The organism is Leifsonia sp. NPDC102414 (genome assembly GCF_044765685.1).
Classification (GTDB): Bacteria; Actinomycetota; Actinomycetes; order Actinomycetales; family Microbacteriaceae; genus Leifsonia.
Map to the genome: position 1 here is coordinate 611150 of NZ_JBIWKN010000002.1, position 57023 is coordinate 668172.

General features: G+C 65.7%; 55 protein-coding genes and 1 pseudogene (1 of these 56 cut by a window edge). 29 read left to right on the forward strand and 27 right to left on the reverse strand.

The annotated features are described in order from the left end of the window. Positions 1 to 265: pseudogene (locus tag ACIRCZ_RS11350) on the reverse strand (hypothetical protein); the annotation flags it as partial. 134 nt (positions 266 to 399) lie between these two features. Between ACIRCZ_RS11350 and ACIRCZ_RS11355 the strand changes: the two are divergent. Next, complete coding sequence (locus tag ACIRCZ_RS11355; protein ID WP_402853032.1) at positions 400 to 1092, forward strand: Pr6Pr family membrane protein; 693 nt, start codon at positions 400 to 402, stop codon at positions 1090 to 1092. Positions 1093 to 1095: 3 nt separating this feature from the next. Here the strand turns inward: ACIRCZ_RS11355 and ACIRCZ_RS11360 are convergent, their stop codons facing one another. The 6 genes from ACIRCZ_RS11360 to ACIRCZ_RS11385 form a co-directional block, all read right to left on the reverse strand. Continuing rightward, a complete protein-coding gene (locus tag ACIRCZ_RS11360) occupies positions 1096 to 1596 on the reverse strand; it encodes a hypothetical protein (RefSeq protein WP_055897281.1) in 501 nt (166 codons plus the stop codon). 71 nt (positions 1597 to 1667) lie between these two features. Then, a complete protein-coding gene (locus tag ACIRCZ_RS11365; RefSeq protein ID WP_402853035.1) occupies positions 1668 to 4028 on the reverse strand; it encodes a beta-glucosidase in 2361 nt (786 codons plus the stop codon). A gap of 70 nt (positions 4029 to 4098) precedes the next feature. Beyond that, complete coding sequence (locus ACIRCZ_RS11370) at positions 4099 to 4920, reverse strand: 6-phosphogluconolactonase (protein WP_402853038.1); 822 nt, start codon at positions 4918 to 4920, stop codon at positions 4099 to 4101. 45 nt (positions 4921 to 4965) lie between these two features. Further along, positions 4966 to 5778, reverse strand: coding sequence for a carbohydrate ABC transporter permease (locus ACIRCZ_RS11375; RefSeq protein WP_402853041.1), 813 nt, complete (start codon positions 5776 to 5778; stop codon positions 4966 to 4968). Then, a complete protein-coding gene (locus tag ACIRCZ_RS11380; protein WP_082581518.1) occupies positions 5775 to 6749 on the reverse strand; it encodes a carbohydrate ABC transporter permease in 975 nt (324 codons plus the stop codon). Before ACIRCZ_RS11380 ends, ACIRCZ_RS11375 begins: the two co-directional genes overlap by 4 nt. A gap of 4 nt (positions 6750 to 6753) precedes the next feature. Continuing rightward, the gene (locus tag ACIRCZ_RS11385) at positions 6754 to 8106 is read right to left on the reverse strand and encodes an ABC transporter substrate-binding protein (protein WP_082581517.1); all 1353 of its coding nucleotides are present in this window, start codon (positions 8104 to 8106) and stop codon (positions 6754 to 6756) included. A gap of 351 nt (positions 8107 to 8457) precedes the next feature. On the opposite strand from ACIRCZ_RS11385, the gene ACIRCZ_RS11390 reads away from it, so the two are divergent. Beyond that, entirely contained in the window at positions 8458 to 9405 is a 948-nt protein-coding gene (locus ACIRCZ_RS11390) for an N-acetylglucosamine kinase (RefSeq protein ID WP_402853045.1), read from the forward strand. 3 nt (positions 9406 to 9408) lie between these two features. After that, entirely contained in the window at positions 9409 to 10761 is a 1353-nt protein-coding gene (locus ACIRCZ_RS11395) for a hypothetical protein (protein WP_402853048.1), read from the forward strand. Positions 10762 to 10824: 63 nt separating this feature from the next. On the opposite strand, the gene ACIRCZ_RS11400 is transcribed toward ACIRCZ_RS11395, so the two are convergent. Beyond that, entirely contained in the window at positions 10825 to 11544 is a 720-nt protein-coding gene (locus ACIRCZ_RS11400; protein WP_402853051.1) for a GntR family transcriptional regulator, read from the reverse strand. A 16-nt stretch (positions 11545 to 11560) separates the two neighbouring features. Beyond that, on the reverse strand, positions 11561 to 12268 hold the full coding sequence (locus ACIRCZ_RS11405; protein ID WP_402853054.1) for a MerR family transcriptional regulator: 708 nt from the start codon (positions 12266 to 12268) through the stop codon (positions 11561 to 11563). Positions 12269 to 12362: 94 nt separating this feature from the next. Here ACIRCZ_RS11405 and ACIRCZ_RS11410 point away from each other — a divergent pair, with 94 nt between their 5' ends. From ACIRCZ_RS11410 to arfB, 3 genes are all read left to right on the forward strand, one after another. Further along, positions 12363 to 12812 (forward strand): DUF6194 family protein, encoded by a 450-nt coding sequence (locus ACIRCZ_RS11410; protein ID WP_402853057.1) that lies wholly within the window; start codon positions 12363 to 12365, stop codon positions 12810 to 12812. A gap of 4 nt (positions 12813 to 12816) precedes the next feature. Next, positions 12817 to 13353, forward strand: coding sequence for a putative immunity protein (locus ACIRCZ_RS11415; protein WP_402853060.1), 537 nt, complete (start codon positions 12817 to 12819; stop codon positions 13351 to 13353). Between the two features lie 69 nt (positions 13354 to 13422). Continuing rightward, positions 13423 to 13860, forward strand: coding sequence for an alternative ribosome rescue aminoacyl-tRNA hydrolase ArfB (gene arfB, locus ACIRCZ_RS11420; protein ID WP_402853063.1), 438 nt, complete (start codon positions 13423 to 13425; stop codon positions 13858 to 13860). A 131-nt stretch (positions 13861 to 13991) separates the two neighbouring features. Here arfB and ACIRCZ_RS11425 read toward each other — a convergent pair whose 3' ends face one another. Then, on the reverse strand, positions 13992 to 15383 hold the full coding sequence (locus tag ACIRCZ_RS11425) for a DUF1254 domain-containing protein (protein WP_402853066.1): 1392 nt from the start codon (positions 15381 to 15383) through the stop codon (positions 13992 to 13994). 395 nt (positions 15384 to 15778) lie between these two features. Here ACIRCZ_RS11425 and ACIRCZ_RS11430 point away from each other — a divergent pair, with 395 nt between their 5' ends. Further along, on the forward strand, positions 15779 to 16180 hold the full coding sequence (locus ACIRCZ_RS11430) for a hypothetical protein (protein ID WP_402853069.1): 402 nt from the start codon (positions 15779 to 15781) through the stop codon (positions 16178 to 16180). 119 nt (positions 16181 to 16299) lie between these two features. Here the strand turns inward: ACIRCZ_RS11430 and ACIRCZ_RS11435 are convergent, their stop codons facing one another. Next, a complete protein-coding gene (locus ACIRCZ_RS11435; RefSeq protein ID WP_402853072.1) occupies positions 16300 to 18390 on the reverse strand; it encodes a metallophosphoesterase in 2091 nt (696 codons plus the stop codon). Positions 18391 to 18575: 185 nt separating this feature from the next. On the opposite strand from ACIRCZ_RS11435, the gene ACIRCZ_RS11440 reads away from it, so the two are divergent. The 8 genes from ACIRCZ_RS11440 (at position 18576) to ACIRCZ_RS11475 (ending at position 24690) form a co-directional block, all read left to right on the forward strand. Then, positions 18576 to 20063 carry a thymidylate synthase gene (locus ACIRCZ_RS11440; RefSeq protein ID WP_402853075.1) on the forward strand — a complete coding sequence of 496 codons (1488 nt, stop codon included), beginning with the start codon at positions 18576 to 18578 and terminating at the stop codon, positions 20061 to 20063. Next, entirely contained in the window at positions 20060 to 21046 is a 987-nt protein-coding gene (locus tag ACIRCZ_RS11445) for a nucleotide kinase domain-containing protein (protein ID WP_402853078.1), read from the forward strand. The genes ACIRCZ_RS11440 and ACIRCZ_RS11445 overlap by 4 nt, the downstream gene beginning before the upstream one ends. A 44-nt stretch (positions 21047 to 21090) precedes the next feature. After that, a complete protein-coding gene (locus ACIRCZ_RS11450; protein ID WP_402853081.1) occupies positions 21091 to 21435 on the forward strand; it encodes a hypothetical protein in 345 nt (114 codons plus the stop codon). Beyond that, complete coding sequence (locus ACIRCZ_RS11455; RefSeq protein WP_402853084.1) at positions 21416 to 22282, forward strand: hypothetical protein; 867 nt, start codon at positions 21416 to 21418, stop codon at positions 22280 to 22282. The genes ACIRCZ_RS11450 and ACIRCZ_RS11455 overlap by 20 nt, the downstream gene beginning before the upstream one ends. Then, positions 22279 to 22665, forward strand: a complete 387-nt coding sequence (locus tag ACIRCZ_RS11460; protein WP_402853087.1) for a holo-ACP synthase — start codon at positions 22279 to 22281, stop codon at positions 22663 to 22665. The genes ACIRCZ_RS11455 and ACIRCZ_RS11460 overlap by 4 nt, the downstream gene beginning before the upstream one ends. Then, positions 22658 to 23029 carry a helix-turn-helix domain-containing protein gene (locus ACIRCZ_RS11465; RefSeq protein WP_402853090.1) on the forward strand — a complete coding sequence of 124 codons (372 nt, stop codon included), beginning with the start codon at positions 22658 to 22660 and terminating at the stop codon, positions 23027 to 23029. Before ACIRCZ_RS11460 ends, ACIRCZ_RS11465 begins: the two co-directional genes overlap by 8 nt. Further along, complete coding sequence (locus tag ACIRCZ_RS11470) at positions 23026 to 24024, forward strand: ImmA/IrrE family metallo-endopeptidase (RefSeq protein ID WP_402853093.1); 999 nt, start codon at positions 23026 to 23028, stop codon at positions 24022 to 24024. Before ACIRCZ_RS11465 ends, ACIRCZ_RS11470 begins: the two co-directional genes overlap by 4 nt. Positions 24025 to 24237: 213 nt before the next feature. Next, complete coding sequence (locus tag ACIRCZ_RS11475) at positions 24238 to 24690, forward strand: C1 family peptidase (protein ID WP_402853096.1); 453 nt, start codon at positions 24238 to 24240, stop codon at positions 24688 to 24690. Between the two features lie 111 nt (positions 24691 to 24801). Here the strand turns inward: ACIRCZ_RS11475 and ACIRCZ_RS11480 are convergent, their stop codons facing one another. Together ACIRCZ_RS11480 and ACIRCZ_RS11485 are read right to left on the reverse strand one after the other, a co-directional pair. Continuing rightward, positions 24802 to 25116 (reverse strand): DUF4031 domain-containing protein, encoded by a 315-nt coding sequence (locus ACIRCZ_RS11480; protein WP_402853099.1) that lies wholly within the window; start codon positions 25114 to 25116, stop codon positions 24802 to 24804. A 194-nt stretch (positions 25117 to 25310) separates the two neighbouring features. Continuing rightward, positions 25311 to 26195, reverse strand: a complete 885-nt coding sequence (locus ACIRCZ_RS11485) for a hypothetical protein (RefSeq protein WP_402853102.1) — start codon at positions 26193 to 26195, stop codon at positions 25311 to 25313. A 253-nt stretch (positions 26196 to 26448) separates the two neighbouring features. Here ACIRCZ_RS11485 and ACIRCZ_RS11490 point away from each other — a divergent pair, with 253 nt between their 5' ends. After that, positions 26449 to 26682, forward strand: a complete 234-nt coding sequence (locus tag ACIRCZ_RS11490) for a hypothetical protein (RefSeq protein ID WP_402853105.1) — start codon at positions 26449 to 26451, stop codon at positions 26680 to 26682. Positions 26683 to 26862: 180 nt separating this feature from the next. Here the strand turns inward: ACIRCZ_RS11490 and dnaB are convergent, their stop codons facing one another. The 6 genes from dnaB to ACIRCZ_RS11520 all read right to left on the reverse strand — a co-directional run bounded on the left by dnaB (position 26863) and on the right by ACIRCZ_RS11520 (position 32146). After that, complete coding sequence (dnaB, locus tag ACIRCZ_RS11495; protein ID WP_055897239.1) at positions 26863 to 28236, reverse strand: replicative DNA helicase; 1374 nt, start codon at positions 28234 to 28236, stop codon at positions 26863 to 26865. A 502-nt stretch (positions 28237 to 28738) separates the two neighbouring features. Then, a complete protein-coding gene (gene rplI / locus ACIRCZ_RS11500; RefSeq protein WP_055897235.1) occupies positions 28739 to 29191 on the reverse strand; it encodes a 50S ribosomal protein L9 in 453 nt (150 codons plus the stop codon). A gap of 11 nt (positions 29192 to 29202) precedes the next feature. Further along, the gene (gene rpsR / locus ACIRCZ_RS11505) at positions 29203 to 29466 is read right to left on the reverse strand and encodes a 30S ribosomal protein S18 (RefSeq protein WP_055897232.1); all 264 of its coding nucleotides are present in this window, start codon (positions 29464 to 29466) and stop codon (positions 29203 to 29205) included. Positions 29467 to 29526: 60 nt separating this feature from the next. Continuing rightward, entirely contained in the window at positions 29527 to 30036 is a 510-nt protein-coding gene (locus ACIRCZ_RS11510) for a single-stranded DNA-binding protein (RefSeq protein WP_055897229.1), read from the reverse strand. A 4-nt stretch (positions 30037 to 30040) separates the two neighbouring features. After that, entirely contained in the window at positions 30041 to 30430 is a 390-nt protein-coding gene (gene rpsF, locus ACIRCZ_RS11515) for a 30S ribosomal protein S6 (protein ID WP_055897225.1), read from the reverse strand. Positions 30431 to 30718: 288 nt separating this feature from the next. Continuing rightward, a complete protein-coding gene (locus ACIRCZ_RS11520; protein WP_402853113.1) occupies positions 30719 to 32146 on the reverse strand; it encodes a CCA tRNA nucleotidyltransferase in 1428 nt (475 codons plus the stop codon). Between the two features lie 111 nt (positions 32147 to 32257). Between ACIRCZ_RS11520 and ACIRCZ_RS11525 the strand changes: the two genes are divergently transcribed. The 6 genes from ACIRCZ_RS11525 to ACIRCZ_RS11550 all read left to right on the forward strand — a co-directional run bounded on the left by ACIRCZ_RS11525 (position 32258) and on the right by ACIRCZ_RS11550 (position 40094). Further along, a complete protein-coding gene (locus ACIRCZ_RS11525) occupies positions 32258 to 34591 on the forward strand; it encodes a DUF6049 family protein (RefSeq protein ID WP_402853116.1) in 2334 nt (777 codons plus the stop codon). Then, the gene (murJ, locus tag ACIRCZ_RS11530; protein WP_402853119.1) at positions 34584 to 36200 is read left to right on the forward strand and encodes a murein biosynthesis integral membrane protein MurJ; all 1617 of its coding nucleotides are present in this window, start codon (positions 34584 to 34586) and stop codon (positions 36198 to 36200) included. Before ACIRCZ_RS11525 ends, murJ begins: the two co-directional genes overlap by 8 nt. A 75-nt stretch (positions 36201 to 36275) precedes the next feature. Beyond that, positions 36276 to 37262, forward strand: a complete 987-nt coding sequence (gene trxB, locus ACIRCZ_RS11535) for a thioredoxin-disulfide reductase (RefSeq protein WP_055897219.1) — start codon at positions 36276 to 36278, stop codon at positions 37260 to 37262. 13 nt (positions 37263 to 37275) lie between these two features. After that, complete coding sequence (gene trxA, locus ACIRCZ_RS11540; protein WP_055897216.1) at positions 37276 to 37602, forward strand: thioredoxin; 327 nt, start codon at positions 37276 to 37278, stop codon at positions 37600 to 37602. A gap of 147 nt (positions 37603 to 37749) precedes the next feature. Further along, positions 37750 to 39072, forward strand: a complete 1323-nt coding sequence (locus ACIRCZ_RS11545) for a PLP-dependent aminotransferase family protein (RefSeq protein WP_402853124.1) — start codon at positions 37750 to 37752, stop codon at positions 39070 to 39072. Between the two features lie 65 nt (positions 39073 to 39137). Then, the gene (locus ACIRCZ_RS11550) at positions 39138 to 40094 is read left to right on the forward strand and encodes a D-alanine--D-alanine ligase (RefSeq protein ID WP_402853127.1); all 957 of its coding nucleotides are present in this window, start codon (positions 39138 to 39140) and stop codon (positions 40092 to 40094) included. Positions 40095 to 40117: 23 nt separating this feature from the next. Here the strand turns inward: ACIRCZ_RS11550 and ACIRCZ_RS11555 are convergent, their stop codons facing one another. From ACIRCZ_RS11555 to rpmH, 8 genes are all read right to left on the reverse strand, one after another. Then, a complete protein-coding gene (locus ACIRCZ_RS11555) occupies positions 40118 to 41068 on the reverse strand; it encodes a ParB/RepB/Spo0J family partition protein (RefSeq protein ID WP_402853130.1) in 951 nt (316 codons plus the stop codon). After that, on the reverse strand, positions 41068 to 41985 hold the full coding sequence (locus tag ACIRCZ_RS11560; protein WP_055897202.1) for a ParA family protein: 918 nt from the start codon (positions 41983 to 41985) through the stop codon (positions 41068 to 41070). The genes ACIRCZ_RS11555 and ACIRCZ_RS11560 overlap by 1 nt, the downstream gene beginning before the upstream one ends. A 1759-nt stretch (positions 41986 to 43744) precedes the next feature. Further along, entirely contained in the window at positions 43745 to 44374 is a 630-nt protein-coding gene (gene rsmG, locus ACIRCZ_RS11565; RefSeq protein ID WP_402853134.1) for a 16S rRNA (guanine(527)-N(7))-methyltransferase RsmG, read from the reverse strand. A 26-nt stretch (positions 44375 to 44400) separates the two neighbouring features. Further along, on the reverse strand, positions 44401 to 45015 hold the full coding sequence (locus tag ACIRCZ_RS11570) for a protein jag (protein WP_402853137.1): 615 nt from the start codon (positions 45013 to 45015) through the stop codon (positions 44401 to 44403). Positions 45016 to 45028: 13 nt separating this feature from the next. Continuing rightward, positions 45029 to 45991, reverse strand: coding sequence for a membrane protein insertase YidC (gene yidC, locus ACIRCZ_RS11575; RefSeq protein WP_055897196.1), 963 nt, complete (start codon positions 45989 to 45991; stop codon positions 45029 to 45031). A 7-nt stretch (positions 45992 to 45998) separates the two neighbouring features. Beyond that, positions 45999 to 46310, reverse strand: coding sequence for a membrane protein insertion efficiency factor YidD (yidD, locus tag ACIRCZ_RS11580; protein ID WP_082581513.1), 312 nt, complete (start codon positions 46308 to 46310; stop codon positions 45999 to 46001). Further along, a complete protein-coding gene (gene rnpA / locus ACIRCZ_RS11585) occupies positions 46307 to 46660 on the reverse strand; it encodes a ribonuclease P protein component (RefSeq protein WP_055897192.1) in 354 nt (117 codons plus the stop codon). The genes yidD and rnpA overlap by 4 nt, the downstream gene beginning before the upstream one ends. A 9-nt stretch (positions 46661 to 46669) precedes the next feature. Further along, positions 46670 to 46807, reverse strand: coding sequence for a 50S ribosomal protein L34 (gene rpmH, locus ACIRCZ_RS11590; protein ID WP_055897189.1), 138 nt, complete (start codon positions 46805 to 46807; stop codon positions 46670 to 46672). Positions 46808 to 47251: 444 nt separating this feature from the next. On the opposite strand from rpmH, the gene dnaA reads away from it, so the two are divergent. The 7 genes from dnaA to gyrA form a co-directional block, all read left to right on the forward strand. Then, positions 47252 to 48676, forward strand: a complete 1425-nt coding sequence (gene dnaA, locus ACIRCZ_RS11595) for a chromosomal replication initiator protein DnaA (protein WP_402853143.1) — start codon at positions 47252 to 47254, stop codon at positions 48674 to 48676. A 492-nt stretch (positions 48677 to 49168) separates the two neighbouring features. Further along, positions 49169 to 50314 (forward strand): DNA polymerase III subunit beta, encoded by a 1146-nt coding sequence (dnaN, locus tag ACIRCZ_RS11600; RefSeq protein WP_055897181.1) that lies wholly within the window; start codon positions 49169 to 49171, stop codon positions 50312 to 50314. Positions 50315 to 50349: 35 nt separating this feature from the next. After that, positions 50350 to 51237 carry a phosphogluconate dehydrogenase (NAD(+)-dependent, decarboxylating) gene (gene gnd / locus ACIRCZ_RS11605; RefSeq protein ID WP_402853147.1) on the forward strand — a complete coding sequence of 296 codons (888 nt, stop codon included), beginning with the start codon at positions 50350 to 50352 and terminating at the stop codon, positions 51235 to 51237. Between the two features lie 6 nt (positions 51238 to 51243). Further along, positions 51244 to 52443 carry a DNA replication/repair protein RecF gene (gene recF / locus ACIRCZ_RS11610; RefSeq protein ID WP_055897175.1) on the forward strand — a complete coding sequence of 400 codons (1200 nt, stop codon included), beginning with the start codon at positions 51244 to 51246 and terminating at the stop codon, positions 52441 to 52443. Continuing rightward, positions 52436 to 52951 (forward strand): DUF721 domain-containing protein, encoded by a 516-nt coding sequence (locus ACIRCZ_RS11615; protein WP_055897172.1) that lies wholly within the window; start codon positions 52436 to 52438, stop codon positions 52949 to 52951. Before recF ends, ACIRCZ_RS11615 begins: the two co-directional genes overlap by 8 nt. Positions 52952 to 53075: 124 nt before the next feature. Then, a complete protein-coding gene (gene gyrB / locus ACIRCZ_RS11620) occupies positions 53076 to 55049 on the forward strand; it encodes a DNA topoisomerase (ATP-hydrolyzing) subunit B (protein WP_055897169.1) in 1974 nt (657 codons plus the stop codon). Positions 55050 to 55080: 31 nt separating this feature from the next. Beyond that, a protein-coding gene (gyrA, locus tag ACIRCZ_RS11625) for a DNA gyrase subunit A (RefSeq protein ID WP_402853620.1) crosses the window boundary here: on the forward strand, positions 55081 to 57023 show its 5' portion. 595 nt of this gene lie beyond the right edge of the window; the window shows 1943 of its 2538 coding nt (coding positions 1-1943); its start codon is at positions 55081 to 55083; its stop codon lies off the right edge, out of view.

Genomic DNA, 57023 nt, shown 5'->3' on the forward strand with positions numbered 1-57023 from the left:
CGAGCGCGCCGGCGACGACGCCGATGGCGCCCTGCACGATGAACAGGGTGCGCGTGGTGCCGCGGAGCCCGGAGGTCGCGGTGAGGACCGACGTCGCGAGGCCGTCCACGATGGCGAACACGCCGAAGACGATCAGTCCGAACTCGGCGGTGTGCGCATCCCGTGTGAATGTGATGACGGCGGTGGCTGCCAGTGCGACGACGGCACGGACGGCGGGGACGACCCAGTACCGGTTGGACTTCGGTGCAGGAACTGCGGGTGCCACTCGGCGACCTCTCTCGTACGGGTTTCCCCGCTAGTTTAGTCGCGGTGCGCCTGCGCGTTTGCCGCGTGCGCGCCTGCCGGGTCGGTATGCTCGCCCTGTCTCCTGTCCTCGCACCACCAGACGAAGGGGTCCGGATGCGGATCGGTTTCGGGATCGTCCGCGCGGCGATGGCTCTGCTGACGATCGTGGCGATCATCGCCCAGTTCGCGACGAGTGTGAACTTCATCTCCGGCAAGGGCGGCAACATCGCCGGCTACGTTGTGAACTTCTTCAGCTTCTTCACGATCGACTCGAACGTGGGCTACGTGGTGGTGCTCGCGATCGGCGCGTATCTGCTGTTCGCACGCACAGGAGACGACCCGGAGTGGTTCACGGCTCTCCGGGCGGTGATCACGACGTACATGGTGACCACGGGCGTCGTCTACAACCTGCTGCTGCGCAACATCCCGTTGCCGCAGGGGCAGACCGTCGAGTGGTCCAACGAGGTGCTGCACGTCGTCGGTCCTGCCTATCTGCTGCTCGATTGGCTGTTCGCTCCCGGCCGCGCTCCGCTCCGCCGCCGGGTGCTCTGGTGGGTGGTCGGCTTCCCGATCGTCTGGGCGATCTACACCCTCATCCGCGCCCCGTTCGGCGCCGACCCCGTGACGGGCAAGCAGCCCTGGTACCCGTATCCGTTCCTCAACCCGCAGACGTCGCCCAACGGCTACCTCTCCGTGGCGTTCTACGTACTGCTGATCGCCGCGGTCATCCTGTGCGTCGGATACGGCGTGGTGTGGGTGTCCAGGCGCTGGCGCGGCGGACGGGCGCTGCCCGCTGACGGCGACTAGGCGTTACGCCCGCGCCATCCTGTCGACGCTGTTCGACCAGAAGACCACTCCGGCCACGGCGGTCAGCGCGAGCAGGAACGCCCCGGTCGGGGTGATCGTGTCGGCGATCCTGTGCTGGGCGCACAGTGCGGAGACGATGCCGGCCGCGAGCCCGCTCACGGACACCACGGCGAACGAGTACGAGATGACACGGGATGCGCCTTCGAGCAGCATCCCGCGCACGATCAGTGCGACGGCAGCGATCAGCCAGGTCGCGCCGAGCGGGAACGAGATCAGCAGGGCGAGCTCGTCGCGCAGCAGCAGGCCGGGAACGAGGTAGAGCAGGCTCGCCGCCGTGATCATCGCGACGCCGAGGCCGACGAAGGCGCCGAGCCTGGCGCGCTCCGACCGGAAGCCCTGGATCGTGGCGATCAGCGACGGCCAGGTGAGCGCGAACGAGAACGCCACGACGGCCAGCGCGACAGCGCCGGCGCCCTGGACGAGCGGAAGCAGGTTGACGTTCATGGATCCATTCAACGCCGTTCCTGGATGCGTTCGCATCATTCCGGAGAATGACAAACGGGGTGATGAACGGCTCAGCCGGCGTGCCCGTCGACGAAGCGCGATGCGGCGATGTCGATGAGATCCGCATCCCGGATCAGCGCGGGGATCCTGGGGTCGTCCGGCAGCTCGATCGCGGTGGCCAGGCGGATGTCCTGCGACGACGAGCCCACCTCGATCCGGAACTCGCCGCCTTCGCGCCGCCAGAGGCCGCGCTTTCCATCCGGTCGCTCCGCGGCGGAATCCCAGTATGCGAAGTCACGGTTCTCGAGCTCGAAGTCGACCCGCACGGACGCGCCGGGCTCGATCCTCACCTTCTCGAAGCCGCGCAGCTCGCGCACCGGCCGCTGCACCTCCGCATCCGGATCGCCGACGTAGAGCTGCACGATCTCGTCGCCGGCACGGTCGCCGTCGTTGACGATCGTGCAGGACACGCGCACCCGCCCGGTGTCGGCGTCGATCACCGCGAGGTCGAGGTCGCGATAGCTGAACGTCGTGTAGGACAGGCCGTGCCCGAACGGGTAGCGCACGGCGCGGTGGAGCGCGTCGTACCAGCGATAGCCGATGAACACGCCCTCTCCGTAGAGCACCGTTCCCCGCTCGCCGAGCCAGTTCGGGAAGCCGGGGGTGTCCTCGACCGCGAGCGGGAAGGTCTCCGCGAGCTTGCCTGATGGGTTCGTGCGCCCGAAGAGCACGTCCGCGACCGCGTGCCCTGTGCCCTGGCCACTCAGCCAGGCCTCCACGATGGCGTCGACCCTGTCGTGCCACGGGTCCATCGACACCGGGGAGCCGTTGGAGAGCACCACAGTGATGGATGCGCCCGTCCGCTCGCGCACGTCGGCGAGCCCTGCGAGCAGCGCGAGCTGGTCTGCGGGCAGGGCGAGCGAGTCCCTGTCGTTCGCCTCCTGCTCGTAGGAGAGCGGGAGGCCGGCGAACACCACGATCGACTCCGCCTGCTCCGCGACCGCGACGGCCTCGGCGATCAGCCGCTCAGCCGTCTCGGAGAGCGGCCCCCTGCCGGCGTGCTGGACGGCCTCGGCGAGCTGCAGCTCCTTGGCCAGCGTCGCCGAGCGCCTGGCGACCTTCGGCTTGTCCTCGTCATGGCTGATGCCGTGGGCGGCCAGGATCGCGAGGTTGTCGTCCTGGTACGCGTTCTTGGTCGCGTACACGTAGCCGGGAGCGGAGACGATGCGCTGTCCGGCGATGTTCCGGATCTCCTCCAGCGGCACGTCGATTCTGGTCGGATCGACCCCGGACGAGCCGCCGCCCTGGATGCGCGCGTGCTCGGCGAACGCCCCGATCACCGCGATGGCGCCGCCCGTCTCCGCGAGCGGCAGGGTGGGCGCGGCCGAGCCGGGAGCGTTCTCGTTGCGCAGTAGGGTGATGCATCCGGCGGCGGCCTCCCTGGCCAGCGCGTGGTGCTCGTCGGCCCGCAGGAGGGCGAGCTGCTCCGGCGTGAGCCGGTCGCCGGCGCTGTGGCCGAGGGACATCACGGGTCCGTCGACCAGCTCGGCGCCCGGGTATGCGCGTGCGACCAGGGTCAGCACGCGGCGGGCGGCCGCGTCGACGACGGACTCCGCGAGCGAGCCGTCGCGGACCGCCGCGACCACCTCGGCGTCCGTCTGTCCGCCCGTTCCCGGCATCTCGAGGTCGAGTCCCGCCCGCAGCGCGGCGACGCGGTCGTGCACGGCGTTCCAGTCGGAGACGACGGCGCCCTGGTAGCCCCAGTCGTCGCGCAGCACCTCCGTGAGCAGCCAATGGTTCTGCGACGCGTGCACGCCGAACAGCCGGTTGTACGAGCACATGACCGTCCACGGCTCCGCGCGGCGGACGACGCGCTCGAACGCGGACAGGTAGGTCTCGCGCAGCGTGCGCTCGTCCGCGACGACCGAGATCCTGGTCCGCTCGATCTCCTGGTTGTTCGCGGCGAAGTGCTTGAGCGATGTGCCGACGCCGGTCGACTGCACGCCGTCGACGTATGCGGCTCCCAACTCGCCGGAGTGCAGCGGGTCCTCGGAGAAGTACTCGAAGTTGCGTCCGCACAGCGGCGAGCGCTTCATGTTGACGCCGGGCCCGAGCACGACCTGCACCCCCTCAGCCCTGGCCTCCTCGCCGATCGCGGCGCCCACCCTGCGCATCAGGTCCCTGTCCCAGGATGCGCCCATCGCCGAGGCCGTCGGGAAACCGGTCGCAGGCACCCAGACCATGTCGACGCCGGTCTCCTTGCGCAGGCCGTGCGGTCCGTCGCCGACCTCGATGGCCGGCACGGCGGCCGGAAGCCCCGGCCGGTCGATGGTCTGCGTGAACCAGTCGTCGACGCCGGAGAGCATCGACGCCTTCTCTTCCAGGGTCAGCGCGGCGAGGACCTGGTCGACATCGAACGGGGGGACGTGCATTGGGGGAACCTTCCGGGAGGGTGACGGCGGCGAGGGGCAGGGGTGAGGCGCTGGCATCAGCGCGCGGCGGTCAGCGCGCGGTCTGCAGGAGCGCGGCGGCGCTGCGGTCCACCAGGAACCGCGGGGAGGCGCACTGGGTGAGCACGGTGGCCGGCCACTCCGGCTCGTAGGCGTCCGCCGCGGCGAGCCTGCGCACGGTCGGCTGCTTGTGCTCGCCGGTGACCACCATGATCACCGAGCGGGAGAGCTCGCGGATGGTCGAGATGCCCACGGTGACCCCGTAGCGAGGGGCCTCGTCGAGGCTGCCCAGCGTCGGGAAGGTGTCGAGGTTGTCGCGGCGGGTGTCGTCGCCGAGAGCGACGACGCGCGTGACCGTGTCCGCCGCTGCTCCGACCGGGTTGAGGGCGACGTGGCCGTCCGATGCGCCTGAGGCCAGGAGGAAGAGGTCGATCCCGCCCGCCTCTGCCAGCCTCCTGTCGTACGCGCCGTCCTGGTCGCGGGGGTCGGGGTGCCAGAGGTTCTGCTCCGGGATGCGGTGCTCCGGCCGCGCACCCGCGTTCAGCCTGCCGAGGATGTCGCGTTCGCCGTAGCCGACGCAACTGTGCGCGAGAGCCGGGTCGACCGCCCGGAACTCCTCGCCTGCCAGCTCTCCGCCCGCCTGCTCCACGTACTCGTCCATCAGGGCGATGACCACAGTGCTGAGGTCGAGATCGCGCTCGGCGACGATGACAGCGAGCTGCTCATAGGTGGTCAACGGGCTGCGCCCGGTCGGGCAGCCGAGCACGAACGTGCGGCCCTCCGCGTTCGCGGCGGTGATCGCGTCGGCGATCTGCTCGGCGGCCGCACGGCCGACGTCGTCGGGGGTGTCGAGGATTTCGGGCGCGATGCGCATGGAGACTCCTTGTCTGGGGAACGGATCAGGCTGAGCGGGAACCGCTCACTCCTTGATCGCGCCGTTGAGCACGCCGCTGATGAAGTGGCGCTGGAAGAACACGTAGAGGATGAGCACGGGGACGGCGACGATCAGCGACCCGGCGGCCAGCAGGTTCACGTCGAGGGTGTTCTTCCCCTGGAAGACGCCGAGCGCCAGGGTGGCCGGCTGGATGGCCGGGTCGGCGATGAAGACCAGGGAGAGGAAGAAGTCGTTCCAGGTCCACATGAACGACAGCAGGGCGAGGGTGAGCACGGCCGGTCTGGCGATCGGCATCAGCACCTGCCACAGGATGCGCCACGACCGGGCGCCGTCCATCTCGGCCGCCTCGATCAGCGACGGGGGCACGGCGCGGAAGGTCGCCCGCATCCAGAATGCGCCAAAGGGGACGCCCATCCCGATCTGGATGATGATGAGGCCGAGCCACGAGTTGGTGAGGCCCATCGACTGGAACGTGTAGTAGAGCGGGATGATGAAGACCTCGGCCGAGATCATCAGGCCGAACAGCACCAGGGGGAAGATCACCTTCTGGCCCGCCACCCCGAGCACGCCGAAAGCGAAGCCGGAGAGCACGGCGAGCACGGTCTGGCCGACCACGGCGCCGATGGTGATGACGGCGGAGGCCAGCATCGCCGAGCCGAAGCCCCCGGCGTTCCAGGCGGTCACGAAGTTACCGAACTGTGGATGCAGGAGGTCGAGCTGACCGCTCCGCGACGGGCTGAGGGCGGTGAAAAGGAACCAGACGACGGGGAAGAGGACGAAGACGGAGACCGCGATGAGGACGGTGTGGTTGAGCACGCGCTCGGAGCGGGAGATCATGCGTTCTTCTCCTCGGAGAGTCGGGTGATGACGAGGGCGACCAGGAGGCAGACGACCGCGATGATGATGCCGATCGCGGCGGCCATCCCGACGTCGGGGTTCAGGAAGGCCTTGCGGTAGAGCAGGAGCGCCGGGGTCGTGGTCGACGTGCCTGGGCCGCCCTGCGTTGTCACCCAGACCAGGTCGAACGCGCGCAACGCCCCGGTGACGGTGAGCGTCAGCGCGACGGCGACCTGTCCCTTCAGGCTCGGAAGCGTGATCGAGAAGAACTCGCGGATCGGTCCTGCCCCGTCGATGCGGGCCTGTTCGTAGAGCTCGCCTGGGATGGCGGCGACACCGGCGACGAAGAGGACCATGCAGAGGCCCATCGCCGTCCAGGTGCCGATCACGCCGAGGGCTGGGAGCGCCCAGGTGAAGTCGCCCAGCCAGTTCTTGGCCAGGTCGCCGAGACCGACGGCGCGCAGGGCGGAGTTGAGCGGGCCGTCCGGGCCGTAGATGCGCTTCCAGATCACGGCGACGACCACGCTGGTGAGCACCTGCGGAAGGAAGAGCAGCCAGCGGTAGACGCCGCTGCCCGTCGTCTTCCCTCGTCCGAGCAGAGCCGCGGAGATCAGGCCGAGCGCGATCGGGATGAGCGAGAAGAACACCACGAGCACCAGAACGTGCCCCAGCGACTCCAGCAGCTCAGGGTCGGTGAAGAACGACACGTAGTTGCTGAACCCCACCCAGCGGGCCGCGCTGACCCCATCCCAGCTGTAGAGCGAGTAGTTCACGCTCTGCAGGATGGGGACGAGCACGACGAAGCCGTAGAACAGCAGCGCCGGCGCAGCGAACGCCAGGCCGAGCCACCTGCGGCGGCGCGCGAGGGGAGACAGCCTGCGCTTCCTCGTGGAAGCGCTGCGCGGGGGACGCGGCGCCGCCGGTGCAGCGGCGGGGGTCTCCTGCCGCTGCACCAGATCGGACGAGGTCATCGGCTCAGCCCTTCGCCCGCTGGGCCTGGAAGGCGTCGTAGTCCTTCTGTCCTGCCTCGCCGAGCTGCTGCGGCGTGACCTGGCCGGCGAAGAGCTGCTGGAGCTGGCCGCCGATCGTGTCGAGCATCGTCGGGGTCGACCAGTCGAAGTAGGGCACGTAGCCGTTGCCCTTGTCGAGCGCCTGCTGCGCCGTGATCTCACTGGCGAGCTCCGGGTTGCCGCTCGGGATGCTCAGGTCGGAGTGCAGCAGCGGAAGGAACCCGTGGTCCACCGCCTCCTGAGCGGCCGTCTTGCTGGCCATGAAGTCCAGGAACGCTGCGGCAGCATCCGGGTTCTTCGACTTCGACGAGATGGCCAGGTTGGCAGCGGATGCTCCGGTGCCGACCACCTTGTCGCCTTCCACCTGCGGAAGCTGAACGTAGCCGAAGGTCTGCTTCTGCGCTTCGGAGAACGCCAGAGAGCCGGTGTACTCGAACCGGAAGGCCGCCTTGCCGGTCAGGAAGTCGTTCTGCGCATCCGCGTACTGGATGCCGGGGTAGTTCGGCGTGAACCAGCCGTCGTCCGCCCACTTCTTCACGTCGGTCGCGGCGTCGACGATCCCGGTGTCCGTGATCGGCACGTTGCCGCTGGAGTAGACGAAGTCGCCGATCTTGTCGGCGGGGGCGTAGAGGTTCTGCGTGGCGAACAGGATCGACGTCGCCGACCCCTTGTCCTGGGAGCCGAACGCGATCGGCGTCTTGCCTGCCGCCTTGATCGCCGCGGCGTCCTTCTCGAACTCGGCGAGCGTGGTCGGCACCGGCAGGCCGAGCTGGTCCAGCATGGTCTTGTTGTAGTAGAGCCCGATCAGGGAGGAGCGCGCTGCGGGGGTGGCGAACAGCGAGCCCGTTCCCATCTGCTTTCCGTCCGGGGTGAACTCGAGCTGGCGGGAGATGGTGTCAGGGATCTCCTTGTCCCAGCCGTACAGCTTCGAGTACGCGTCGAGGTTCAGGATGCGGCCACCCTTGGCCAGCGTGCCCATCGACTGCCAGCCGTTGTTGACCAGTGCGATGTCCGGGCCGTTCGCGTCTGCGAGGCGCAGGTTGAGCGTGTTCATCACCTGGCCCCAGTCCTGGGTGGTGCGCTTGATGGTGATGTTCGGGTGCTGCTTCTCGAAGTCCTTGACGACGGCGTCCATCCACTTGCCTTCGTCGTTCTGCCAGAAGTCGAGGATCTTGATGGTGACGTCCTTGCCCGACACGTCTTTCGAGACGGGACGGGAGGAGTCCGCCGCCGTGGATCCGCCCGGTGCGCAGCCCGCCAGGCCCAAGGCCAATCCGGCAGCTACAGCAATCGCTCCAGCGAGGTGCCGCTTCTTCATGCGAGTCTCCTTTAACTCGTCGCCCTGTCGTTCACGCCGATATGCAGCGCGGGAGCAACGCTATTCTTAACCAGCTCAGTTAGTCCACTTGGGGACGAAATAACAACCATTCCGGCTACTGGTCCGGTAAACCTTGGCCGCCGTTCCGTGGCAGGCTGGCTCATTCGAGGCATCAACACTCCAACACCTCACCTGACAGCCCCCTGAACGGGCCCGATGGAACCGGACCAGTCCGCGATCTGGTTGTTAATCGCCCATGAACTGGCATAACTGGGCTGCGTGTGATTAGCGTGGAGGCGCCGCCGACGTTGGTGGACCACACCACGAGACCGACTGCGAGGGAAGAAACTGATGAGCCGAGTGGTCGGGGTGGACATCGGGGGAACGAAGACGCACATCGTCCTCGCTCCCTCCGACTCGCGTGCGGAGACCGCATCCGAGCTGCGCGACATCGTGGTGCCGTCCGCCTCCTGGCGCGGTGGCCTCGGCGATGTCGAGGCCGACGCCACCGGGCTGCGCGCCCTCCTGGTCGAGCACATCGGCCAGGATGCACTGAGCTCGCCGCTCGCCGTCGGCGCGCACGGCTGCGAGAACACGGCCCAGTGCCGCGAGCTGGAGCGTGCCATGCGCGCCAGGTTCAGCGGCCCCGTCGCCGTCATGAACGATTCAGAGCTCATCCCCCAGGCGATGGACCAGGAACGCGCGATCGGCGTCGTGGTCGGCACAGGCGCCATCGCCACCGCCAGGGATGCTGATGGCGAGCTGGTCAGCGCCGGCGGCTGGGGCTGGCTCCTCGGCGACGAGGGGAGCGCGGCCGGGCTCGTCCGCGACGCGACGAGGGCCGTGCTCCGCAACCTGGATCGGGGCGGGTCGTTCGATCAGCTCGGCAGGCGGCTGCTCGCCTCTTTCGCCGCGAGCGACGGCGACGGGCTCGCGCTGGCCGTCACGAACGCCGCGTCCGCTGAGGAGTGGGGCAGGCACGCGCCAGAGGTCTTCGCCGCGGCCGACGATGGTTCCGTCATCGCCGCCGAGGTCATCGGCGACGCGGGAGAACAGCTCGCCTGGCTGGTCCATCAGCTCCTCGAACGCGGAATCCCCGCGGACGGCGTCGTGGCGGGCGGTTCGGTCATCCAGCGTCAGCCGCGACTACAGGATGCGTTCGGCGCAGCACTCCAGAAAGACCACCCGGGACTCGCACTCACCATCCTCGACAGACCCCCTGTGCTCGGAGCCGTCGCGGTGGCTCGCCGGATCGCACGGGACCAGAACGTCAACACCATCCAGATCGGAGACAAGTAGCAGATGAAAGTAACACTCATTGGAGCAGGGAGCCGGGAGTTCGCCGGAACCATCATTCGCGACCTCCTCCTGAGCGCACCGATCGCCGAGAAGGGTCTCGACCTCACGCTCATGGACATCGCCGCGGCTCCCCTCGCCGAGATGGAGGGATACGCCAGGCACCTGACAGGGCTGCTCGACCACGCCGCGACCATCACGACAACGACCGACCTCGACGAGGCCGTCACCGGCGCCGACTTCGTGGTGACCGCCATCGAGGTGAATCGCTACCACTACTGGTCGCAGGACTTCACGGTGCCGAGGAAGTACGGGTTCCGCCAGGTCTACGGTGAGAACGGCGGCCCAGGCGGTCTGTTCCACGCCCTCCGCCAGTTCGGCCCGCTGCTCGAGATCGCCCGCGCGATCGAGCGACTGGCGCCGGATGCGCTCTTCCTCAACTTCTCGAACCCGGAGCACAAGGTCTGCGAGGCCATCACGCGCCTCACCTCGGTGAAGGTCGTCGGGCTGTGCCACGGCTACTTCCAGGGCGCGCGCCAGATCTCGGCGCTGCTGGAAACGCCGCTCGCCCAGCTCGACCTCGCCGCTGGCGGGATCAACCACTTCGCCTGGTTCCAGCGCATCAGGGACAGGAAGACCGGTGAAGACCTGTACCCGCGCCTGCGCGAGCTCGAGCACGAGGCGAACTGGGTGTCTGACTGGCACGAGGTCGGGCTCTCGCGCATCCTGTTCCGTCGGTTCGGGCTGTGGCCGTCGCCGAGCGCCAACCACATCGGAGAGTACCTGTCCTGGGCGGAGGACTACGTGCCTGCCCAGCTCCAGTACTTCCACGACCCCGCCGACGGCTCGCCCTGGCAGGAGGGCGCTACGACGCCCGAGTGGTACTACGAGATCCGGTTCGCGGACACCGACCGCCCGTACCAGCCGCCGAAGCACGCGCAGAAGACGCTGGAGGACACCCTCGAGAACCGTCCCGTCGTCTCGTCCGAGGAGCTCGCCATCCCGATCATCGAGTGGGTGGCCTGCGGCGTCGAGCGCGACCTGCCCGCGGTGAACCTCCCGAACCGCGGCGCGATCCCCGGCCTGCCGGACGACATGGTGGTCGAGGTGCCAGGGCGCGTCGTGGACGGCGAGCTGGTCGCTGTGCCGCTGGAGGAGTTCCCCGAGGGCGTGCTCGCCATGGTTCGGCTGCAGGGGAGCATCCACAAGCTGCTGGTGCAGGCGTACGCGGAGCAGTCGAAGGCGAAGCTGCTGCAGGCGATCCTGCTCGACCCTGTGGTGGACTCGCACAACCGCGCGGTGGCGATGCTGGACGAGTTCCTGGAGCTGCAGAAGGACATCCTTCCTCCGCTGCACTAGCCAGAACGAACAGAGGCCCTCGACTCCATCCAGAGTCGGGGGCCTCGTCGCGTGTGGCGGCGCCTACTCCGCGCGGTACAGGTCCGCGTGGAACCGGTACGCGTCTCCGCGATAGGTGTTCAGTCCGAGGAGCACGGGCGCACCAGCCCTGTCGTAGGCGATCTCGCGCCCGACGAGCACGGGGCTGCCCTGCGGGATGCGCAGCAGGGTGGCCTGCTCGGCGGTCGGGGTCTCGGCCTGGACGCTGTACGCGCTGCGGAAGATGCTCACCGAGCAGTGCGTCTGCAGCGTCTCGTAGAGAGAGGCGTCGGTGAGGTCGAGGTCGAGCAGTGCGTGGGCGATGGTGAGCGGCAGCACGTTCCTGTCGACGCAGATCGGCGTCGAGTTCATCCCACGCAGTCTGACTAGTTCGAGCACTTCGGTGCCCGGCGCGATCCCGAGCCGGTTGGCCTCGTCCAGGGTCGCGGAACGGACCGACTTCTCCAGCACCTCTGCTGTGGGGGTGTGGCCGCGCTGCCGCGCCATCTCGGTGAAGCTCTCCAGCGTGCTCGGCGGTTCGCCGACCGTCGGGCTCGGCACGAACCAGCCGCGCTGCGGCGAGCGCGCGACGCGGCCCTGCCGCTCCAGATCCTCCAGCGCCATCCGGATGGTGCTCCGGCTCACGTGCATGCTCTCCGCCAGCAGCCGCTCGCCCGGCAGCCTGGTTCCCGGCTGGTAGATCCCGTGGTTGATGGCCATGCCGAGCTCCCGGGAGACGCGGGTGGTGATCGTGGGAGTTTTCACAGCCCCACCATACCAATCAGGCGATTGGATGCGCCTCCGTCGCTGTTTGGTACAACTGGTTGAGGAACTCGTGCAGGTGACCGGCCGCATCCAGGAGGGCGATGCTGCGCCTGGTCAGCTCGGCCAGCCGCTGGTCGAGCAACTCTCGGGCCTCTGCGGTCAGCCCCTGGCTGCGGAGCTGATCCAGGATGCGCGCGATCGCGGGGATGCGGTAGCCGCCGCTTCGCAGGGCCGCGACGATGCGGGCCTCGGCGATCGCGCCGGCGCCGTAGTGTCGCACGGGGGATCCGCGGTCGGGGCGCACGAGCCCTTCGCACTCCCAGTGCCGCAGGGCGGACGGGCGGACGTCGAGCGCCTGAGCGAGTTCGCCGATCGTCATCGCGTCGCGCTCCTCGAACACCTCCCCCGTCTCCACAAGCACGGCGTCGAGCCCGCTGCGCGCTTCGCGGAGCTGCGACCGCCCCCTGGCGATGGCGGCGTGCAGTTCGTCGATCCGCTCCGCCGCCTCGTCGACCGTCCCGGTGAGCAGCACGGGCATGAGCTGCCTGGCCAGAACCGGCCCCGCGGCGGCGGCGAGCGCACGGTATGCGCGGAGCGCGACGAGGTGGCGGTGGTCGTAGCGGCGGTAGCCGTTCGCGCTGCGCTGGGCGGGCGGAATCGCGCCGAGCCGTTCGAGGTCGCGCACCTGCTGCGTCGAGTAGCCCGCGAGGCGGCCGATCGCCACGGTCGTCAGCGCACGCTCTTGAGGGTTTGCCGGTCGCTTCCCTGATTTCTCCTCCACAAAGTCCACACAAGCACGTCAGGGCCACGATTGAAGAATGGAGTTTCAGGAGATCGTCGACTTCGTCCAGTCCTTCGATGGTTCGCTCGTGCTGCTGCCGGATGAGCACAGCGGCTTCCCCGAGCTGTCGTGGGGGGACGCGTACTTCTACTTCGCACCGGACGGGCTGATACCGGAACGCACCCAGCCGTACGCGACCATCATCACGAAGAACTACCCGGACGACCACGCCTCGCGACTGGACGCCCCCGGCCGGTTCCGGGTGAACATCCACGTGGGTCGGGACGAGGCGGCACGGCTCGTCAGCCCTGCCGAGGTGGACCCGGCCGAGACCGACGCGTTCTTCGCCCACCCGCTGTACGGCGCATCCGGGTGGGTCTCGGTGGTGAACCCTGGAGAGCGGACGGTGGATGCGGTGACCACGCTGCTGCGAGTGGCGCACGACGCGGCGGCGGCACGCGCGTCCCGTCGCTCGGTGGGGCGGTGACGGCATGGTGTCCGCACAGTCGCTGAGCGAGACCGACCGGCGCCGCGTGGCCGCGTGGGCTGCGGACTGCGCCGAGCGGGTATTGCCGCTGTTCGAGGCGGAGGCGCCGGACGACGACCGCCCGCGCGACGCCATCGAGCGGGCCCGCGCGTTCTCCCGCGGCGAGCTCGACGCCGCCGGCGAGATCCGCCGCCGCTTCGTGGCGGGCCGTGCCGCGCACGCTGTCACGTCTCCGCCGGCGGTGGCGGCCGCCAGAGCGTGCGCACAGGCCGCGGGCGTCGCACACATGGGAGCGCACGCGCTCGGAGCGGCGGCGTACTCGGCCAGCGCGGTGGGGTTGGCCGCGCCCGACCAGCCCGACGCGGCGGAGGCGGAGCAACGCTGGCAGCTCGCGCACATCTCCCCGGAGGCCAGGGCAGCCCTCCGCCGTCTGCCACGTCTCGGCGAGGACACCTCGGGGCCACTCGGCCCGGGGCTGCTCGCGACGGGTCGGCTCGGCGAGCTGATCCGCGCGCTTCAGGCGGGGCTGGGGGAGGGGTGAAGCGGCGTCTGACCATCGAGCCGTGGCCTCAGTCGGCATGTCCACCGGCTGACGGAGCATGATGGACCCATGCCCGCTGCCCACCGTCCCGGCCTTCGGGTCGACTCCGGACTCACAATCCCCGAGTCCGAGCTGTCCTGGCGGTTCTCGCGGTCATCCGGTCCCGGAGGACAGGGGGTGAACACTGCCGACTCTCGCGCGGAGCTCGTGTGGGATGTGGCAGGGTCCGCCGTGCTCTCTCCGCTGCAGCGGGAGCGGCTCCTCCAGCGTCTGAGCGGTCGTGTCGTCGACGGAAAGCTGACGGTCGTGGCATCCGAGCATCGCGCGCAGTTGCGCAACAGGGAAGCCGCGCGCGCTCGGCTGGCCGACATGGTGGCCGACGCCCTCCTGCCGCCGGCGGCCCCGCGACGACCGACGAAGCCCAGCCGAGGTGCCAAGCAGCGACGCTTGGAAGCGAAGAAGCGGCGCACCGACGTCAAGCGACTGCGACGTCCTCCTCACGACTGACACCTGGATCTGGCGACGGGATCGGTCAGGGTTCGCCTCGCAGTTGCAACAAAGCGAGGACCTGTGCCGCGGTCCGGAACCCGTTCAGGCGGCAATCTCGATTGAGGCGATCGCGCCCGCACTCCTATTGTTCAGGCGGGCGTGATGTCCCCCAGTTTCCAGCTGCGATCCAGGTAGGCCTCCAAAGGACCGTAGAAGCGGAAATATGAGAACCAGTGCTTGCCGGGAATCGTTTGCACCCAGTTGGACTCGCCTGCGGCGGGTGCGGTCGGGCCAAAGTAGAGGTCGACGGATTCGTCGTCGTTGGTCACGAGTTCCGGATCGCGTGATCCACGGTCGCCGCGCTGCTGCTCGTTGTCGATCAGACACCTGGTCGCGATGTCGTACACCGTTGCCGACCAGAACAACTTCGCAGGGACGTTCGCCGGAACGTGCAGCACATAGTCGCGCCCTCCGTCGAGCCAGTCACCGTTCGCATCGGTGTAAGCGCCGAGATACGCCTGCCCGACTCCGGGAGTCTGACTCTTCATCGCCTCTGAGAAACTGACCGCCTCGTAGAACCAGGATGCGCGCTCGAGAAGCTCGTCGTACCCGTCGCCACGCTGGGCGGAGTTGTCGAGCACGATCGCTTGCTCCCAAACTCGGTCTGGCCAGTACGATTCCTGGTCGAATCGCTTCGCGAACGTGTTCGCCTGCGCCATCAGCTCACCGGCCGCCGACCCCTGCTCGAGGATGCGTATCAGGCGCTCGTCCGGCTCGAACGGCTTGCCCTTCTCGATTCCGAGCTGCTTCAGCATGGCCAAGTAGAACCGATCGCGCTCATCCACCACCTCTGTCTGGTAGATGCTGTGCAGCCGTTTCCAGTAGTCGAGTCCACGAGGCTGGTCGCCCGTCCATGGCCGGCCATCAGGAGAGACGACGCGCGTGGGGGCCGGATTCTCTCGTTCTGCGTATGGGTAGATCCGCACGGCCCGCACCAGTGCGTCTGCGCGTTCCGGGTTGGGATCGAGGGTGCGGAACCCGAACATGATGTTCATGCCTGACGACCTCAGCGTGTGGTACTCGTCGCCGAGACTGTCCGGCTCAGCCATCTCAGGCCCGAGGATGACGTACCTGCCGCCCTGACCGCGATCCGGACCCATCTCACCCATCGCGCCGACCTCGCGCTGCCAGAAGTCCGAGACTCCGCCGGCGGTCGGTCCGGCGGGCAGCTCGATCACGAGCGGACCGCTGACTGCAAGGTCGAAGAAGTTCAAGATGTACGGCGTCGTCGCGTTTGCGGTGATCAGCCCCAGCCTGTCTCGGTAGCTGAGATAGCGGACAAGATCGCTTCCCGTGGCGCCGAAAACGTCGTAGTGCTGCGTCTTCCACTGGGCGTACGACACGAGCGGCAGGGCCCATAGGTAGACCTGACAGGCGAGCTGATAGTCCAGTTCATCGAAGATCGTCGCGATCGCGTCGCGAGACGGCAGATCGCCGGCCATAGGCACACTCGCCAGTCTGCCGGGAAGTTCGACGGTCATATTTCGGTCCTTTCGGCACGGTCGAGTAGACGGTCCCCAGGCAAAATCGCTCGCGTGCTCGAGCCGCCTTCACCAGGCTAGGGACCGCCACGACATACGTCTAGATCGACAAAGCTGCCGCGCCGTCGTCAGGAGCGGAGCATCCTGCTTGTCTCCCAGGCCGAACAGGTCTGGCCGCGTTGCGGATGACCACTGCGAGTGCCGTCGACACGGCCTCGTGTGAACGGTCATCTAAAGTGTCGCCGACGAGACGGAAAGTAGACGGTTGCCACGTAATTTGTCGCGATCATTGTCCACGCAACTTGTCGCCGCGACTACGGGGTCATTTTGAACGGCCTGAGCAGCACGTGGATGCCTCAGGACGATGCAGCCGAGGCGGACCGCTCTGGTCAGGATTGTCTGCACACGAACAGGGGAACCATCCGGTCATCCCCGTCGATGCGCGGGTATTCTCGCCATCCGATTCCTCGCCAGAATCGTGCTTCGTCTCCGAACGCGAAGAGGTCACGGTTCTCGTAGCGCTTGAGTATCTGGTGCACTACTCGTCTCCCGATCCCATGTGGGTGGAGGTCAGCGCGGACTTCGAATCGGAAGATTTCGACTGGGCCGGCCAGTCGCGCGAGGGCACGGTATTCGGAGATGTGCAAAGTTGCCCACGGGTCAGTGTGCACGCGGGCGACCTCCTCACCTGCTTCATAGGCGGAGAAGGAGTGCCGGTCCAAACTGTCAACCTCTTCATCGCCGTGCGCCCACCAGTGCTGAGTGAATCCCGGAACGTCATGCTCAAATCCGGCTAACACGTTTGAGATGTTCGTGAGTCGAACCAGAGTTAGAGGGTCCTCGCTGTTGTGGCGTTGCATGGTAGTCACACTAGGTCGGCAGCGCGAACGTGTGGGAGCCGGCGAAACGGCGGCGGCTATCCCTCACGCGCGAGCTGGTTGACGAGTTCGAGGACTTTGGTGTTGTGCCGGTGGATCGACGTTGCCCAGCGGCCTCGGTCTCGTTCGTCGTAGTTCCGATTGAGATCAACGATGCTCTCGAGTTCATTCACGAGGTCGCCTACTAAGGCGGAGTGCTGTCCCGACAGGTCGCTGGCAATGTTCAGCGTGTCTCGGAGGAGTTCAACGCCGACACGAGGTCGTGGGTCTCCGTCTGCCACGGCTGTATCGCTCGGCGTCCAGTCCTTGAAGGCGCGTTCCCATAACCGCATTGTTCGTTCCGGGTTGGCCGGCGCCAGTTTGAGCAGAGGCAGCACAAGGTCGAGCATGCCGGCCGGCTGGTCTGCTCGCAGGTCGAGGTCGGGCACCGAGACTGTGGGCATGCCCGTCCCGGCGACGGGCATGGCGGTCACAGTGACGATCGAGCCGGCTCGCACGGTTCGGTTGCCTTGCATGGAGGCGACGATTTCTTTCTGCAATCTGGCGATCTCGACGGTGTTGATTGGCCACCAGTGTGGCATCTCTTGTTTACGGAAGTAGGCGATGGCGTCGATCTGGTCGTCATGCCACACAAACTGCAGGCTCACGAAGGCAGGAAAGCCTTTTTCTCCGTGGATTGTGGTCTGGTTGACCAGAACGGCGATAGCCCGGCTGGAGCCGGCCTTCTTGCGAAGCTCGTCCGCCATCCGCTCGACGACGGTTTTGCCTTGCTCGTTTCGGAAGCGGAGGTGTTCGCCGTGGTTGAACTCCGCGGCTTTGCCGCGGACGTCTCGCTGCCACCAGTCGATGATCGTCTCCAGCCACCGCTCACGCTCGGTGGGGTCGTCAGGGGCGTCGGGCATCAGGTTCGGGAGGTAGCGTGCGGTTGCGCCGTCCTCGATGCGGCATACCAGCGGGACGGGCAGCGCGGGCAGGTCCGGGAGGATCGCGAGGATCCGGGCGTATACCTGGTTGACGTTCTTGCCTTCAATGGTGCCGGCGCGCACGGTTGAGTCGATGACGACGGGAGCCGTGGGCATGTCGTTCAAGGTGATCACTTCGCCAGCGCTAACAACGGGGACATCGATGACGCGCAGGCCGCTCGCGCGTGGGTAGAAGGCGGGGATGTCGATCAGTCGGCCGATCGAGGCGTGCGGCTGGGTGGCGTCCAGGATCGATGGGGCACTCAGTATCGTCAGTTCGTGCGGCGCTGAGGTACCGACGTCGATGCGGTCGGTGAACCGGTTCTCGTGGTGTTTGTGTCCGTGGAGCACCAGGTCGATGTGATTGGAGGCAAGCCAATGTCGCAGGTGGCCGAGGTTCAGGAAGCTCTCGAATGGTTTGATCTCCTCGGTTGTGCTCACCGGAAGAATCTGATGGTGCATGCCGACGATCCGCAAGGGGCCGGCCAGGTCCGTTGACGCTGCGGGTAGGAGCGGGCGGAGTGCGGCGAGTTCGGCATTACTCGCCCACGCGATGTCCGCATTGCCTCGGATGCGCCAGGCAGCCAGGAGGGCTCTGATGGCGTCGTCGTGCGTGCCTCTGTTCTCTAGATCGTTCAGGAACGGCGCCAGGGACTCTTCCGTTTCCAGGTGGGATCCGCTGAACATTGACGAGTTCAGGCCTGCGACGACGAAGCTTCCGTCGGCTGCGGTCAATACTGGTGGCGGATAGGTGTGGATGTCGTCGTCCGATAGCCAGCTTGTGAGGTACCCGTGCATGCGGAGGGTTTGGAAGGCAGCGAAGCGGGCGTCGCCAACGGCGTTCCTATCGACATCGTGGTTTCCGGGCGTGATCAGGATCCGCTCCCGTGAAGGCCGCTTATCTCCCAGCGCGTCCAGAACCTCCGACACCATTCCGAAACCGTCCGGAGCTCCGGCGACGGTGACGTCCCCAGTCACCAGGATGGAGTCCAACGACCGGTCCGCCCGCGTGAGCGCCTCTGCCAACCCAGTCAGGCTGTCCTTGAGCATTGATGTCCGGTTGCTGGCCGCACTGTACGGGATGACCCGCACCTTGTGATCCGCGAGCGCGTCCCGTTGCGCATCCCGGGTCAAGTGCAGGTCGGAGAGGTGCAGCAGGAGCGCCACGACTCAGGTCCTTTCCCTCGAACAGTAGGCAGAAGGGATCGCGCCACCGAACCCGCTAGCCAGTTCTTATCACACCGGGGTCGTTCGACGCGGCAATACCAGCTCACCGGTGATGACGCCAGTAGGCTCGGAGGCGTGACCTGGAGCTACGAGTGAGGTTCCGTAACGCCCAGTCGGCGTTACTGGTGAAGCTTGCCGAACTGTCCACGCGCGGCGAGCTGGTGACCGTGCGTGGGGCGCACACCCGCGAGATACGCAACCAGAAGATCACGCTGACCCGTCCGCTGGAGCGGTGCATCGTCGTCCCGGGGCGAAATAACAACCCATTCGCCGCGATCTACGAGACTCTGTGGGTGATCGCCGGCCGCAATGACATCGGCGACCTTACCGATTACTTGCCCCGCGCACCGTTGTACTCCGACGACGGCGTGACATGGCGGGCCGGCTACGGCCCGCGGCTGCGAAACTGGGCAGGGGTGGATCAGCTTCGCGAAACCGCCACCATCCTGCGCGCAGACCCGACCACCCGACGAGCGGTGATGTCAATCTTCGACCCGGCAACCGATTTCCGCGCATCGAACGACATCCCGTGCACGAACTGGTTGCACGCGGTGCTACGGGACGGGAAGCTGGATCTGTCAGTGGTGGTGCGTAGCAATGATCTCATGTGGGGGTTCTCTGGCATCAACACCTTTGAGTGGAGCGTCCTGCAAGAGATGCTCGCCTACTGGAGCGAGGCCGACGTCGGAATCGTCACCTACACCATCTCGTCCCTGCACCTCTACGAGCGCCACTTCACCCGCGCGCAGAGGATCCTCCACACCTCTCAGGCAGGCGACCCATACACCACGTCGCCGAACCGGCGTTTCTGCACCCCGCTGGACCAGCTCGACCAGAGATTGGACGCCTGGTTTCAGCTGGAGGCCAAAGCCCGCAAGGGCGCACCCCTCAGCAACGCTGAACTTGAGAGCATCCCCGACCCGTTGCTGCGCGATTTCCTCACCATGATCGACGGGTACTGGGCAAACCGCCGCGGGGAGCCGACTGGTTTCGAGAACGTCCTCGACGCCGGGTTGAAGGCGGCCGCGCTCGAATTCGTTCACCGCGGATCGCTTGCAGAAGTCCCATGCAACGTCGACCAGCATGAGCAGCTCGAGCGTTTCCTCATCGACCTGCACCGGCACAAGACCCGACACTACGGTGATAGCTGGAAACGCCGCGGAGAGCAGATCGGAATCCTGGCCAACATCGCCCGCAAATCTGACCGGCTCGCCCGGCTCGCCGACCATCTCGACTCCGCGCCGGCGGTCGCGTTCGACACCGCCGTCGACTTGTTAGTGTACTCGGTGAAGTACGAAACCTACCTCCGCGACCAGGCCGACGGCGGATCCCGCAGCGACGGCACCGACGGTTTCGAGCACCTCCTCCCGGCGACCAGATCCCTCCAGGACACCAGCATTGTCGAGGCGACAGCAAGGATCGCAGACACCTTCCACGCCATCGAGGAGCAGGTCGAGTCAGCGGCCGTGCCGGCCCGTCTGGAGCTGGCGCACACCCTGTCGATCCACGCCCGGGCCCTCGCCGATGCCATAGTGCGTGAACAACCCTGGGTGCTGATCGAGGCGAGCGCCGCGACCGAAACCGATACAGATACCGCAGAAAGAGAGGGATGATGGCCGACCCGCGCCCACGCTCGAACGTCTACGAGATATTCTGGCGCTTCGCCGCCGAACGACAGCGCATCTACGACGCCCGCATCGCCGGGCTCCCGGGACCGTGGACCGAAGACCGCATCCTGCAGACTTACAAGTTCTGCAACACCTATCGGGCCGCAGACCGAGTCTCCCAGGCTCTCATCCGCGACGTTATCTATACCGACGAGCCCACCGCACCGGCTGACCTGGCCTTCCAGATCGTGCTCTTCCGCACGTTCAGCAACATCAACACCTGGCGATTCCTTCTGGCCCATTTCGGTCGCAAACCCCGCATCAGCGACCTCACCGACGGGTCGCTGGAAGCCTGCCTGAACATGATCCGCGAGATCAACGGCCGCCTATACACCGGTGCGTTCATCCTCTGCGCAACCGACGCCTATGGCCGCCGCATCAAGCACCTCAACCACGTGGAGCTCTTCCGCCACATGTTCGTCCTCGGCGATCTGTCCGAAAAGCTCGCCGCGGCCAGATCGCTTGCCGAGGTTTACGCCGAGTTGCACACCTACCCACTAATGGGCGACTTCATGTCGTATCAGATCGCGATCGATCTGAATTACTCCGAACTGACGTCCTTCTCGGAGAACGACTTCACTCAGCCCGGCCCCGGCGCACTGCGTGGCATCAAGAAGGTCTTCGAGGACCTCGGCCCACGCACCCCGCAAGATGTCATCTTATGGATGGTCGACCAGCAAGAAGCAGCGTTCGCCCGCTACGAGATCGACTTCAACGGCCTGTTCGGCCGTCCTCTGCAAGCGATCGACGTCCAGAACCTGTTCTGCGAAACGGATAAGTACTGCCGGGAAGCGGTTCCCGCCCTGACCAGTGCCCGCTCGAAGATAAAAGCGAAGTTCACTCCCGCCACCGACCCGATCCCCGTTTTCTTCCCACCCAAGTGGGGCCTGAATACCGAAGCCCGGCTGCCCGCCCTCACTACAGCTTAGTTCGGACTCTTGACACGGATGTCGGAATAGCTGACAATTGTGTCATGATCGTCGCAACGGACTTCGATGACCGGGGCGTGCCCCGCACGCTGACGGCAGCCCGCACCCTGTCACCGGCGGAGATCGAACGTGTCGTGCTCGCCGTTGCGGCCGACCTCGAGGACATCACGATCGAGGAGGTTGCCGGCTGGCCGGTGGGTGCCGACGGTTCGATCGAGCTGTTCAGCGACCTCACCGTCGACATCTACCACGAGGTCCTGGGCCATCTGAAGGACCTACACAATGACCTGCGCTCAGTCCCTGAGGAGAAGTGGTCGTCCCTGGCCGGACTGGTCTCGGTCATCCAAGGAGCCCTGGAGGAAGCCGGCGATGGTCCTGCACATTCCTGAGCAGCCCAATCTCTCGTTGATGTGGCTGGAGACGCTCCGTCAGGTCGATCAGGCCGGCGGCCGCGTCGTCAACGTGCTCTCCAGCACCAGCGCGCCGACCGTGGAGGACCCAGGAATCCGGACGGTGGTCGATGAGTGGGTGTACCCGGGTGCGCGGCCAGGGTTGACGTTGCACTCTGTCGACACCGTTGCCGGCACCATCTTCCCCCCGAGCCGATACCGCAGCCCCGGCTACGCGTGGTCGCCGGACTTGGCCGACGAACAGGTTCGCGTGCTCAATGAGCGGGCAGAGCGCCTGTACACAAGGCATATCACCTCTCTACCGACGTTGATGCGGTTCGACGGCAACAGCCGCGGAACCTACTTCTCTCGGATGGTGAAGTGGCCCGGCCGCTTCGCCGGGGACGTCAACCAGCTCAAGGAGCGGGTCGATGCCCTCCGCAGTAAGAACAGGCTGGGCTGGTCTGCCGCCAACTTCAACGACATTGTGGTCGGCGGTGAGGCCGACGACCCCGACTACGAAGAGCTGGACGATGTGCGGGGTCTGCAGATCTTGCAGCCGAAGGACCGCCGGGAGCGCGGTTTCCCGTGCCTCGTGCATATCGATCTGACGGTGCTGGACGGGCAGCTACACATGCTTGCCGTCTACCGTCACCAGTTGCTGATCACCAAAGGCTATGGGAACATCCTGGGGCTGGGCCGACTGCAGCAGTTCATCGCCGAGCAAACTGGGTACACACCGGGCGAACTCGCGATCCAGGCCACTCTTGCGGACGCCGAGTACAAGGGGTGGGGCCAGGGCCGAGTGACCGCGCTCATCGAAGAAGCGACGGCGGCGGCCACATGAGCGCCCCGGTAGAGCTGCGGATCGGAACGGACATCGTCGATATCCGGCGCCTAGAAACACGGATCGCAAAGTCGAGGAACGATTACGTCGCCCGATTCTGGACCGCTAAGGAACGCAGCGACAGCCGCGGGGACCCGGGGCGACTAGCCGCACGGTGGGCTGCCAAGGAGGCGTGCATGAAGACCCTGCGTCGGGGGATCGGACGCATCGACCCGATTGACATCGAAACAGTCCTCATCGACTCTGTCCCCTTCCTGCGCCTGCACCTCTCAGCGTTGGAAGCGGCGCAGGAGGAGAACTTGGGAGGGTGGCAGGTGTCCCTCAGCCGCGAACGCGAGTGGGCAACCGCCGTCGTCATCGCACAAGGAGGATTCAATGGGTGACAAAGCCGCGCAGAAGCAGGAACAGAAGGCGATCGGAGCGCGGCTGCGTACCCTCCGCGAGAGTCTCGGGCTCACTCAGGAAGACGCCGCCAACGGCGTGAACCTACAGCGCACGTCGATCGTCGCGATCGAGAAAGGCGACCGGCAGGTCAGTGCCACCGAACTCGCCGCGTTCGCAAACCTCTACCGGCGCCCGGTGGCGTGGATCCTCGGGCAAGAAGAGGACTTCGGTTCAGTCAGCGACGCGCTTTTCCGCGCCACCCGTGACCTCTCGGCAGCAGACAAACAGCAGGTTCTGCGCTTCGCCGAGTTCCTCTCTCAGGCTGGAGATCCCGCTCGGCCCGACAAAGGCACAGACTCGTGATCAGCAAGGGGCGGCAGCGCGAAGTCCACACTGCGGCGTTGCAGTTGCTCAGCGAAATCGCTCAGGACGACACAGAACCCGTCGACGTGTTCACCGCCATCCGCGACATCGGCGTGTGGCTGATCTTCCAGCCGCTGCCGAACCTGCTCGGCGTGACTTTGCGTCAAGGGGCAGGCGGCATCATGGTTACCACCGAACGCTCGGCCAACATTCAGCGGTACACGGCCGCGCACGAGCTTGGCCACTGGCTGCTGCACCGCTTCGACGCCACCTGGGACACAGACGAGACAGTCCTGGGTCATGCCACCACCGCTCGTGAGCAGGAAGCCCAGCTGTTCGCCTCGTACTTCCTAATGCCGCGCCGACTCGTACGGCGTGTGCTGAACCGTTACGGCGTCACCACCGGCGCCGACCTCACCCCACTAACTTTGTATCAGGTCTCCCGTGACCTGCACGTCAGCTACGAGGCCGCCGCCATGCACCTGACCAACCTGCGCATCCTCACCCGCTGGCAGCAGGCCGAGCTGCGCCAGGCGCGCCCCATCGATCTGAAAACACAACTGAACAACGGCCTGCGACCGGCGAACCCGCTGGCGGACGTGTGGCCACTGGATATCGGCAGCGAGCCGTTGATCGTCACCGCTGACGACGAAGTCAGCATCTGGCTGCCCGAACGCGCCACCGCAGGGTACCGGTGGGAGACACAGGTTTCCGGGGACGCCCTCCAGGTCGTTCAGGATGCCCCAACCCCACCTCCCGGCAACGGCCGGCCGCGGGCCATCGAACGTGGCCCGGCGCCGCGGGCGGGAGGCGTCGGCGGCCGCCAGATCGTTTTGCGTGCCGAGAACGCCGGCGCCTGGGATGTCGACCTCGCCCTGCGTCGCAGTTTCTCCCCTGCAGAGCCGGTCGACGCTCTCAACTTCACCGGGTGGGTTCAGGAGAAACCAGCGATCGCCAACTCACCGCACCTGCTGCAGCAGCTCGGAGCGGCCTAACCGGCGATGGAAGACGATCACATCCACGCCGACCTCCGGCACCTCGTGTCAGGGATCGACGACCAAGGCACCCGATCTACCTGCGTCCCGATCGCTACCAGCCGGGCGCACGAGGCCACACGGGGCGACGACCACCCCCTCGCCCCCGACGCACTCTGGGCGCACGCGGAAATCTGCGGCGAAGTCTCCGATGCGGGCACTAGCTTCCCCGCGATGGAACACGCACTCGGCACTTGGGGACAACCCGCACTCACCGAGTGGCCATACGACCCGGAAGCCGACCCGGAAGGCATCATTCCCGATTCTGCTGGCACACCACCCTGGCACCTGGCCGATCTGACCCCGGTGCCCCTGAACCCGGACGCAATCCTGAATGCGCTTGTGCGTGGCCAAGTCCCGATGGTGATGATCGAGGTCCGAGACTCCTTCTACCTCCCCGCCGGTCGCGACGAGCTCGACCACCTCGCCGCTGAGGAGAAATTTTACGGTAACCACGCCGTCGTGGTGGTGGCCGCCGCAACCCGTGCCGAGCAGTCCTGGTACCTGATCCGCAACAGTTGGGGGGAGGACTGGGGCAGCAACGGGTACGCCTGGGTCTCCGCTGGCTACCTAGAATCCACCCTCGTGGACGCGGCGGTCCTGGAATCCACCACCCCCGACACGTAGGAACGCAAAGCCCCGACAACCACCGCGGTCACTGTCGTCCCCTCCCTGGCGGCAGCAGCTCGGGCGGCGAACCACAGCTCATTGGAGATGCGCACCGATCGAAGCGGCGTCTTAGGCTGATTGGGCATGTCCGGTGTGTCCCGCCCGCTGCGCCCGCGCACGCTCCCGGAGCCGGCGATGCAGCGCCGGCATCGCCTCGAACGACACTGCCACCGCACCATGCCGCAATGCCGCCGCGCGCATCGCGTCGGTCACATCGAAATGCTCCCGATAGGTCCCCGGACGCTGGATCCAGCTCAAAGACAATCCGATCTCCACAGCGAACGCCCGCAACTCAGCCGACGTATCAGCAACGAGATGCGACCACTGCCGAGTCATCCCGCGCACCGTCGCCGTCCGGCGCATGTCGTCGACGTAAACGACCATCCCCAAACCTCCCGGTGTATATACACCCACTGTATAAGGACTTGTTCACGGCAAGGGACACAGAGCGCCGGCGTTTCGTCATGGGATGCAGCGCGCCCAGGCTCCAGCTTCGGTAACGGGCGGGCCTACCATCCAGGACTGGGTCGATAGCGAAGAGCTTTAGAAGCGTGGATACCTTAGTTAGGAGAACGGGATTAGAGCCCTAGAAAGGCCCTTCCTAAGGCGATCAGACCAGTTGCGGCGAGATTCGCCGCAATGTTGCCTGAGAGGTTTATGGCCCCTGCGCCAACTCGAGCTATCAAGCCAGATGTGCGTGGCCCATCGACGGAACGCTCGTCTCTCAGCGCCGCGACGAATTCGTCCACCCGCTCAGGGGGGAGACCCAGCGCTGCCGCTTCGGCCCTCAGCGCGGCTTCATCACCCTGAGTCACTGTGGAACGCTGTCTTACGTTCTCGCCGGCCGCGATATTAGTTCCGTTGCCGGTGATGTTGTTGGTGATGTTGTAAACCACCTTGGCAACGTCCGGATCATTCACTGTGGGGCCTCCAACAGCTCCAGCATCGGGGAACTGCGCTTGTAGATCGAGTGCGAACTCCATGGCCTTCGACCGAACAGCATCGACTACTCCTCGCAGAGACGAAGTAGTAAGCACATTTGACGCGCTGAACAGTCCATGGTGTTCCATTTGGAAGACACCAGATTCCTCGTACTGCTGGACGACGTTCGACGGCCACGGGCGCTCCGGGTCTTGGTCACCTTCCGTCAAAGACTGGATCTCGATTATCGGCTCTCTCAGCGTGACCCTCCACCATTCCGCCATGCCGCGAGGTACGACGGTGAGAGGATGCTTCATGAAGGAGCGAAATGGACCCGCGTAAACGCCCGTGACGTTGGTGTTCTGAACCCTGTACGCCGGGACAGCGGCGCCATCGGGATACCCTCCAAGCTCATCGCGAACCCAATTTTCCACCTCTGTAGCGCCAAGCCGCCGGGCGACTATTTGTACCTTCCTTAGCAGGTCTGGTGTGGCGACGCCGGCATCGGTGCTTGCGGTGAGAATGTCGTCCAAGAGCGTCATATAGGCCAATCTAGAGCCCGAGACCGACTGCAGCGAGCACCAGCTCTCCCTTGAGCGAGTGAAGTCTCGCCGTCTAGACGACGATTCCACCGGGAAGTTCAACTCGAGCTCGTGCGATCGGCGGATCGCCCTTAAACCAGGTGGAAGCACTCATTGATGCGTTGAACGGTTGAGATCGCCAAACTTGCCCGTCGCATCGGATCGCATAATTTAAGAGACGAGGGGTGCCACGATGAATGTGAAACGCGCACACATGGTTTCGAAGAGCTATATCCGCGGGTGGGCGGACGCGAGGGGTCGCGTCGACGTGCTCGATATCCAACATGGTCGTGGCTTTCCCTCCTCCATTGAGAATGCCACGGTCGTGAGCTACGCCTATGACCCCGGAGTCCTGACCCACGACCTGGAGAACGACTACGCGCGGATAGAAAACCGCAGCATCCCGGCGATCGTTAGGCAAACGGTGCCGCCGCTCGCGACCACGTAGCGGGCAGACACCGACGCGTATCTGCTATGTCGCCCATCTCGACTCTCTGTCCACCCGCGGAGGTGAGCGCCAGTCTGCCCGGGGCTAGTTCCGCCGGGCCGCCAGTCAACTTGTCGTCGACGCGCGTGGACGACACCTTGTGTGATCAAACGACACTTTGCGTGGCACGTTCACACCTCGCTACACCGGCGCCATGTCCGTGAACCGCGAGAAGTGGCCCTGGAAGGCGACCGTGACGGTGCGCGTGGGGCCGTTGCGGTGCTTGGCCACGATCAGGTCGGCCTCGCCGGCGCGAGGGTTGTCCTTCTCGTATGCGGATTCGCGGTGGAGGAGGATGACCATGTCGGCGTCCTGCTCGATCGAGCCGGACTCGCGGAGGTCGCTCAGGGCGGGGAGCTTGTCGGCTCGCTGCTCTGGGCCACGGTTCAGCTGGGAGAGGGCGATCACGGGGACCTGGAGTTCCTTGGCGAGCAGCTTGAGGGCTCGGGAGAACTCGCTGACCTCCTGCTGGCGGCTCTCGACGCGCTTGCCGCTCGTCATGAGCTGCAGGTAGTCGATGATGACCATCTTGAGGCCGACGCGCTGCTTGAGGCGGCGGCACTTCGCGCGAATCTCGACGAGGGTCATGTTGGGGCTGTCGTCGATGTAGAGCGGGGCGTCGTTGATGCGACCGCGAGTGGATGCGATCGTCGTCCAGTCGCGGTTGTCCACCGTTCCCTTTCGCATGCTCTGCAGGGGAACCGAGGCCTCGGCGGAGAGGAGGCGCATCGCGATCTCACTCCGGCCCATTTCGAGGGAGAAGAAGATGGTGGCCATGTCGTGCTTGATGGCGGCCGCTCGCGCGAAGTCGAGCGCGAGAGTCGACTTTCCGAGCGCTGGTCGCGCGGCGACGATGATCATCTGGCCAGGGTGGAGGCCGTTGGTGAGCTCGTCCAGTTCGGCGAAGCCGGTGGGGACGCCGGTCATCGAGCCGTCTTTGTGCTTCGCCGCCTCGATCTCGTCGATGGCGACGGTGACCGCGTCCGTGAGGGGGACGTAGTCCTCCGTCTCCTGCGAGCCGGTCACGGAGTAGATCTCCGCCTGCGCGTTGTTGACGAGGTCGAGCACCTCGCCCTCTGCCTTGTAGCCCATCTGCGTGATGCGGGTGCCCGCTTCGACCAGACGGCGCAGCAACGCCTTCTCGGCGACGATGTTGGCGTAGTAGCCCGCGTTCGCCGCGGTGGGCACGAGGCTGGTGAGGGTGTGCAGGTACTCGGCGCCACCTGCCCGGGAGAGCTCGCCGACCTTGGTGAGCTCGTCGGTGACGGTGATGACGTCGGTGGGCTCTCCGTGGGAGTAGAGGGAGAGGATCGCGTCGTAGATGATCTCGTGCTTGGGGATGTAGAAGTCGGGGCCGCGGACAACCTCGACCACGTCGGCGACGGCGTCTTTGCTGAGGAGCATTCCGCCGAGCGCGCTCTGCTCCGCCAGGAGGTCGTGCGGAGGCGTTCGTTCCGACGTGCGTGGTTCGCCCGGTTCGCGTTGGTCTGCGAGACCCAGATGGGCGATCGACACGATGTCTCCTCTTCTTGTTTCGTCACGGTGCACGGGCGACACAGGGCCTACGACCCGGCGCATCCAGAGCATCCCGGTACCAGTGAACCTCGCTCACGCCACACTGCGTGGCGCGGCTCGCTGCTATCAGGATCTTGGGGGTGGCCACCGACATTGCCGGGTTCCCCGTCGTCGGCTTCCGCCGACCTCGCTCCACCCTAAGGAGCGCGCACACAGGCCACAACTCGGCCTGTGGATAACGTTGGGGAGAATCTGCGCGAAACGCCGCGCTGCTTGTGCACAACCTGTGGGGAAAGGTGTGGACTAAAAAAGAATCTCGGCGCGTAAATAACCTTTGACCTGCTCTTTTTCTCTCCACACCCTGTGTGTAGAAAACAGTTCCATTCTTGTGGTGAAACGTGTTTCCCGGGCGTTTCGCCCTGTGTACAAAGCTGCGGAAATAGCCCGTTAACAGGTGTAGCGGCGGGCATCGGCCCGCCGCTACACTTTCTGCTTATCGTGCCTACTTGGCAGCGACCACCTGGAGGGTGATCACGGCGGACAGGTCGTCGTGAAGACGAACCGTGGCCTCGTGGTCACCGACGACCTTGATGGGCGACGTGATCTCGATCTTGCGCTTGTCCAGCTCGCCGATCCCGGCGGCCTTGACGGCCTCCGCGATGTCGGACGTCTTGACGGAACCGAAGAGGCGACCTTCGCGGCCGGCCTTCACGGTCAGCTTGACCTTGGTGGCCTGGAGCTTCGCCTTGAGGTCCTGCGCCTGCTCGACGGTGTGGAGTTCACGAGCGACACGAGCCGCCTTGATCTGCTCCACCTGCTTCTCACCACCGCGGGTCCACGCGATAGCGAAGCCCTGCGGGATGAGGTAGTTGCGTGCGTAGCCGTTCTTGACGTCGACGACGTCTCCGGCCGAGCCGAGGCCGGTGACCTCGTGCGTCAGAATGAGTTTCGACATATCCGTATCTCCTAACGGCCCGAGCCGGCGTAGGGGAGGAGTGCCATCTCGCGTGCGTTCTTGACGGCACGGGCGATGAGGCGCTGCTCCTGGACGGAGACACCGGTGATGCGGCGGGCGCGGATCTTTCCACGCTCCGAGATGAACTTCCGCAGGGTCGCGACGTCCTTGTAGTCAATGACGCCGACGCGAATCGACTTCGCCGGAGCGGCGTTCTTGCCGTCCTTGCCCTTGCGGATCGGCTTGCGGCGGTCGCCGCTCGACTTTCCAGCCATGATTTCCTTTGCTTTCCGCTCTCATCGAAGCCCGATGGAGCTGGTGAATGTTGGTGACCCTTAGAAGGGAGTCTCGTCGCTGTAGCTGCCCGGCGTGTTCCAGACGTCTGCTCCTGAGGAGGAGGCGTCTGCAGGCGCCGATGCCGCCCACGGCTCTTCGACGGCGCCGCCACCGGAGGAGAAACCTCCAGGGCCACGGCCAGACGACTGCGCGCGCGTGATCGAAGCGGTGGCGTAGCGCAGCGACGGGCCGATCTCATCGATCTCGAGCTCGATCGAGGTGCGCTTCTCACCTTCCTTCGTCTCGTAGGAACGCTGCTTCAGACGGCCCTGCGCGATGACGCGCGACCCCTTCGTCAGCGAACCGGCGACGTGCTCGGCGAATTCACGCCAGACGCTCGCACGCAGGAAGAGAGCCTCACCGTCCTTCCACTCGTTCGCCTGACGGTCGAACGTGCGGGGTGTGGATGCGATGGTGAAGTTGGCAACCGCGAGCCCGTTCTGCGTGTAACGCAGCTCCGGGTCGCTGGTGAGGTTGCCCACCACGGTGATGACGGTCTCGCCAGCCATGGGACTAGGCGCCAGCCTTGTCGGCGGCGGCAGCCTTGGCGGGAGCGGCAGCCTTGCGGGCGGCCTTCTCGTCGGCGAGCTTCGCAGCGGCGGCGACCTGAGCGATCGCCTCTTCCGCACGGAGGACCTTGGTGCGCATGACGGCCTCGCTCAGCTTCAGCTGGCGGTCGAGCTCCTTGGTGGTCTCACCGTTCGAGGTCAGCTGAACGACGGCGTAGATGCCCTCGGTCTTCTTGTTGATCTCGTAGGCGAGACGACGGCGGCCCCAGATGTCGACGTTGTCGACGGATCCACCTGCGTCGCGAACGACGTTGAGGAACTTGTCAAGGCTGGGAGCAACGGTGCGCTCGTCGATCTCTGGATCGAGGATGACCATCAACTCGTACTGATGCATGACTAACCCACCTCCTTTGGACTTGGCGGCTACAGACGGTCTGTAGCAGGAGGGTTCTACATCTGTCGTGCGGGCATACGTCTGCCCAGACAACCTGTCCAGCGTAGCGGACGCGGGCGTGTCGCGCCAGTCGGCGGCAGGGGACGGGGCTTCGAGGAGTGCGTTGGTCATGCATCCACCATCGTGGGGAACCGCTCAGGCTGGAACAGCCGGTCAGGGAACCGTGGACAACCCGCCCGGCGGGCACCCTGTGGAAAACCGCCCGGCGCCGCCCGTCAGAACTGTCCGTCAGTGCTGCTCGTCCCACCACGCCAGCAGACGCTTGGTCGCCTCCTCCTCGCCGAGCGGGCCGTCGTCGAGCCGCAGCTCCAGCAGGAACTTCATCGCCAGCCCCACCTCCCTGCTCGGCTTGAGGCCCAGGATGCGCATGACCTGCTCGCCGTCGAGGTCGGGACGCACCGCATCCAGTTCCTCTTTCTCCTTCAGCTCGGCGATGCGCGCCTCGAGATCGTCGTACGCGAACCCGAGCCTGTCGGCCTTGCGCCGGTTGCGGGTGGTGACGTCGGCGCGCGTGAGCATGTTCAGCCGCTCCAGCTCGGGCCCGGCATCCCGGATGTAGCGGCGCACGGCCGAGTCCGTCCAGCTGGCGTCCGCGTATCCGAAGAACCGCAGGTGCAGTTCGATCAGCCTGGATACAGAGTCGATGGTCGACTTGTCGAACCGCAGCGCGGTCAGACGCTTCTTCGCGAGCTTCGCCCCGACCACGTCGTGATGATAGAAGCTGACGACGCCCCCCGGCTCCAGCTTGCGCGTCGCCGGCTTGCCGATGTCGTGCAGGATCGCGGCGAGCCGAAGCACGAGGTCGGGCGCCTCCCCGGGGTGGCGTTCCTTCTCGTAGCCGATCGCCTGGTCGAGCACGGTGAGGCTGTGCTGGTAGACGTCCTTGTGGTGGTGGTGCTCGTCGATCTCCAGCCGCAGCGCCGGGATCTCGGGGATGACCTGCGCAGCGAGCCCCGTGGACACCAGCAGTTCGATGCCGGGCCGGGGGTCGTCGGTGCAGAGCAGTTTGCTGAGCTCGTCGCGCACCCGCTCCGCGCTGACGATCTCGATGCGCTCGGCCAGCTCGGCCATCGCATCCTTGGTCTCGTCGTCGACGGTGAAACCGAGCTGCGAAGTGAACCTGGCCGCCCTCATCATCCGCAGCGGGTCGTCGCCGAACGAGATGGCCGGCGTGCTCGGTGTGGTGAGCGTACGGCTCAGCAGGTGCTCCACCCCGCCGGACGGGTCGACCAGCTTCACCTCAGGGATGCGCAGGGCGAGCGCGTTCACGGTGAAGTCGCGGCGCAGGAGGTCGCCCTCGAGCGTGTCGCCGAACTCGACGTCCGGCTTCCTCGTCGTGCCGTCATAGCTGTCGGTGCGGTACGTGGTGATCTCGACCGTGTCCTCGCCGAGCCGGGCGCCGATCGTGCCGAACTGGCGTCCGATGTCCCACACTGCGTCCGCCAGCGGGGAGACGACGCGCAGGATGTCGTCCGGCCTGGCATCGGTCGTGAAGTCGAGGTCGTGCACCGGGCGGTCGAGCAGCGCATCCCGCACGGGACCGCCGACCAGGGCGAGCTCGTACCCCGCTCCGGCGAACGCGGAGGCCAGGGTCGAGACCGTCGCCGAACGGGCGAGGTCGCCGAGGCGAGCGAGGGAATCGGCGACGCTGTGCATGGTGCACCAGTTTAATAGGGGCGCTCCCGCTGGCGCGCTCGTCGGGGTCTCACAGCGGGCGGCCTCTAGAATCGTCGACATGGAGGCCGAGTCGGGATCGTGCATCGTCGCATGAGCGCACCCCGATTCACCCGACTTCAGAGGGTGAGAGGCCTCGCCGCGCTCGTCTGCGCGGCCGTGGCCGTCGCGCTCGTGCCGGCCGGCGCATCCAGTGCCGCCGTGCGGGATGCGGGTGCGAGCGCAGCCAACGACAGCACCGCCGTGAGTCGCAGCATCACCGCCGGCGCCGCATCCACTGTCGCCGCAGCCACCTCGACCGACGACATCTCCGCCTCCCTCGCTGCAGACAACGGCGGCGTGCTCTCCCCGACGCAGGACCTCGTCGTCTCCGTCACCGTCACCAATCCCACAGACAGCTCATACGCCGCCGGCTCCGTCACCCTCTGGCTCGACCCTGCCGCGCAGAAGTCGCGCGCCTCGCTCGACTCCTGGCTCACCTCCACCACGGCCGTCTCCGCCAAGACGACCATCGGCGAGGCGCCCGTCACCGTCCTCGAGCCAGGCACCAGCACGGTCGTCCGCGTCACCGTGCCCGCAGCGACCGTGCCGTTCGGCACCAACCCCGCTTCTGCCGTCTACGGCATCGGCGCCACGGTCTCCGCCGGCGACAAGACAGTGGATGCGCGGGGCAGCGTCACCTGGAACCCCGGCGTCGCAGGCACCCGCTCCGAGGTCAGCGTCGTCATGCCGATCGTCAGCCCATCCACCTCCGACGGACTCATCTCGGCCGCCGACCTCACCACGTACACCGCACCGAACGGTGTCCTGACCCGCGACCTGGACGGTCTGATCGGCCACAGCACGGTCACGGTCGGCATCGACCCGATGATCGTCGCGTCCATCCGAGCGCTCGGCAACGCGGCGCCGCCCACCGCGAGCGACTGGCTGAACCGCCTCGCCGGCCTGCCGAACGACACCTTCTCGCTCGGCTTCGGAGACGCCGACGTCACCGGCCAGCTCCAGGCGGGCATCCCGGCCCCGCTCGCGCCGACCTCGCTCGCATACGCGCTCGACCCGAAGAACTTCACCCCGTCCCCCACGCCGGTCGGAGAGCCGTCCACGGCCACCCCCACCCCTCCGGCGGAGACGCCCACGCCCACGCCCACCAACGGCACGGACGTCACCCTGCCGACGCTGGACGAGCTGGTGGCCTGGAAGTACTCGCTCACCGGCATCGGCTGGCCTGGCGACAACACGGTGCGCGCAGCGGATCTCGGCCCGCTCGCCGCCGCAGGGCTGCGCAGCGTGATCGTCTCCGGATCGAACACCAACCAGAAGACGCTGGAGAGCACTCCCAACGCGACCTTGTCGTTCGACGGCGGCAAGATGCTGGTCTCCGACGAGGCACTGTCGACCGCGATCCGTCAGGCGGAGTCCGCGCCGAGCGATGTCGCCTGGAACACGGCCATGTCGAAGGTCAACGCCCAGCTCGAACTCATCAGCGCCGAGGGCTCGCAGTCCAAGCAGCTGCTCGTCTCGTTCGACCGCTCCTGGCCGTCGAGCGGCACTCAGCTGCGCCGCACCCTGGAGTCGCTGTTCGCGTCGCCGTGGTCGACCCCGTCAACCTTGCCGTCCACGTCGTCTGCTCCGTCCTCCTCCGGGCTGGCCCTGACGGACGCTCCCGAGCCGCAGACGCGCACCGACAACATCAAGGCGCTGGTGCAGGACGAGCAGTCGATCGACGCGTTCGCGACGGTCCTCGACAAGCCGGAGACGATGACGGGTCGCACCCGCGCCCAGCTGCTCACGCTGTTCGCCGTGTCCTGGCAGAATCCGCGCACCGACTGGACGGCCGCGGTCGCCGCCTCCAGGAAGTCGACGACCGACACCCTGCACTCGATCAAGATCCTGCCGACAGAGAACGTCAACCTGGTCAGCGCGCAGGGCTCCATCCCGTTCACGGTCAGCAACGAGCTGAAGGACGAGGCTGCGAACCTGGTGCTCACCGCGTCGCCATCCAACAGCAGGCTCGAGATCGACCAGAACGCGACAAAGCGCATCCCCCAGGACTCCCGCGCAACCATGCTGGTTCCTGTCAAGGCCAAGCTGGGCAACGGCCAGGTGGTGCTGTCCCTGCGCCTCTACAGCCCCACCGGCGTGGCGATCGGCGACCCGAGCGCCGTGACGGTGGATGTGCACGCGGACTGGGAGGGCATCGGCGCGCTGATCTTCGGCATCCTGCTCGTGCTGCTGTTCGGCTTCGGCATCGTGCGCAACATCCTGAGGCGCCGCGACCAGCGCCGCAAGGAGCAGGCAGGGGATGCGGAGAGCGACGCGGACGACGCCGACGACGCGGCCGCCAAGCCCGCCGATCCAGAGCACCCCGCCGATCCAGCGCACCCCACTGACCCCACGACCCCGCCAGACGGAGGCGCCCGTGGCTAGCATCGGCCGCGCCAGCGCCGTGCTCGCCTCGGGGACGCTCGTCTCGCGCATCCTGGGCTTCGCGAAGGCGTGGCTGCTGCTGCAGGCGATCGGAGCCGTCGCGTTCGCGTCCAATGCGTACGCCACGGCGACCATCGTGCCGAACAGCATCTACGCGATCATCGCCCAGGGCATCCTGAACGCGATCCTGGTGCCGCAGATCGTGCGCGCATCGGTCAACGCGGACGGCGGCAAGGCGTACATCAACAAGCTGGTCACGCTGGGCATCGTCGTGTTCGCCGCCGTCGCCCTTGTCGCGACGCTGCTGTCGCCCGTGCTGATCGCGCTGTTCGGCCTCCGCGGCGCAAAAGCCGACCTGGCGACCGCGTTCGCATACTGGTCGCTCCCGCAGATCTTCTTCCTCGGGCTGTACACGCTGCTCGGCGAAGTGCTCAACGCCCGCAAGTCGTTCGGCCCGTTCACCTGGGCGCCCGTCGTCAACAACATCATCGCGATCGGGATGCTCGTCGCGTTCATCGTGACGTTCGGCGCCGACCCGAGCGGCACCCGCAGCCACGACTGGACGGCGGGCATGATCGCCCTGCTCGCCGGTGGTGCGACGCTCGGCGTGGCCGTGCAGGCCCTCATCCTGTTCTTCTTCTGGCGGCGCATCGGTCTGCGGTTCCGGTTCGACTTCGGCTGGCGTGGTGTGAATCTCGGCCACGCGGGCAAAGCGGCAGGCTGGACGTTCGCCATGCTGATCGCAACGCAGGTGGCCGGCCTGGTCGAGACCAACGTCGCCAACTCGGCCGGCACGGGAAACGCCGGACCGTTCGTGATGAACAACGCCTGGCTGATCTTCATGCTCCCGCACGGCATCATCGCCGTCTCGATCGTGACCAGTTTCTACACCAGGATGGCCGAGCACGCTCATCAGAGGGACGTCGCGTCCTTCCGAAGGGACTTCTCCTCCGCCACCCGCTCGATCATGCTGCTGATCACCTTCTCGGCCGCCGCGCTGATCGTCGTCGCGTTCCCCGTGGCGCGGGTGTTCACCGTCGACTACCAGGCGTTCGGGTGGGTGCTGATCGCCTACCTGGTGGGCCTTGTACCGTTCTCGCTCGTGTTCATGGCCCAGCGCGCCTTCTATTCACTGGGTAACACACGCACACCGTTCTTTTTCACGCTCGCGCAGGTCGTCGTGATCGTGATCGGCGTGCTCGTGTGCCTGGCCGTGCCTGCCGAGGTTCGCGCCGCATCCGTCGCCCTGGTGGTGTCGCTGGCGAGCGTCGCCCAGGCGGTTCTGGCGTTCGCTCTGCTGCGCCGCCGCACCGGGGGAGTGGACGGGCGGCGCATCCTGAGCGGGCTGTGGCGCTTCCTGGTGGCCGCGCTGGCGGCGATGGTGGCCGGCGGCGGCTTCCTCGTGATCATGGGCGGGGTTGATGCCGGCGCCTTCCCCGTGAGCGGGATCGTCGGCGCCGTCGTGTCCTCCGCTGTCGTCGGAGTGGTGATGCTCGTGGTGTACATCGGCATCCTGACACTCCTGCGTTCGCGCGACCTGCAGGCCGGTGTTGCGCCGGTTCTGAACCGTTTGGGCGTCCGCTCCGAACTCACACGTGAAACGGAATAGCATCCGCCTAGGATGTGTTCTACACCTCAGCGGTCCGGTTCTGGACCGTTACAGATAGTGCAAGGAGCTCCCGCCGTGCGGCAGATCATCATCATCGGTTCCGGCCCAGCCGGTTACACCGCGGCCATCTACGCCGCGCGCGCCAACCTCCGGCCGCTGCTGATCGCTTCCTCCGTCGAAGCGGGCGGCGAACTCATGAACACCACGGAGGTCGAGAACTTCCCCGGCTTCCCCGATGGCATCATGGGTCCCGACCTCATGTTCAAGATGCAGGCGCAGGCCGAGCGATTCGGCACGGAGGTCGTCCTGGACGACGTCGTGTCCGTCGACCTCACCGGCGACGTGAAGAGCGTCACCCTGGGCTCTGGCGCCAAGCACGAGGCCCTCTCGGTGATCTTCGCCACGGGTTCCGCGTACCGCAAGCTCGGTCTCCACGACGAGGAGCGCCTGTCCGGACACGGTGTGTCCTGGTGCGCCACCTGCGACGGCTTCTTCTTCCGGGAGCGCACGATCGCGGTCGTCGGCGGCGGCGACTCTGCAATGGAGGAGGCCAACTTCCTCACTCGCTTCGCCGACAAGGTCTACGTGATCCACCGCAAGGGCGAGCTGCGTGCATCCAAGATCATGCAGGACCGCGCGTTCGCGAACGAGAAGATCGAGTTCGTGTGGAACTCCGAGGTCGTCGCGATCAACGGCGAGGAGACCGTGCAGAGCGTCACCCTTCGGGATGTGCTGTCCGGCGAGCAGAGCACGCTGGAGCTCCAGGGGCTGTTCATCGCGATCGGCAACGACCCGCGCGTCCACCTGGTGCACGGTCAGCTCGACCTGACACCGGAGGGCACCATCGCGGTCGCCGGTCGTTCGTCCAAGACCAAGGTCGCCGGTGTGTTCGCTGCCGGTGATGTGATCGACCCGTCGTACCGTCAGGCGATCACGGCAGCCGCATCCGGAACCGTGGCGGCTCTCGACGCGGAGCACTACCTCACGACCCTCCCCAAAGACCTGCTGGACCAGACCGTCGAGGTCGAGTCCGGCGATCTCGAACTCACCACCACCGCATAAGGAGAAACTAGAAATGTCTGCAGCACGTTCGGTCACGGACGCCTCTTTCGAGAGCGACGTCCTCAACAGCGAGAAGACGATCCTCGTCGACTTCTGGGCAGAGTGGTGCGGCCCGTGTCGCGCCGTCGGCCCGATCCTCGACCAGATCGCCGCTGAGCACTCCGACAAGATCGAGATCGTGAAGCTCAACGTCGACGAGAACCCGCAGACCGCTGCGAAGTACCAGATCACCTCCATCCCCGCGATGAAGGTGTACCAGGGCGGAGAGGTCGTCAAGACCGTCATCGGCGCCAAGCCGAAGCCTGCCCTCGAAGCCGACCTGGCCGCCTACCTCGCGTAGCCGACCAGCTCTTCACAGACCCGTCCGGCACACATGCCGGGCGGGTCTTTTTTTGTACTCGGTCGTGCACTCTCGCGCATCCCCCGATTTCGGGCTCGGCGCACCACCCAAATAGCATTGGCAAACGGCGTAAGAAACGGAAGACAAGTGACTGAACAGGGCAGCCCGCTTTCACGCGGCAACAATCTGGACCCGTGGTACAACCACTACGCGCAGCGCACCAGCGGCCTGGCCGCCAGTGAGGTCCGAGCCCTGTTCGCCGTCGCCAGCAGACCGGAGGTGGTTTCCCTGGCCGGCGGCATGCCGTACGTCGCGGCGCTCCCGGAGGATCTGGTCGTCGGCGCGATGGACAGGGTCATGCGCGAGCAGGGTCCCGTGGCCCTGCAGTACGGCTCCGGTCAGGGCGTTCCGGCGCTGCGTGAGCAGATCCTGGACGTGATGGCGCTAGAGGGCATCAAGGCGAGCGCTGACGACGTGGTCGTGACCACCGGCTCGCAGCACGCGCTCGAGCTGTTCAGCAAGCTGTTCATCGACCCCGGGGATGTGGTGCTCGCCGAGGGCCCGAGCTACGTCACCGCGATGGTGATCTTCCGCTCGTACCAGGCCGAGGTGGACCACGTGCCGATGGATGAGCACGGTCTCATCCCCGAGGCGCTCCGCGAGCACATCGCGCGCCTGAAGGCCGCGGGCCGCAAGGTGAAGTTCTTGTATACGGTGCCGACGTTCCACAACCCGGCCGGTGTGACCCTGAGCTGGGAGCGCCGCCTGGAGATTCTGGAGATCGCCAAGGCCAACGACATCCTCGTACTCGAGGACAACCCGTACGGCCTGCTCTATTTCGGTTCGCGCCCGCCTGAAGCGATGCGTTCGGTGGAGCAGGACGGCGTGGTGTACCTCGGCACGTTCTCGAAGACGCTGGCCCCAGGGTTCCGGGTTGGCTGGGCGCTGGCGCCGCACGCGATCCGCGAGAAGCTGATCCTGGCGAACGAGGCGGCCGTACTGAGCCCGAGCTCGTTCAGCCAGCTGGTGATCTCGGAGTATCTGCGCGACGCGGACTGGAAGGCGCAGATCGACACCTTCCGCGGCGTTTACCGGGAACGCAAGGAGACGATGATCTCCGCGCTGGAGGAGTATCTGCCCGAGCTGACCTGGACCAACCCGAATGGCGGCTTCTACGTGTGGCTGACGTTGCCGTCGCACCTTGACTCGAAGGCGATGCTCCCGCGCGCTGTCACGGAGCTCGTCGCGTACACGCCGGGAACGGCGTTCTTCGCGGACGGCTCGGGCGCCCAGAACATCCGCTTGTCGTTCTGTTACCCGACGCCAGAGAGTATCCGGGTCGGGGTGCGCAGGCTTGCGAACGTGATCAACGGCGAGCAGGACCTGCTGGACACCTTCGCCGGAACCGGCCCGCTGTTCTCATCTCGTCGTGAGGCGAACAGTCCGAACCCGCCCACCGACCTGCGCTGATCGCCGCCCGCGCGCATCCGCGACGTGACATCAAACCCGCTTCGTTCTCAAAGAAAGAGCTGATCATGGCACAAAACGCCGCTCTCGACATCGTTGTGCTGGCCGGCGGGATCTCGCACGAGCGCGACATCTCGCTCCGCAGTGGTCGCCGCGTCGCCGGCGCGCTGAACTCGCTCGGGCACCGGGTGACCTTCCGTGACCCTGATGCGTCTCTGCTCGCCTTCCTCTCCGAGAACCGGCCGGATGTGGTGTGGCCGGCCCTGCACGGCGCGAGCGGCGAGGACGGCGCGCTGCGTTCACTGCTGGAACTGACCGGCATCCCGTTCGTCGGCTCGCGCACCGACGCGTCGCGTCTCGCCTGGTCGAAGCCCGCCGCCAAGACGATCGTGGCGCGCGCCGGGGTGGCGACGCCCGCATCCGTCGTGCTGCCGAAGGAAACGTTCAGGGAGCTGGGCGCGAACAGCGTGCTGGCGACGGTGCTCGACGGCCTCGGCGTCCCGCTCGTCGTGAAGCCGGCGCAGGGCGGTTCCGCCCAGGGCGTGACGATCGTCGAGAAGGCGGACGAGCTGCCGCGCGCGATGGTGGATGCGTACACGTACGCCGATGTGGCCCTGATCGAGCGCAAGGTCTCCGGCATCGAGGTCTCGGTGGCCGTCGTGGACACGGGAGAGGGTCCCGAGGCGCTTCCCGCGGTCGAGATCGAGCCGGTGGGCGGGGCGTACACCTTCGATGCCCGGTACAACGCCGGGGAGACGCGCTTCTACACCCCGGCGCGACTGGACGAGACGACCGCCGCCGCGGTCGCGGAGGCTGCAACCACCGCTCACGTCGCGCTCGGCCTGCGGCACCTGTCGCGCATCGACCTGATCGTGGATGCGGACGGGGTGCCGTGGTTCCTGGAGGCGAACGTTCTCCCCGGACTCACCGAGACCTCGATCATGCCGCAGGCGATCGCCGCAGCGGGTCGGGACCTGGGGGATGTCTACGCAGCGCTGGCACTGGCCGCTATCGCGGACGCGTAGGGGAGGGGTTTTCGCCTTCCCGGCTAGCGGAAGGTCGGCCCGCTGAAGCTCGGCTGGCCGATCTCATCCAGGATGCGGTTGAGGTCCTGTATCGTCGCAAAATCGACCACGATCTGGCCTTTTCGTGCTCCGAGGGAGATTTTCACTCGCGTATTGAGCCGGTCTCCGAGCTTGTCGGCGATCTCATCGAGGTGGCCGCGGTGCTTCCCGGCCGTGGCCTTGGTGCGCACCGGCTTCGGGTTCTTGCTCGCCGCCGCCTCCGCTGCACGGACGGACAGATCCTCGTTGACGATCTTGTCCGCGAGGTGCTTCATCGCCTCTTCGTCTCCGACCGACAGGATGGCTCGCGCGTGTCCAGCGCTCAGAACGCCCGCGGCGACCCGGCTTTGCACGGCCGAAGGCAGCTTCAGGAGGCGCAGCGTGTTGGTGATCTGGGGCCGGGAGCGCCCGATCCGGGAGGCCAGCTCTTCCTGCGTGATGCCGAAGTCCGCGAGAAGCTGCTGGTAGGCGGAGGCTTCTTCGAGGGGGTTCAGCTGCGACCGGTGCAGGTTCTCAAGCAGCGCATCCCGGAGCATGTCTTCGTCCGCGGTGTCCTTGACGACCGCCGGGATGGTGTCGAGACCGAGCTCCTTGGTCGCGCGCAGCCGGCGCTCGCCCATGATCAGCTCGTATTTGTCCGTCTGGCCGGGGATGGGCCGCACCACGACCGGCTGCAGCACACCCACCTCGCGGATGCTCGCGACGAGTTCATCGAGCGCCTCGCGGTCGAACTCTGTACGCGGCTGAACGGCGTTCGGCACGATGTCCGCGGGGGAGAGGTTCGCCAGACGCGCTCCGGGAACCGCGACGAGGTCGTCCTTGACCGCCACACCGGACGATTCGGGGAAGAACACGTCGACCGGCCGCGCCGACTGGTCGGTGGTGGGGATGAGGGCGCCGATTCCTCGGCCCAATCCTGTGCGCTTCGCTGCCATTAGCGGGGTGCTCCTCTGCGTGCAATCTCCGCGGCCGCCTCCAGGTAGGAAAGCGACCCCGACGAGTTCGTGTCGTAACTGATGACGCTCTGCCCGTAGCTGGGGGCCTCCGAGATGCGGACGGAGCGCGGAATGATCGTCTTGAGAACTTCCTTCGGGAAGTGGTCCCGCACGTCTTCCGCCACCTGGTGCGCCAAGTTCGTGCGCGAGTCGTACATGGTGAGGAGGATGGTCGAGACCTGCAGCTTGGGATTGAGGTGCCGCTCGATGAGCTGGATGTTCTTGAGGAGCTGGCTCAGGCCTTCGAGGGCGTAGTACTCGCACTGAATCGGGATCAGAACCTCGGTGGCAGCAACAAATGCGTTGATCGTCAGGAGTCCCAGCGACGGCGGGCAGTCGATCAGGACGTAATCGAAGTCGTATTCTTCCAGGAACCGAGTGAGCGCCCGACCGAGCCGCTGTTCGCGGGCAACCATGGAAACGAGCTCGATTTCCGCACCGGCCAGGTCGATCGTGGCCGGAACAACAAAGAGCCCGTCGAACTCCGGGCACTTCTGGATGACTTCATCCAGCTCTTTGTCGTTGACGATCACGTCGTACACACTCGGCGTGCCCTCACGGTGCTCCACGCTGAGAGCAGTGGATGCGTTCCCCTGAGGGTCGAGGTCGATCACCAACACACGCGCCCCGGATTTGGCGAGCGCGGCCGAGAGATTCACGACGGTCGTCGTCTTTCCGACGCCGCCCTTCTGATTGGAGATCGTGAAGATACGGGTGCGCGACGGCAGGGGGAGCGTTTCCGAGGCGATAGCCTCCCGACGCCGCGTCAGTTCGTGGATCTCCTGCGCCAACGGCGTGGATGCGTCGAAGCTCGCAGGGCTCGTTCCGACCTGGGCATCCTGGTCCGGTTGTTTCACGTGAAACCTTGTCGCTCGATCGTGGTGCACGGCACCGGGTGTCTGGAGTAAGTGCGGGGGAGGCCGCGCGCTCCGCGACCGTCAATCAACTCTATCTCGGATGCGGCTGGCTCCGATCCGCTGCGCGGCGCGCTGTGGATATCTGCATCCTGTGGACAGTTGCGCCCTCGTTCGCGTGCGTTCCGTAGGTGAGATCGACGGCGACGCTCCCGGCCCGCGTGACATGGGCCAGCAAGCAGGGGCGAACTAGTTGCCTTTCGCGATACGCGGCAGTGGGCAGCCCGCAATGCGGAGTCGGCAAGCGGCAAGCGGCAGTCGGCAGGCTGGAGGCGAGGTTTCACGTGAAACGGCGCATCTAATCCCGCTACGCTCCACAGGCCGCATTCCCCCGCCCTTCGAGATCCATCACCGCACCTTCCAGTCCGTCCACGTTCCGTCCCCTTCCCTGCGGATTCATTCACCCACCCGATGCACTCCTCGGAGTTTCGATACCGCTCGGTATTCCTCCCTTCCTTGCCCTTTCCGCGCCAAAGTTGGCCAATATCGGCGTATCAAGGCCGCGCCGACATACTGAAATCCACGGCCCGCGCCCAGGCGAACGATCACCCGGCCCGCGTCCGAACTCGCGGAAGAGGTCCAATGATGAAGTCGCTCCTCCAGGTCGGCCGCGCCCCGCGCTTGCTGGTGCGGAGAGCTGGCGCCCGCGCCAATCAGCGTATTCGCGCATAGGCCGAGCTGGATGCCGTTCCGCGCAGTCAACTGACTCGTGGCGGCGCTGGATGCAAGGGCTACTCAGTCACCTCGGAGTCCGCTCCGATTCTGATCCACCTGCGCGATTTCTGCGTCGACTGCCGCTGCGGACGCGGGATGGGGCTCAGGGTCCGGCGCGGATAGGGCCGCCGAGGCCCGCTGCAACCGCGCCGTAGCATTCGAGAGACAGTAGACCTGCGCAAAGTCCGGGGCTGGGTCAAAGCGTGCAAGCAGTAGGACGGATGGGAAGAGGAAACCGAGGGGGCACAGCCGAACTCACGAAGGCAGCGGCGCGCGGCCACAACCGGCATCACACTGCAGGGCGGAATCCCCGCAGGCTAATGCAATCGTGCTGGGCGATTGCGCAGAGAGCGTCCGACCCGGACGCATCGTGTTGAGCCGGCCGTTACGGGCGATGAATTCAGCCGACAGAACGGGACTACTTCGAGGTTCCTTCTGCAATAGGCTCTGTTTCACATGAAACGCCACCATTAGATGGACAGTGGTTCGTGTGCCGAGTTGACCAGAACGAGTCGCCGGCGCGATACACATCCCGCGCACCCCGCCTGACACGCAAGCTCGTCATGATCCGCGCGGTGGCTCGATTCGGGCTGCAGGCGCGAGCGGCTACGTCGAGCGCGGGGGAGTGCGGCTGCTCTATTGAGGTCGGTTGAGCCCTGCGTTCGCTTTCGCACGCCTCGAATGCGTCAAAACCGAGCCACCACATGCGACACAGCTACCGTCGCCGCTTCGACAAGTGGCAGGGACGAGTTGATCCACCGTGAAGCAGCAATGGTACCTCGGGCCCGTCCGCGAAAATCGTACCTATTCAAACTCGGCCCTCAGCAAGGAACTGACCTCCGCGCCGAAATCGTTTCACGTGAAACAGCAACCGCCGCCCGCGTCCATTCCGGGCAGTGAACTGCCCTCATATGGCTCATACTCAGGGTATAAACACCCGAAAACTCGCATGCTTCAGCGCCACAGGAACGATCCTAAGCGCCTCAAGCTAGCGAACAGTCGCGCGAATCACCCTCGTGACCTCGTCCAGAACGTCCTGACCAAGGGTCAAAACCTCGATTTCGTGCACTTTATACTTGCGAATCTCCTTCGTCGCCGCATCCACCTCGGCCTGAGCGGCAGCGCCCTTCATCAGGACGAGTTCACCGCCATCTCGGAGCAGGGGAGCAGTGAGGGGGAGGAGCTTGCGGAACGCGCTCACCGCGCGGGCGGTCACCTGGTCGAGTGCAACATCCAGGCGGACGTCTTCGGCACGGGCTCTGATCACATCCACGTTGGTGAGGCCGAGCTCCGCGACCTGCTCGTTGAGCCAGGCGACGCGACGCTCCATCGGCTCGATGAGAACGAACGAGACATCCGGACGCGCGATAGCGAGCACCAGGCCCGGGAGTCCGGCGCCGCTCCCGATGTCCCCGACACGTCCAGCGCGGAGGAGGGGAGCGACGATTGCGCTGTTCAGGATGTGGCGGGACCACAGACGGGGGAGTTCGAGCGGACCGATAAGTCCACGCTCTTCACCCTGCGAAGCCAGGTTGGCCGTGAATCTACGGGCCACCTCAATCTGCGGACCGAAAAGACCAACGGCGGCAGCCGGCTCGACTTCGAGGGCGTCATTCACCGCGAACCCCACCGTTCCACGTGAAACTACGCCTTTGTGATTACCGTGTGGCGGTCGCGGCCCTCGCCCTGCGAGTTCGACACAAAGCCACGCTCCGACACGATGTCGTGGACGAGCTTGCGCTCGTACGAAGACATCGCCGGGAGAGCAGCCTGAGCGGCGCCTTCCTCGATGCGCGAAATGGCGTGGTCGACGAGCGTTGCCAGCTCTGCCTGGCGGGCGTCGCGCGAACCCGCGATGTCCAGGATCAGGCGGGAGAACGAACCCGTCTTGTTCTGCACTGCGAGACGTGTCAGCTCCTGCAGCGCCGTTACCGTGTCCGGCTTCGAGAGGAGACGGAGGTTGGCGTTCTCATCAGCGTTGACCGAGATGTACGAGCGTCCGTTACGAGCGTCGATGTCGATGTCACCGTCGATGTCGGCGATGTCGAGAAGTTCCTCGATGTAGTCGGCGGCGATGTCGCCTTCCTGGTCCAGCTGCGCGGCGGTCGGCTCCGCGTACTCGCGGCCTTCGGACGCACCGGCGTCGAGAACCTGGGCCTCCGGCGAACCCTCGGTGGCGCCGGCGAACGAAGCCTCGGGAGCCGAATCCTCGGTCACCACCGGCTCGACGACGGACTCGGTCTGCTGCACATCGGTCATTCTGGATTCCCTACTAGTTTCCGGCCTGCTTCTTGGCGCGGTTCTTGCTCACAGGCTGAACTCGCTGTGTGGTCTTCTTGGGGGCCTCTTCGACAGTGAGGACGACGGCGCCGTCTTCCTGCACGAGCTTGCCCTTACGAGCAAGGCGAGCCTCGCGAGCCTTGGCCGCATCCGACCCAGGAGTCGGCATGTTGCGGATGACGAGGAACTGCTGGCCCATGGTCCAGAGGTTCGAGGTGAGCCAGTAGAACATGACGCCGAGCGGGAAGGCGAAACCCGAGAAGAGGAAGACGAAGGGGAGCAAGTACAGCAGGATGCGCTGCTGCTTGAACTGGGGGCTCGCCTTGGTCTCCGGCGACATGTTCTTGGAGACGATCTGCAACTGCGTGAGGAACTGCGAACCGGTCATCAGCACGACCATCACCGCGGCGATGACCATGACGGCCACCTGCTGCGGGTGCGCATTCATCGCGCCCTGGAAGCTCTGGTGCAGGGGAGCGACACCGAACAGCGTCGCGCCGCCGAATTGCTTTGCGAGCACCGCGTTCAGCGGGCCGACGCCGGCGTGACCGCCCTGCGCACCGTTCAGCACCTGGAAGAGGCTGAAGAACACGGGCATCTGGAGGAGGAGCGGGAGGCAGGAACTCAGCGGGTTGGTGCCGGTCTTCTTATAGAGCTCCATCGTCTCGCGGGACATGGCCTCACGCGAGAACTGGTCCTTCTTGCCCTTGTACTTCTCCTGGATCTTCTTCAGCTGCGGCGCGATCTCGAGCATCCGTCGCTGGTTCTTGATCTGGCGGACGAAGATCGGGATGAGCGCAGCGCGCACCACGACCGTCAAGCCGACGATCGACAGCACCCAGGTGATCCCGGCGGCCGGGTCCAGGCCGATCTGCGTGAAAAGCCAGTGGAAGGCAACGAGGATGAGCTCCACGACCCACTTGATGGGCCACAGAATCGTGCCGATGATGTCCATGTTGTTGCTAGGCCTTTCCCTGGCTTGTGGCGACGACGAATCCGAACGGTGTCACCCGATAGCGACGCTTCTTCTTGAGGGGGACATCATCGACCCCGCCCGCGGCCCACGGGTGGCAGCGGGCGATTCGGCGAACACCGAGCACGGTCCCGATCGCGAGTCCGTGCTCCTGGATGGCCTGCAACGCGTACGCGGAACAGGACGGGTAATACCGGCAGACGTCTCCGTAGAGAGGTGAGATGACCGCGCGATACGCCCGAAGCAGTAAAACGGCACAGTTCCGCGGAAGAAGGAGCACTGCAGTGAATGCGGTGTTCATCGACGGACGTTGCCTCTACTGGTGAATCGGCTGATTGCTGCGGAGATCTCTTCGTGCAGGGTAGCCCACTCCGCTTGAGTGGACGCTGGCAAAGCCCTGACCACGATGTCGGTCCCCGGCGTGAGCCGGGGGAGTACCTCGTGCGCCACGGCCTTCAACCTCCGGCGCACGAGATTGCGCCTCACGGCGATCCCGACGGTCTTGCCCACGATAAAGCCGAATCGCACCACATCCGGGTCCGGACTGCGACGGATGTACGTCACGGTATTCGCTCCGGTGAAGCGAGTCCCGCGACGCACAGTCGCCTTGTAGTCCGCCCCCCGCGTGATGCGATTGGCTTTGGCGAGCACCGGTGAAGGCTAAGCCGAGAGCTTCGTGCGGCCCTTGCTGCGGCGAGCAGCGAGGATCGCGCGACCCGCACGGGTGCGCATACGCAGACGGAAGCCGTGGGTCTTCGCACGCTTGCGGTTGTTCGGCTGGAAGGTTCTCTTGCTCATATCTCTATCTCCGTGTGGTCTCTTAACAGGCCGGTGCTGATGCAAGATCCAGCACGGGGAGGCCGTGAAAAGTTTTTGGGCAGCCAAAACGGCTGAAGTCAACTGATTAAAACTACGACCTCAGGGGGATGAGGTCAAACCAGCCGAGACAAATCCAATGATTATGCACAGGAATGGGAGGAACCTGAGGAGCGACGCGCCGCCGTATGCCCGCAAATGAATTTGATCCACAACCTGTGGACAAGTTACCGTGAGGACCAAAGTTATCCCCAGCCCATCCCAAAATCGGCCGGAGATCGCTACGGTATTGGACACACGGCGGTGGATAACCCTGTGAATACCTTCCGGCAGCGCACGCGCGGCCGACCCGATGGACACGACGACGACGGAGTCGACTGCGCTCCATCGGTTGACCGCATCCACACGAGACGAATACGGGGAACGATGGCAGGCGGCGAAGAGTCCATTTCTGCGGCATGGCAAACGGTGCTCGATTCCTTGGAGACCGACGACCGCATCACGCCGCAGCTGCACGGATTCCTCAGTCTGGTCGAGCCCAAAGGCATCATGGCCGGAACCTTCTACCTGGAGGTCCCGAACGAGTTCACCCGGGGGATGATCGAACAGCGCAGCCGCGTCCCCCTGCTCAATGCGATCGGCGGCCTCGATGAGTCGCTCGCGGTCAACACCTTCGCGATCGTGGTCAACCCGGAGATCCAGCAGGAGACGATGGCGCGCCCCACCGAGCCGGCCAACGCCGCATACATCGAGTCGCCGGCGCCGATGGTCGCCCCTCCGGTCGAGATCACGGCGCCCCCGCGCAACAACGACACCCGCCTCAACCCCAAGTACAGCTTCGACAACTTCGTTATCGGCCAGTCGAACCGCTTCGCACACGCCGCAGCGGTCGCGGTCGCCGAAGCTCCGGCCAAGGCGTACAACCCGCTCTTCATCTACGGCGACTCCGGCCTCGGCAAGACGCACCTCCTGCACGCCATCGGCCACTACGCGATGAGCCTGTACCCGGGCATCCGGGTGCGCTACGTCAGTAGTGAGGAGTTCACGAACGACTTCATCAACTCGATCGCCAACAACCGCGGATCGTCCTTCCAGGCGAGGTACCGCAACATCGACATCCTCCTGATCGACGACATCCAGTTCCTGCAGAGAGCGGTCGAGACGCAGGAGGCGTTCTTCCACACCTTCAACACCCTGCACGACCACAACAAGCAGGTCGTGATCACGAGCGACTTGCCGCCCAAGCTCCTCACCGGCTTCGAAGACAGGATGCGATCCCGCTTCGAGTGGGGCCTCATCACCGATGTGCAGGTGCCCGACCTCGAGACCCGCATCGCGATCCTCCGCAAGAAGGCACAGAGCGAAAAGATTCAGGTGCCGGACGACATCCTCGAGTTCATGGCGACCAAGGTGTCGAGCAACATCCGTGAGCTCGAAGGCACCCTCATCCGGGTCACCGCGTTCGCGAGCCTCAACCGCACACCGGTCGACATGCCGCTCGTGCAGACCGTGCTCAAAGACCTCATCACGCTCGACGACGACAATGTGATCGCGCCGACCGACATCATCACCAACACCGCCGACTACTTCAAACTCACCGTCGACGACCTCTACGGTTCGAGCCGCTCGCAGGCGGTCGCCACCGCGCGTCAGATCGCTATGTACCTCTGCCGCGAGCTCACCAACCTCTCCCTGCCGAAGATCGGGCAGCTGTTCGGCAATCGCGACCACACAACCGTGATGTACGCCAACAAGAAGATCAGCGAGCTCATGAAAGAACGCCGCTCGATCTACAACCAGGTCACAGAGCTCACCAGCCGCATCAAGCAGAACCACCGCTACAGCAAGTAGCCGTTCTCTGCTCCCTCGCACACTCCGGATGCGAGGAGCGGCCGTTCCAGGCGCCCGCGACACGCTCGAGGCGGCCTAGGGATGCGCATCCATCGCGTCGAGTTATCCACATATCTGTCCCCAGAGTGGGGACAGCGGATTATTAACACCTGTGGATAACTTGTGGAGAAGTGTAGGAAAGCCGACCCGTTAATGGGGACGAATCATGGATGCCTGTGAATGGAGGCCGATCTCGGCACAGACCACTTCCCTTGCAAACAACAGGAATCCCCAGGTCATCAACAAGTCACGAACGTGTAGTTCCCAGTGATCGACTGGTCTCGACAGAGTTATCCACAGTTTCCACAGCGGTTAACACCATTAATCATTAAGTCTTCTGAATGGGGAGGCCGACAACCTGAACCCCGATCGCTCGAATCACAATTTTTCGCGGCAGAGGCAAGCGCTAGGATTTGTCACGATCCATTTCCCGCCGACGACAGAGGTGACTTCGTGAAGTTCCAAGCCAACCGGGATGTATTCAGTGAAGCCGTCTCCTTCGCCGTGAAGCTCCTTCCCCAGAGGACGACTCTCCCCATCCTGAGTGGTGTGTTGATCGAGACGACCGACACAGGACTGCAGCTCTCGTCGTTCGACTACGAGGTCTCTGCGCAGACGGAGATCGCCGCCGAGGTCGAGGAACCAGGTCGCGTGCTGGTCTCCGGTCGCCTGCTCGCCGAGATCGCGGCGAAGCTTCCCAACGCACCGGTGCAGTTCTCCACCGAAGAATCAAAGATCGTCGTTCGCGCCGGATCCGCGAACTTCACGCTGCTCTCCATGCCCGTCGAGGAATATCCGAGCATCCCGCAGGTGAGCGGCCAGGCCGGCCTCGTCCCTGCCGAAGAATTCGCGGAGGCCGTCGCCCAGGTGGGTGTCGCTGCATCCAGAGACGATGTCACGCCCGTCATCACCGGCGTCCAGCTCGAAGTCGGAGACAACACCCTCGGCCTGGTGGCCACCGACCGCTACCGGGTGGCTGTCAGGGAGATCAACTGGGACAACGGCACCACCTCCGGGGAGCCCGTCACCGCGCTCGTCCCTGCGCGCACCCTCACCGAGATCGGCAAGACGCTCGGTCACAGCGGAACGATCGCCGTCTCGATCACGAACCGCGACGACCGCGAGCTCATCGCGTTCACTGCAGACAAGAAAACCGTGACCTCGCTGCTCATCAAGGGCAACTTCCCACCCGTGCGCCGGCTCTTCCCCGAGCAGGTCGACAATTATGCGGTCGTGAACACCGCCGAGCTCATCGAAGCGACCAGGCGCGTCGCCCTCGTGCTCGAGCGCGAGGCCGCCCTCCGTTACACCTTCTCAGCAGACGGCCTCACCCTGGAGGCCATCGGCTCGGAGCAGGCTCAAGCATCCGAGAGCATCGACGCTCTCCTCACTGGCCAGGAAACGGTGGTTTCGTTGAAGCCGCAGTTCCTGCTCGATGGTCTCGGTGCCGTGCACTCGGAATTCGTGCGCATTTCCTTCACCAAGACCGAAAACCCCAACAAGCCGGGTCCTGTTCTGATCACGAGCCAGACATCGAAGGACCAGGCAGGCGCGGACAACTACAAGTACCTCCTGCAGCCCAACCTGCTGCTCAGGTAACCCGCCGTCCGCTCGAACAGAGAAGAAGGACAATCATGCACATCGGCCTCGTCGGTCTCGGAAAAATGGGCAACAACATGCGTGCCCGCCTCGAGAAGAACGGCATCGAGGTGACCGGCTACGACACAAACCCCGAGGTTTCGGATGTCGCCACCCTCGCCGATCTCGTCGCCGCGCTGCCCGCTCCGCGCACCGTGTGGGTCATGGTCCCCGCCGGCGCGATCACCGATGCCGTGATCACCGACCTCGAGCCGCTGCTCGAAAAGGGCGACCTGGTGATCGACGGAGGAAACTCCCGCTTCACGGAAGACTTCAAGCACTCGGAGCAGCTCGCCCCCAAGGGCATCGACTTCATGGATGCGGGTGTCTCCGGCGGCGTCTGGGGTCTCGACAACGGCTACGGCTTGATGGTCGGCGGCAGCGCCGCCCAGGTCGAGCGTGTGATGCCGGTCTTCGACGCGCTGCGCCCGGAGGGCCCACGCGACGAGGGCTTCGTCCACGTCGGCGAGGTCGGCGCAGGCCACTACGCCAAGATGGTGCACAACGGCATCGAGTACGCGCTCATGCAGGCGTACGCCGAGGGCTATGAGCTCCTCGACACTCGCAAAGACATCGTCAAGGATGTCACCGGCACGTTCAAGGCGTGGCAGCGCGGAACGGTCGTCCGCTCCTGGCTGCTCGACCTGCTGGTGCGCGCGCTGGAGCAGGACCCGGAGTTCGAGCACATCGAAGGCTACGTGCAGGATTCCGGCGAGGGCCGCTGGACCGTCGAGGAGGCTCTGGCGAACGCCGTGCCCGTCCCCACGATCAGCGCCTCGATCTTCGCGCGCTTCGTTTCGCGCCAGGAGGACTCGCCGGCGATGAAGGCCGTTGCTGCGCTGCGCAACCAGTTCGGCGGCCACGCCGTGAAGGCCGTGGACTAACCCTCTTTGAGAGTTACACATCTTTCCCTGACCGACTTCCGCAACTACCGCACGGCGGAAGTGCCGCTTGCGGCCGGCGCGAACCTCTTCGTCGGCCGCAACGGCCAGGGCAAGACGAACCTGGTCGAGTCGCTCGGCTATCTGAGCACCCTCGGGTCGCATCGGGTGTCGAGCGACCAGGCCATGATTCGCAAGGATGCGGAGTCCGCCGTCGTGCGCACCCGCATCCAGCACGACGGCCGCGAACTGCTGGTGGAGTTGCAGCTCAACCGCGGGTCCGCCAACCGGGCGCAGGTGAACAGGTCGGCGATCAAGACCCGCGAGCTTCCCCGCTACTTCTCGAGCGTGCTGTTCGCGCCGGAGGACCTCGCCCTCGTGCGCGGAGAGCCGAGTATCCGCCGCCGGTTCGTGGATCAGCTGCTCGTGCAGCGGAATCCGCGGTTCGCCGGAGTGCTCGCCGACTACGAGCGTGTGCTCAAGCAGCGCAACACCCTGCTCAAGTCGGCCCGCGCATCCGGAGTCAAGGACGGACAGCTCGGAACGCTCGACATCTGGGACGAGCGCCTGGTCGCGCTGGGTGCCGAACTGGTGGATGCGCGGCTCGACCTGATCGCGCGCCTCACCGATCCGCTCACCAACGCCTACCGCTCCGTGGCCGGCGACGATCATCATCCCCGGCTCATCCCGCTGCTGACCATTCGTGGAGCTGAGGTCGAGGACACGGACGATGCCGGGTCGGCCGATTCCGTAACCGACTCATCCGGTGTCGCCACGACCGATGCGTTCCGGCAGGCCCTCGCCTCCGTGCGCCGCAAAGAGCTCGATCGCGGACTGACCCTGATCGGGCCGCACCGTGACGATGTGCTCTTCGAACTGAATGGGCTCCCCGCCAAGGGGTACGCCAGCCATGGGGAGTCCTGGTCGTTCGCGCTCGCGCTGAAGCTCGCCTCCGCCGAGCTGCTGCGCCGCGAGTCGAACACCGGTGACCCCGTTCTGATCCTCGACGACGTGTTTGCCGAGCTGGATCAGGCCAGGCGTAGGATGCTCGCAACCGCCGTAGGGGGTTACGAGCAGGTGCTCATCACGGCGGCCGTATTCGACGACGTGCCAGGCGAGCTGACAGCGCACACTGTGCGGATCGAAGCGGGAGCCGTGGTCGACGAGAGCGCGGAGAACGGGACAGAGAAGGGAGCGGTGGATGGCTGATCAGAAAGCATCCATCGACGCAGCGCCGCTCAGTGATGCCTCCGCCACCTACCTCCGGATGCGCGAACTCTTCGGCGGAGCGCCGACCAGCCGCAGCCGCAGGATCAAGAAGAAGGACGCGGATCCATCGGCGAGCCAGCCGTTCGGCAAGGGACGCGACCCGCGCGGGCTCGGCGACGTGGTCGACGCTCTCGCGGTCCAGCTCGGCTGGACGTCATCCCTCGCCCAGTCCGACCTGCTCGCCGGATGGCTCGAACTGGCGGGGGAGGAGACGGCGAAGCACGCGATTCCGGAGGGCATCACCGATGGCGTGCTCACCGTCCGGTGCGAGTCGACGGCCTGGGCGACACAGCTCAGGATCATGCGCTCCGACCTCCTCGCCAGGATCGCGGAGCGATTCCCCGATGCGGACATCCAGTCGATCCGTTTTCAAGGCCCAGACGCCCCCTCCTGGAAAAGAGGCCCCAGGTCGATTCCAGGGCGTGGCCCGCGCGATACTTACGGTTGAGTGCACAAAAGAGGTCAATCGAGGGAAAACAACGCGTCAGACGAGCGTTTTCGCCCCGCGAGGCTTCCTGCGCTTGGTAGAATGAATAGGTCACTACTGAGTGCGGTCAGGAGCCTAATTTCATATGACGATGGAACCGAGCAAGGCTGAGTCGGAACACGACTACGGCGCGAATGAGATCCAGGTCCTCGAGGGTCTCGAAGCCGTACGCAAGCGACCCGGAATGTACATCGGTTCGACCGGCCCCCGCGGACTCCACCACCTCGTGCAGGAGATCGTCGACAACTCCGTCGACGAGGCGCTCGCCGGTCACGCGGACAACATTGACGTGACCATCCTCGCCGACGGCGGTGTCAGGGTGATCGACAACGGTCGCGGCATCCCGGTCGACATCCACCCCGTGGAGGGGAAGTCGACCGTCGAGGTGGTTCTGACCATCCTGCACGCCGGCGGCAAGTTCGGCGGAGGCGGATACGCGGTCTCCGGCGGTCTGCACGGCGTCGGCAGCTCCGTGGTGAACGCGCTGTCCTCGCGCCTCGACGTCGAGGTCAGCCGCCAGGGCAACGTCTATCGCCAGAGCTATCGAAACGGCGTTCCGGAGGCTCCGCTCGAAATGGGCGAAGAGACGGATGCGACGGGAACGACGATCACGTTCTGGCCGAGCCCAGACACCTTCGAGAGCGTCGAGTTCGACTACGACACCCTGCGCACCCGCTTCCAGCAGATGGCGTTCCTCAACAAGGGGCTCCGCATCGCGCTGACCGACGAGCGCCTCGAAGAGGGACAGGAGGAGCCGCGCTCCGAGGTCTTCCTCTACGAGCAGGGCCTCATCGACTACGTGCACTACCTCAACTCCGCCAAGAAGGCCGAGGTCGTCCACGACGAGATCATCGCGTTCGAGTCGGAGGACACGGAGCGCAAGATCGCGCTCGAGGTCGCGATGCAGTGGACCACGAGCTACAACGAGAGCGTCTTCACCTACGCCAACACCATCAACACCCACGAGGGTGGAACGCACGAGGAAGGCTTCCGCGCCGCACTGACCACGCTGGTCAACCGGTATGCGCGTGAGAAGAACATCCTGAAGGAGAAGGACGACAACCTCTCCGGCGACGACGTGCGCGAGGGTCTCACCGCCGTCATCTCGGTGAAGCTGTCCGAGCCGCAGTTCGAGGGCCAGACGAAGACCAAGCTCGGCAACACGGAGGCGAAGGCGTTCGTCCAGAAGGTCGTCGGCGACCAGCTCGGCGACTGGTTCGACCGCAACCCCAACCAGGCCAAGGAGATCATCCGCAAGGCGCTCCAGGCCGCGACCGCACGACTCGCCGCCCGCAAGGCCCGCGAGACCGCACGTCGCAAGGGCCTCCTCGAGGGCGGCGGGATGCCGGGCAAGCTCAAGGACTGCCAGTCCAAGGACCCGTCCATCTCCGAGATCTTCATCGTGGAGGGCGACTCGGCAGGCGGCTCGGCCGTCCAGGGCCGGAACCCGGAGACGCAGGCGATCCTTCCGCTGCGCGGCAAGATCCTCAACGTCGAGAAGGCACGGCTCGACCGCGCTCTCGCGAACAACGAGGTGCAGGCGATGATCACCGCGTTCGGCGCCGGCATCGGCGAGGACTTCAACCCGGAGAAGGCGCGCTACCACAAGATCGTGCTGATGGCCGATGCCGACGTCGACGGCCAGCACATCACCACGCTGCTGCTCACCCTCCTCTTCCGCTACATGCGTCCCCTCATCGAGCTCGGCTACGTCTACCTCGCACAGCCGCCGCTCTACCGCCTCAAGTGGACCAACGCGGAGCACGAATACGTGTACTCCGACCGGGAGCGCGACGCGTTCCTGGCCGACGGGATCGCGGCGGGCAAGCGCATCCCGAAGGACAACGGCGTGCAGCGCTACAAGGGTCTCGGCGAGATGGACTACAAGGAGCTGTGGGAGACCACGATGAGCCCGGAGACCCGCACACTGCTGCAGGTCACTCTCGACGACGCCGCCGCGGCCGACGAGATCTTCGCCACCCTGATGGGCGAGGACGTCGAGTCGCGCCGTAATTTCATCCAGAAGAACGCGAAGGACGTGCGTTTCCTTGACATCTGACAACATCGAAGGCCCCCAGGGAGACGACATCGTGACCGACGACACCGCAGGAGCCGGATTCGGCGTCCACGGCAGGATCGACCAGGTCGACCTGCAGTCGGAGATGCAGCGCTCCTACCTCGACTACGCGATGAGCGTCATCATCGGGCGCGCGCTGCCCGAGGTGCGCGACGGCCTCAAGCCCGTCCACCGTCGCGTGATCTACGCGATGTTCGACGGTGGATATCGGCCGGACAAGGCGTTCTCGAAGTGCGCCCGCGTCGTCGGCGACGTGATGGGTCAGTTCCACCCGCACGGTGACTCCGCCATCTACGACGCCCTCGTCCGTCTCGTGCAGCCGTGGAGCCTCCGCTACCCGCTCGCTCTCGGCCAGGGGAACTTCGGTTCGCCGGGCAACGACGGCGCGGCCGCCCCGCGATATACGGAGACCAAGATGGCTCCGCTCGCGATGGAGATGGTCCGCGACATCGACGAGGAGACCGTCGATTTCCAGGACAACTACGACGGTCGCACCCAGGAGCCGGCCGTCCTGCCGAGCCGCTTCCCGAACCTGCTGGTCAACGGCTCGGTCGGCATCGCCGTCGGCATGGCCACGAACATCCCGCCGCACAACCTCCGCGAGGTCGCGGACGGCGCGCTGTGGTACCTGGCCAACCCGGAAGCGCCGCGCGAGGAGCTCCTCGAAGAGCTGATGAAGCGCATCAAGGGACCTGACTTCCCGACCGGTGCGCAGATCCTCGGCATCAAGGGCATCCAGGACACCTACCGCACCGGCCGCGGCTCGATCACGATGCGCGCCGTCGTGTCCATCGAGGAGATCCAGGGCCGGATCTGCCTGGTCGTCACCGAGCTGCCGTACCAGGTCAACCCGGACAACCTCGCGATCAAGATCGCCGACCTGGTCAAGGACGGCAAGATCGGCGGCATCGCCGACATCCGCGACGAGACCTCCGGCCGCACCGGCCAGCGCCTCGTGATCGTGCTGAAGCGGGATGCGGTCGCCAAGGTCGTGCTAAACAACCTGTACAAGCACACCCAGCTCCAGGAGAACTTCGGCGCGAACATGCTCGCGATCGTGGACAACGTGCCGCGCACCCTCGCGCTCGACGGGTTCATCACTGCGTGGGTAGACCACCAGATCGAGGTCATCGTCCGGCGCACGCGCTACCGTCTGCGCAAGGCGGAGGAACGGGCGCACATCCTGCGCGGCTACCTCAAGGCACTGGATGCGCTGGACGACGTCATCGCGCTCATCCGCCGGTCCCCGACCGTGGACGACGCACGCACCGGCCTGAAGGACCTGCTCGACGTCGACGACATCCAGGCGGATGCGATCCTCGCGATGCAGCTGCGCCGCCTGGCCGCACTCGAGCGTCAGAAGATCATCGACGAGCACGACGAGATCGAGCGCGAGATCGCGGACTTCCAGGCGATCCTCGCCGACCCTGTGCGTCAGCGCACGATCGTCAGCGATGAGCTCACCGAGATCGTCGACCGCTTCGGCGACGATCGCCGCACCGAAATCATGTTCGGCTTCGACGGCGATATGAGCATGGAAGACCTCATCCCCGAAGAGGAGATGGTGGTTACCGTCACGCGCGGCGGTTACATCAAGCGCACCCGCAGCGACAACTACCGCAGCCAGCACCGCGGCGGCAAGGGCGTCAAGGGTGCCCAGCTCCGCGGGGAGGACGTGGTCGACCACTTCTTCGTCACCACTACGCACCACTGGCTGCTGTTTTTCTCGACCAAGGGTCGCGTCTACCGCGCCAAGGCGTACGAGCTGCAGGAAGCAGGCCGGGATGCGAAGGGTCAGCACGTGGCCAACCTGCTCGCCATGCAGCCGGATGAGGAGATCGCGGAGATCCTCGACATCCCCGACTACGAGGCGGCCAAGTACCTCGTGCTCGCTACGCGCGACGGCCTGATCAAGAAGACGGCGCTGAGCGAGTACGACACGAACCGCTCTGGCGG

Bases quoted from the DNA above. Each gene is read 5' to 3' on its own strand.
- ACIRCZ_RS11390 (WP_402853045.1), top strand. From the start codon at position 8,458: ATGAGCCGAGTGGTCGGGGTGGACATCGGGGGAACGAAGACGCACATC.
- ACIRCZ_RS11425 (WP_402853066.1), bottom strand. From the start codon at position 15,383: ATGACCGTCGAACTTCCCGGCAGACTGGCGAGTGTGCCTATGGCCGGC.
- arfB (WP_402853063.1), top strand. From the start codon at position 13,423: ATGCCCGCTGCCCACCGTCCCGGCCTTCGGGTCGACTCCGGACTCACA.
- ACIRCZ_RS11355 (WP_402853032.1), top strand. From the start codon at position 400: ATGCGGATCGGTTTCGGGATCGTCCGCGCGGCGATGGCTCTGCTGACG.
- ACIRCZ_RS11380 (WP_082581518.1), bottom strand. From the start codon at position 6,749: ATGACCTCGTCCGATCTGGTGCAGCGGCAGGAGACCCCCGCCGCTGCA.
- ACIRCZ_RS11510 (WP_055897229.1), bottom strand. From the start codon at position 30,036: ATGGCTGGCGAGACCGTCATCACCGTGGTGGGCAACCTCACCAGCGAC.
- ACIRCZ_RS11475 (WP_402853096.1), top strand. From the start codon at position 24,238: ATGGAACACGCACTCGGCACTTGGGGACAACCCGCACTCACCGAGTGG.
- rpsF (WP_055897225.1), bottom strand. From the start codon at position 30,430: ATGCATCAGTACGAGTTGATGGTCATCCTCGATCCAGAGATCGACGAG.
- rpsR (WP_055897232.1), bottom strand. From the start codon at position 29,466: ATGGCTGGAAAGTCGAGCGGCGACCGCCGCAAGCCGATCCGCAAGGGC.
- ACIRCZ_RS11485 (WP_402853102.1), bottom strand. From the start codon at position 26,195: ATGACGCTCTTGGACGACATTCTCACCGCAAGCACCGATGCCGGCGTC.
- ACIRCZ_RS11445 (WP_402853078.1), top strand. From the start codon at position 20,060: ATGATGGCCGACCCGCGCCCACGCTCGAACGTCTACGAGATATTCTGG.
- ACIRCZ_RS11555 (WP_402853130.1), bottom strand. From the start codon at position 41,068: ATGGCAGCGAAGCGCACAGGATTGGGCCGAGGAATCGGCGCCCTCATC.
- yidD (WP_082581513.1), bottom strand. From the start codon at position 46,310: ATGAACACCGCATTCACTGCAGTGCTCCTTCTTCCGCGGAACTGTGCC.
- trxA (WP_055897216.1), top strand. From the start codon at position 37,276: ATGTCTGCAGCACGTTCGGTCACGGACGCCTCTTTCGAGAGCGACGTC.
- ACIRCZ_RS11520 (WP_402853113.1), bottom strand. From the start codon at position 32,146: ATGCACAGCGTCGCCGATTCCCTCGCTCGCCTCGGCGACCTCGCCCGT.
- ACIRCZ_RS11370 (WP_402853038.1), bottom strand. From the start codon at position 4,920: ATGCGCATCGCGCCCGAAATCCTCGACACCCCCGACGACGTCGGCCGT.
- ACIRCZ_RS11410 (WP_402853057.1), top strand. From the start codon at position 12,363: ATGGAGTTTCAGGAGATCGTCGACTTCGTCCAGTCCTTCGATGGTTCG.
- ACIRCZ_RS11375 (WP_402853041.1), bottom strand. From the start codon at position 5,778: ATGATCTCCCGCTCCGAGCGCGTGCTCAACCACACCGTCCTCATCGCG.
- ACIRCZ_RS11550 (WP_402853127.1), top strand. From the start codon at position 39,138: ATGGCACAAAACGCCGCTCTCGACATCGTTGTGCTGGCCGGCGGGATC.
- ACIRCZ_RS11395 (WP_402853048.1), top strand. From the start codon at position 9,409: ATGAAAGTAACACTCATTGGAGCAGGGAGCCGGGAGTTCGCCGGAACC.
- ACIRCZ_RS11570 (WP_402853137.1), bottom strand. From the start codon at position 45,015: ATGACCGATGTGCAGCAGACCGAGTCCGTCGTCGAGCCGGTGGTGACC.
- ACIRCZ_RS11360 (WP_055897281.1), bottom strand. From the start codon at position 1,596: ATGAACGTCAACCTGCTTCCGCTCGTCCAGGGCGCCGGCGCTGTCGCG.
- ACIRCZ_RS11455 (WP_402853084.1), top strand. From the start codon at position 21,416: ATGGTCCTGCACATTCCTGAGCAGCCCAATCTCTCGTTGATGTGGCTG.
- gnd (WP_402853147.1), top strand. From the start codon at position 50,350: ATGCACATCGGCCTCGTCGGTCTCGGAAAAATGGGCAACAACATGCGT.
- ACIRCZ_RS11525 (WP_402853116.1), top strand. From the start codon at position 32,258: ATGAGCGCACCCCGATTCACCCGACTTCAGAGGGTGAGAGGCCTCGCC.
- ACIRCZ_RS11365 (WP_402853035.1), bottom strand. From the start codon at position 4,028: ATGCACGTCCCCCCGTTCGATGTCGACCAGGTCCTCGCCGCGCTGACC.
- rpmH (WP_055897189.1), bottom strand. From the start codon at position 46,807: ATGAGCAAGAGAACCTTCCAGCCGAACAACCGCAAGCGTGCGAAGACC.
- ACIRCZ_RS11385 (WP_082581517.1), bottom strand. From the start codon at position 8,106: ATGAAGAAGCGGCACCTCGCTGGAGCGATTGCTGTAGCTGCCGGATTG.
- ACIRCZ_RS11415 (WP_402853060.1), top strand. From the start codon at position 12,817: ATGGTGTCCGCACAGTCGCTGAGCGAGACCGACCGGCGCCGCGTGGCC.
- ACIRCZ_RS11450 (WP_402853081.1), top strand. From the start codon at position 21,091: ATGATCGTCGCAACGGACTTCGATGACCGGGGCGTGCCCCGCACGCTG.
- ACIRCZ_RS11490 (WP_402853105.1), top strand. From the start codon at position 26,449: ATGGTTTCGAAGAGCTATATCCGCGGGTGGGCGGACGCGAGGGGTCGC.
- ACIRCZ_RS11460 (WP_402853087.1), top strand. From the start codon at position 22,279: ATGAGCGCCCCGGTAGAGCTGCGGATCGGAACGGACATCGTCGATATC.
- yidC (WP_055897196.1), bottom strand. From the start codon at position 45,991: ATGGACATCATCGGCACGATTCTGTGGCCCATCAAGTGGGTCGTGGAG.
- ACIRCZ_RS11480 (WP_402853099.1), bottom strand. From the start codon at position 25,116: ATGGTCGTTTACGTCGACGACATGCGCCGGACGGCGACGGTGCGCGGG.
- dnaA (WP_402853143.1), top strand. From the start codon at position 47,252: ATGGCAGGCGGCGAAGAGTCCATTTCTGCGGCATGGCAAACGGTGCTC.
- rplI (WP_055897235.1), bottom strand. From the start codon at position 29,191: ATGTCGAAACTCATTCTGACGCACGAGGTCACCGGCCTCGGCTCGGCC.
- ACIRCZ_RS11465 (WP_402853090.1), top strand. From the start codon at position 22,658: ATGGGTGACAAAGCCGCGCAGAAGCAGGAACAGAAGGCGATCGGAGCG.
- ACIRCZ_RS11615 (WP_055897172.1), top strand. From the start codon at position 52,436: ATGGCTGATCAGAAAGCATCCATCGACGCAGCGCCGCTCAGTGATGCC.
- gyrB (WP_055897169.1), top strand. From the start codon at position 53,076: ATGACGATGGAACCGAGCAAGGCTGAGTCGGAACACGACTACGGCGCG.